Source organism: Sphingomonas mollis (assembly GCF_016427505.1).
Classification (GTDB): domain Bacteria; phylum Pseudomonadota; class Alphaproteobacteria; order Sphingomonadales; family Sphingomonadaceae; genus Sphingomonas; species Sphingomonas mollis.
On the sequence record NZ_JAELXS010000002.1, the window covers coordinates 115344 to 171076 of the forward strand.

General features: G+C 65.8%; 58 protein-coding genes and 1 tRNA gene (2 of these 59 cut by a window edge). 27 read left to right on the forward strand and 32 right to left on the reverse strand.

Annotation, left to right across the window (positions count from 1 at the left end; genetic code table 11):
• Positions 1-1342, reverse strand: partial view of an ATP-dependent helicase gene (locus tag JAO74_RS03975; RefSeq protein ID WP_332908727.1) — the 5' portion only. 950 nt of this gene lie to the left of the window's left edge; only the first 1342 of its 2292 coding nucleotides appear in the window; its start codon is at positions 1340-1342; the stop codon falls past the left edge of the window.
• Positions 1343-1526: 184 nt separating this feature from the next.
• Between JAO74_RS03975 and JAO74_RS03980 the strand changes: the two genes are divergently transcribed.
• The 3 genes from JAO74_RS03980 to JAO74_RS03990 all read left to right on the forward strand — a co-directional run bounded on the left by JAO74_RS03980 (position 1527) and on the right by JAO74_RS03990 (position 3678).
• Positions 1527-1853: a UrcA family protein gene (locus JAO74_RS03980; protein ID WP_199035408.1), complete on the forward strand. Its 327-nt coding sequence runs from the start codon at positions 1527-1529 to the stop codon at positions 1851-1853.
• 80 nt (positions 1854-1933) lie between these two features.
• On the forward strand, positions 1934-2341 hold the full coding sequence (locus JAO74_RS03985; protein ID WP_199035410.1) for a GFA family protein: 408 nt from the start codon (positions 1934-1936) through the stop codon (positions 2339-2341).
• A gap of 44 nt (positions 2342-2385) precedes the next feature.
• Positions 2386-3678: an MFS transporter gene (locus JAO74_RS03990; protein ID WP_199035412.1), complete on the forward strand. Its 1293-nt coding sequence runs from the start codon at positions 2386-2388 to the stop codon at positions 3676-3678.
• Here the strand turns inward: JAO74_RS03990 and rsmD are convergent.
• Together rsmD and JAO74_RS18665 are read right to left on the reverse strand one after the other, a co-directional pair.
• Positions 3675-4211: a 16S rRNA (guanine(966)-N(2))-methyltransferase RsmD gene (rsmD, locus tag JAO74_RS03995; RefSeq protein WP_199035419.1), complete on the reverse strand. Its 537-nt coding sequence runs from the start codon at positions 4209-4211 to the stop codon at positions 3675-3677. The two genes, JAO74_RS03990 and rsmD, sit on opposite strands and share 4 nt — an antisense overlap.
• 1 nt (position 4212) lies before the next feature.
• Complete coding sequence (locus JAO74_RS18665; RefSeq protein ID WP_233150661.1) at positions 4213-5841, reverse strand: pseudouridine synthase; 1629 nt, start codon at positions 5839-5841, stop codon at positions 4213-4215.
• 104 nt (positions 5842-5945) lie between these two features.
• Between JAO74_RS18665 and JAO74_RS04005 the strand changes: the two genes are divergently transcribed.
• Both JAO74_RS04005 and JAO74_RS04010 read left to right on the forward strand, forming a co-directional pair.
• Positions 5946-6377: a response regulator gene (locus JAO74_RS04005; protein ID WP_199036058.1), complete on the forward strand. Its 432-nt coding sequence runs from the start codon at positions 5946-5948 to the stop codon at positions 6375-6377.
• A gap of 55 nt (positions 6378-6432) precedes the next feature.
• A complete protein-coding gene (locus tag JAO74_RS04010) occupies positions 6433-7761 on the forward strand; it encodes an AmpG family muropeptide MFS transporter (protein WP_199035420.1) in 1329 nt (442 codons plus the stop codon).
• 11 nt (positions 7762-7772) lie between these two features.
• Here JAO74_RS04010 and JAO74_RS04015 read toward each other — a convergent pair whose 3' ends face one another.
• The 11 genes from JAO74_RS04015 to JAO74_RS04065 form a co-directional block, all read right to left on the reverse strand.
• The gene (locus JAO74_RS04015; RefSeq protein ID WP_199035421.1) at positions 7773-8192 is read right to left on the reverse strand and encodes a DUF6628 family protein; all 420 of its coding nucleotides are present in this window, start codon (positions 8190-8192) and stop codon (positions 7773-7775) included.
• A 63-nt stretch (positions 8193-8255) separates the two neighbouring features.
• Positions 8256-9563 carry a bifunctional folylpolyglutamate synthase/dihydrofolate synthase gene (locus JAO74_RS04020; RefSeq protein WP_199035422.1) on the reverse strand — a complete coding sequence of 436 codons (1308 nt, stop codon included), beginning with the start codon at positions 9561-9563 and terminating at the stop codon, positions 8256-8258.
• Between the two features lie 34 nt (positions 9564-9597).
• Positions 9598-10458 (reverse strand): acetyl-CoA carboxylase, carboxyltransferase subunit beta, encoded by an 861-nt coding sequence (gene accD, locus JAO74_RS04025; protein WP_199035423.1) that lies wholly within the window; start codon positions 10456-10458, stop codon positions 9598-9600.
• Positions 10455-11270, reverse strand: a complete 816-nt coding sequence (gene trpA, locus JAO74_RS04030) for a tryptophan synthase subunit alpha (protein ID WP_199036060.1) — start codon at positions 11268-11270, stop codon at positions 10455-10457. Before trpA ends, accD begins: the two co-directional genes overlap by 4 nt.
• Positions 11271-11281: 11 nt before the next feature.
• Positions 11282-12529 carry a tryptophan synthase subunit beta gene (gene trpB, locus JAO74_RS04035; protein WP_199035424.1) on the reverse strand — a complete coding sequence of 416 codons (1248 nt, stop codon included), beginning with the start codon at positions 12527-12529 and terminating at the stop codon, positions 11282-11284.
• Positions 12526-13149: a phosphoribosylanthranilate isomerase gene (locus JAO74_RS04040; protein WP_199035426.1), complete on the reverse strand. Its 624-nt coding sequence runs from the start codon at positions 13147-13149 to the stop codon at positions 12526-12528. The genes trpB and JAO74_RS04040 overlap by 4 nt, the downstream gene beginning before the upstream one ends.
• A gap of 47 nt (positions 13150-13196) precedes the next feature.
• Positions 13197-13526 (reverse strand): hypothetical protein, encoded by a 330-nt coding sequence (locus tag JAO74_RS04045; RefSeq protein ID WP_199035428.1) that lies wholly within the window; start codon positions 13524-13526, stop codon positions 13197-13199.
• A gap of 250 nt (positions 13527-13776) precedes the next feature.
• A complete protein-coding gene (pyrF, locus tag JAO74_RS04050) occupies positions 13777-14451 on the reverse strand; it encodes an orotidine-5'-phosphate decarboxylase (protein WP_199035430.1) in 675 nt (224 codons plus the stop codon).
• Positions 14451-14804, reverse strand: coding sequence for a hypothetical protein (locus tag JAO74_RS04055; protein WP_199035432.1), 354 nt, complete (start codon positions 14802-14804; stop codon positions 14451-14453). The genes pyrF and JAO74_RS04055 overlap by 1 nt, the downstream gene beginning before the upstream one ends.
• Before the next feature lie 54 nt (positions 14805-14858).
• Positions 14859-17120 (reverse strand): patatin-like protein, encoded by a 2262-nt coding sequence (locus JAO74_RS04060; protein WP_199035434.1) that lies wholly within the window; start codon positions 17118-17120, stop codon positions 14859-14861.
• A complete protein-coding gene (locus tag JAO74_RS04065) occupies positions 17113-17838 on the reverse strand; it encodes an endonuclease/exonuclease/phosphatase family protein (protein ID WP_199035436.1) in 726 nt (241 codons plus the stop codon). Before JAO74_RS04065 ends, JAO74_RS04060 begins: the two co-directional genes overlap by 8 nt.
• Positions 17839-17918: 80 nt before the next feature.
• Here JAO74_RS04065 and JAO74_RS04070 point away from each other — a divergent pair, with 80 nt between their 5' ends.
• From JAO74_RS04070 to rsgA, 3 genes are read left to right on the forward strand one after another with little or no spacing between them, the layout of a single operon-like run.
• Positions 17919-18176 (forward strand): hypothetical protein, encoded by a 258-nt coding sequence (locus JAO74_RS04070; protein ID WP_199035438.1) that lies wholly within the window; start codon positions 17919-17921, stop codon positions 18174-18176.
• Positions 18177-18234: 58 nt separating this feature from the next.
• Positions 18235-18594, forward strand: a complete 360-nt coding sequence (locus JAO74_RS04075) for a hypothetical protein (RefSeq protein ID WP_199035439.1) — start codon at positions 18235-18237, stop codon at positions 18592-18594.
• A gap of 55 nt (positions 18595-18649) precedes the next feature.
• On the forward strand, positions 18650-19642 hold the full coding sequence (gene rsgA, locus JAO74_RS04080) for a ribosome small subunit-dependent GTPase A (protein WP_199035442.1): 993 nt from the start codon (positions 18650-18652) through the stop codon (positions 19640-19642).
• Positions 19643-19653: 11 nt separating this feature from the next.
• Here rsgA and JAO74_RS04085 read toward each other — a convergent pair whose 3' ends face one another.
• From JAO74_RS04085 to JAO74_RS04105, 5 genes are all read right to left on the reverse strand, one after another.
• Positions 19654-20934, reverse strand: coding sequence for an MFS transporter (locus JAO74_RS04085; protein WP_199035444.1), 1281 nt, complete (start codon positions 20932-20934; stop codon positions 19654-19656).
• Positions 20935-20990: 56 nt separating this feature from the next.
• A tRNA-Thr gene (locus JAO74_RS04090) sits at positions 20991-21066 on the reverse strand.
• A 17-nt stretch (positions 21067-21083) separates the two neighbouring features.
• Positions 21084-21974, reverse strand: a complete 891-nt coding sequence (locus JAO74_RS04095; RefSeq protein WP_199035446.1) for a hypothetical protein — start codon at positions 21972-21974, stop codon at positions 21084-21086.
• The gene (locus JAO74_RS04100; RefSeq protein WP_199036062.1) at positions 21928-22236 is read right to left on the reverse strand and encodes an MmcQ/YjbR family DNA-binding protein; all 309 of its coding nucleotides are present in this window, start codon (positions 22234-22236) and stop codon (positions 21928-21930) included. The genes JAO74_RS04095 and JAO74_RS04100 overlap by 47 nt, the downstream gene beginning before the upstream one ends.
• Before the next feature lie 72 nt (positions 22237-22308).
• Positions 22309-23628: a replication-associated recombination protein A gene (locus JAO74_RS04105; protein ID WP_199035448.1), complete on the reverse strand. Its 1320-nt coding sequence runs from the start codon at positions 23626-23628 to the stop codon at positions 22309-22311.
• Positions 23629-23754: 126 nt separating this feature from the next.
• On the opposite strand from JAO74_RS04105, the gene JAO74_RS04110 reads away from it, so the two are divergent.
• Entirely contained in the window at positions 23755-24336 is a 582-nt protein-coding gene (locus JAO74_RS04110) for a PadR family transcriptional regulator (protein WP_199035450.1), read from the forward strand.
• Positions 24333-24626, forward strand: a complete 294-nt coding sequence (locus JAO74_RS04115) for a DUF2218 domain-containing protein (protein WP_199035452.1) — start codon at positions 24333-24335, stop codon at positions 24624-24626. The genes JAO74_RS04110 and JAO74_RS04115 overlap by 4 nt, the downstream gene beginning before the upstream one ends.
• A gap of 7 nt (positions 24627-24633) precedes the next feature.
• On the opposite strand, the gene JAO74_RS04120 is transcribed toward JAO74_RS04115, so the two are convergent.
• Complete coding sequence (locus JAO74_RS04120) at positions 24634-25779, reverse strand: glycosyltransferase family 4 protein (RefSeq protein WP_199035454.1); 1146 nt, start codon at positions 25777-25779, stop codon at positions 24634-24636.
• 104 nt (positions 25780-25883) lie between these two features.
• On the opposite strand from JAO74_RS04120, the gene radA reads away from it, so the two are divergent.
• The 5 genes from radA to JAO74_RS04145 are packed head-to-tail and all read left to right on the forward strand — an operon-like array spanning position 25884 to position 30365.
• Positions 25884-27266, forward strand: a complete 1383-nt coding sequence (gene radA / locus JAO74_RS04125; RefSeq protein ID WP_199035455.1) for a DNA repair protein RadA — start codon at positions 25884-25886, stop codon at positions 27264-27266.
• Between the two features lie 12 nt (positions 27267-27278).
• Entirely contained in the window at positions 27279-27845 is a 567-nt protein-coding gene (locus JAO74_RS04130) for a CvpA family protein (protein ID WP_199035456.1), read from the forward strand.
• Positions 27842-28285: an iron-sulfur cluster assembly scaffold protein gene (locus tag JAO74_RS04135; protein WP_199035457.1), complete on the forward strand. Its 444-nt coding sequence runs from the start codon at positions 27842-27844 to the stop codon at positions 28283-28285. Before JAO74_RS04130 ends, JAO74_RS04135 begins: the two co-directional genes overlap by 4 nt.
• On the forward strand, positions 28285-30033 hold the full coding sequence (locus tag JAO74_RS04140; RefSeq protein ID WP_199035458.1) for a cation:proton antiporter domain-containing protein: 1749 nt from the start codon (positions 28285-28287) through the stop codon (positions 30031-30033). Before JAO74_RS04135 ends, JAO74_RS04140 begins: the two co-directional genes overlap by 1 nt.
• Before the next feature lie 5 nt (positions 30034-30038).
• Positions 30039-30365: a DUF423 domain-containing protein gene (locus JAO74_RS04145; protein ID WP_199035459.1), complete on the forward strand. Its 327-nt coding sequence runs from the start codon at positions 30039-30041 to the stop codon at positions 30363-30365.
• A gap of 113 nt (positions 30366-30478) precedes the next feature.
• Here JAO74_RS04145 and JAO74_RS04150 read toward each other — a convergent pair whose 3' ends face one another.
• Positions 30479-31309: an acyl-CoA synthetase family protein gene (locus JAO74_RS04150; RefSeq protein WP_199035460.1), complete on the reverse strand. Its 831-nt coding sequence runs from the start codon at positions 31307-31309 to the stop codon at positions 30479-30481.
• A 503-nt stretch (positions 31310-31812) separates the two neighbouring features.
• Between JAO74_RS04150 and JAO74_RS04155 the strand changes: the two genes are divergently transcribed.
• The 6 genes from JAO74_RS04155 (at position 31813) to mazG (ending at position 37914) form a co-directional block, all read left to right on the forward strand.
• Entirely contained in the window at positions 31813-32976 is a 1164-nt protein-coding gene (locus JAO74_RS04155) for a D-alanyl-D-alanine carboxypeptidase family protein (protein ID WP_199035462.1), read from the forward strand.
• Positions 32977-33023: 47 nt separating this feature from the next.
• The gene (locus JAO74_RS04160; protein WP_199035464.1) at positions 33024-34013 is read left to right on the forward strand and encodes an AAA family ATPase; all 990 of its coding nucleotides are present in this window, start codon (positions 33024-33026) and stop codon (positions 34011-34013) included.
• 10 nt (positions 34014-34023) lie between these two features.
• On the forward strand, positions 34024-35574 hold the full coding sequence (metG, locus tag JAO74_RS04165; RefSeq protein WP_199035466.1) for a methionine--tRNA ligase: 1551 nt from the start codon (positions 34024-34026) through the stop codon (positions 35572-35574).
• On the forward strand, positions 35574-36350 hold the full coding sequence (locus JAO74_RS04170; RefSeq protein ID WP_199035468.1) for a TatD family hydrolase: 777 nt from the start codon (positions 35574-35576) through the stop codon (positions 36348-36350). The genes metG and JAO74_RS04170 overlap by 1 nt, the downstream gene beginning before the upstream one ends.
• Positions 36347-37111 (forward strand): MBL fold metallo-hydrolase, encoded by a 765-nt coding sequence (locus JAO74_RS04175; RefSeq protein WP_199035470.1) that lies wholly within the window; start codon positions 36347-36349, stop codon positions 37109-37111. Before JAO74_RS04170 ends, JAO74_RS04175 begins: the two co-directional genes overlap by 4 nt.
• Before the next feature lie 89 nt (positions 37112-37200).
• Positions 37201-37914 (forward strand): nucleoside triphosphate pyrophosphohydrolase, encoded by a 714-nt coding sequence (mazG, locus tag JAO74_RS04180; protein WP_233150662.1) that lies wholly within the window; start codon positions 37201-37203, stop codon positions 37912-37914.
• On the opposite strand, the gene hflX is transcribed toward mazG, so the two are convergent.
• The 7 genes from hflX to dusB all read right to left on the reverse strand — a co-directional run bounded on the left by hflX (position 37895) and on the right by dusB (position 46937).
• Positions 37895-39187, reverse strand: a complete 1293-nt coding sequence (gene hflX / locus JAO74_RS04185) for a GTPase HflX (RefSeq protein WP_199035474.1) — start codon at positions 39185-39187, stop codon at positions 37895-37897. The genes mazG and hflX overlap by 20 nt on opposite strands.
• Positions 39184-39675, reverse strand: a complete 492-nt coding sequence (gene hfq, locus JAO74_RS04190) for an RNA chaperone Hfq (protein WP_056527980.1) — start codon at positions 39673-39675, stop codon at positions 39184-39186. Before hfq ends, hflX begins: the two co-directional genes overlap by 4 nt.
• A gap of 128 nt (positions 39676-39803) precedes the next feature.
• Positions 39804-41177: a nitrogen assimilation response regulator NtrX gene (gene ntrX, locus JAO74_RS04195; RefSeq protein WP_199035476.1), complete on the reverse strand. Its 1374-nt coding sequence runs from the start codon at positions 41175-41177 to the stop codon at positions 39804-39806.
• A 3-nt stretch (positions 41178-41180) separates the two neighbouring features.
• On the reverse strand, positions 41181-43424 hold the full coding sequence (locus tag JAO74_RS04200; RefSeq protein ID WP_199035478.1) for a sensor histidine kinase: 2244 nt from the start codon (positions 43422-43424) through the stop codon (positions 41181-41183).
• Between the two features lie 51 nt (positions 43425-43475).
• Complete coding sequence (gene ntrC / locus JAO74_RS04205; protein WP_199035479.1) at positions 43476-44891, reverse strand: nitrogen regulation protein NR(I); 1416 nt, start codon at positions 44889-44891, stop codon at positions 43476-43478.
• Complete coding sequence (locus JAO74_RS04210; RefSeq protein WP_199035482.1) at positions 44888-45952, reverse strand: two-component system sensor histidine kinase NtrB; 1065 nt, start codon at positions 45950-45952, stop codon at positions 44888-44890. The genes ntrC and JAO74_RS04210 overlap by 4 nt, the downstream gene beginning before the upstream one ends.
• The gene (gene dusB, locus JAO74_RS04215; protein WP_199035484.1) at positions 45939-46937 is read right to left on the reverse strand and encodes a tRNA dihydrouridine synthase DusB; all 999 of its coding nucleotides are present in this window, start codon (positions 46935-46937) and stop codon (positions 45939-45941) included. The genes JAO74_RS04210 and dusB overlap by 14 nt, the downstream gene beginning before the upstream one ends.
• A gap of 82 nt (positions 46938-47019) precedes the next feature.
• Between dusB and JAO74_RS04220 the strand changes: the two genes are divergently transcribed.
• From JAO74_RS04220 to JAO74_RS04230, 3 genes are read left to right on the forward strand one after another with little or no spacing between them, the layout of a single operon-like run.
• Positions 47020-48159, forward strand: a complete 1140-nt coding sequence (locus JAO74_RS04220) for a bifunctional 2-C-methyl-D-erythritol 4-phosphate cytidylyltransferase/2-C-methyl-D-erythritol 2,4-cyclodiphosphate synthase (protein ID WP_199035486.1) — start codon at positions 47020-47022, stop codon at positions 48157-48159.
• A complete protein-coding gene (locus JAO74_RS04225) occupies positions 48159-48677 on the forward strand; it encodes a hypothetical protein (protein WP_199035488.1) in 519 nt (172 codons plus the stop codon). The genes JAO74_RS04220 and JAO74_RS04225 overlap by 1 nt, the downstream gene beginning before the upstream one ends.
• On the forward strand, positions 48677-49201 hold the full coding sequence (locus JAO74_RS04230; protein WP_199035490.1) for a CinA family protein: 525 nt from the start codon (positions 48677-48679) through the stop codon (positions 49199-49201). The genes JAO74_RS04225 and JAO74_RS04230 overlap by 1 nt, the downstream gene beginning before the upstream one ends.
• Here the strand turns inward: JAO74_RS04230 and JAO74_RS04235 are convergent.
• Positions 49138-49620 (reverse strand): type II toxin-antitoxin system RatA family toxin, encoded by a 483-nt coding sequence (locus tag JAO74_RS04235; protein ID WP_199035492.1) that lies wholly within the window; start codon positions 49618-49620, stop codon positions 49138-49140. The two genes, JAO74_RS04230 and JAO74_RS04235, sit on opposite strands and share 64 nt — an antisense overlap.
• A 7-nt stretch (positions 49621-49627) precedes the next feature.
• Entirely contained in the window at positions 49628-50581 is a 954-nt protein-coding gene (gene lipA, locus JAO74_RS04240; RefSeq protein WP_199035493.1) for a lipoyl synthase, read from the reverse strand.
• A gap of 53 nt (positions 50582-50634) precedes the next feature.
• Here lipA and JAO74_RS04245 point away from each other — a divergent pair, with 53 nt between their 5' ends.
• Positions 50635-51264, forward strand: a complete 630-nt coding sequence (locus JAO74_RS04245; protein ID WP_199035494.1) for a carbonic anhydrase — start codon at positions 50635-50637, stop codon at positions 51262-51264.
• A gap of 51 nt (positions 51265-51315) precedes the next feature.
• On the opposite strand, the gene aspS is transcribed toward JAO74_RS04245, so the two are convergent.
• Entirely contained in the window at positions 51316-53154 is a 1839-nt protein-coding gene (gene aspS / locus JAO74_RS04250) for an aspartate--tRNA ligase (protein ID WP_199036064.1), read from the reverse strand.
• 122 nt (positions 53155-53276) lie between these two features.
• Here aspS and rnd point away from each other — a divergent pair, with 122 nt between their 5' ends.
• Positions 53277-54452 (forward strand): ribonuclease D, encoded by a 1176-nt coding sequence (gene rnd, locus JAO74_RS04255; protein WP_199035495.1) that lies wholly within the window; start codon positions 53277-53279, stop codon positions 54450-54452.
• Complete coding sequence (locus JAO74_RS04260) at positions 54449-54736, forward strand: I78 family peptidase inhibitor (protein WP_199035496.1); 288 nt, start codon at positions 54449-54451, stop codon at positions 54734-54736. The genes rnd and JAO74_RS04260 overlap by 4 nt, the downstream gene beginning before the upstream one ends.
• Positions 54737-54739: 3 nt before the next feature.
• Here JAO74_RS04260 and JAO74_RS04265 read toward each other — a convergent pair whose 3' ends face one another.
• On the reverse strand, positions 54740-55733 hold the 3' portion of the coding sequence (locus JAO74_RS04265; protein WP_416194279.1) for a Ppx/GppA phosphatase family protein. 494 nt of this gene lie beyond the right edge of the window; the window shows 994 of its 1488 coding nt (coding positions 495-1488); the start codon falls outside the window, past its right edge; it ends in the stop codon at positions 54740-54742.

Genomic DNA, 55733 nt, shown 5'->3' on the forward strand with positions numbered 1-55733 from the left:
GCAAAGCCTCCGCCCGCGCCAGTTGATGGATACGCGCCAGCGCCTTGTCGCCCAGTCCACGCTTGGGGACGTTGACGATACGTTCGAACGCCAGATCGTCCGCCGGCTGGTTGACGATCCTCAGATACGCCAGCGCATCCCGGATTTCGGCGCGCTCGTAAAAGCGGAAACCACCGACGATCCGATACGGCATCCCGATCGAGATGAACCGGTCCTCGAACTCGCGGGTCTGGTGCGATGCGCGGACCAGGATCGCGATATCGTCCAGCGTCGTGCCGTTCCGCCGTGCCGCTTCGATCTCGTCGCCCACCCGGCGCGCTTCCTCGGGACCATCCCAGACGCCGAGCACACGGACCTTCTCACCCGCGTCCAGCTCGGTCCACAACTGCTTGCCGAGCCGGCCGCTGTTATGCGCGATCACACCACCCGCCGCGCCCAGAATATGGGGGGTCGAGCGGTAATTCTGTTCGAGACGGATCACGGTCGCGCCGGGAAAATCCTTCTCGAACCGCAGGATGTTCTCCACCTGCGCACCGCGCCATGAATAGATCGACTGGTCGTCGTCACCGACACAGGCGATGTTCCGCCGCTCCTGCGCGAGCAGCCTTAGCCACAGATACTGGACGCTGTTGGTGTCCTGATACTCGTCCACCATGATATAGCGGAAACGCTGCTGATACTGCTCCAGCACGTCGCGGTGCGTCTTCAGGATCACCAGCATGTGCAGCAACAGGTCACCGAAATCGCACGCGTTCACCGCCCGCAGCCGCGCCTGATACTGCGCGTACAGTTCGCCACCACGGCCATTGGCATAACGCTCGGACTCGCCGGCATCGATATCGCGGGGGGTGAGCCCCTTGTTCTTCCACTCGTCGATCAGGCCACCCAGTTGCTTGGGTGGAAACCGCTTCTCGTCCAGATCGGCCGCCACGACGAGCTGCTTCAACAGGCGGAGCTGATCGTCGGTATCCAATATGGTGAAGTTGGATTGCAGGCCGACCAGTTCGGCATGCCGGCGCAGCATCTTGGCACCGATCGCGTGAAAGGTGCCGAGCCACGGCATCCCCTCCACCGCATCGCCCACCAGCCGGCCGACCCGCTCCCGCATCTCGCGCGCTGCTCTGTTGGTGAAGGTCACGGCCAGGATCTCGCTCGGCCACGCCTTGCGCGTGTACAGCAGATGCGCCAGCCGCGCGGTCAGCGCCGCCGTCTTGCCGGTGCCGGCCCCGGCCAGCATCAGAACGGGACCGTCGGTCGTCAACACCGCCTCGCGCTGGGGCGGGTTCAGCCCACGCAGATAGGGTGGTTCGTCGATGGTCGAGGGTATGGCGGACTGGTTCACCATCGAACAGGTAGGGAACGAACGCCGCCCAGACAAGCGCGGTCCACGTCATCGAAGCGACACCTGACCGTCGCGCCTGCGTAACGAAACGGGGTTAGCGCAGCATCAGCCGACGAGGCCCGAACGGGTGTGCGTGGGCCATCAACGCACCGGTACAGCCGGGCGCCAACCCACAGGAGCTATCATGACCATCATCCGTAACGTCGCCACGGCGGCGGCCCTTGCTGCGTGCGTGCTTTCCGCCGCCACCGTATCGGCCGCCGATCGTACCGATCGCGTCCCCGTGACCGTCAACGTCTCGCACGCCGATCTCGATCTCGCCAAAGCCGGCGACCGCGTCCGTCTGGCACAACGTATCGCCCGCGCCGCCCGTCGCGCCTGCGGCATAGGATCGATGCGCGGCGCCGCGATGACGGATGCGGATCGTTGCTACCATGAGATGCTGGCCGACGGCGACGGTCAGCTTGCCGCGATCGAGCGTCGTGGCGCCGTACAGGTCGCCGCCCGCTGATCCATCATGTCGATCGTGGCGCTATGGCATCGCCCTGGTGCCACGGTTGACTTGCGCGAGCCGTTTGCCAGTCTGTCGCCATGACCCAGACTCGCACCGGCGCCTGCCATTGCGGCGCGATCCGCTACACCGCCACCGGTGAACCGCAACATCACGCGCTGTGTCATTGCACCGATTGCCGCCGCTGGTCGGGCGCACCGATGGTGGGCTGGATCGCCTTTACCGAGGATCAGGTGACGGTGACCGGCACGCCCGCGACCTATGCGTCCTCGGCGGACGCGACGCGGCAATTCTGCGCCACATGCGGGACCGGCCTGTTCTATCGCAACCCTGTCTATCTGCCGGGCATCGTCGATATCCAGTCCGGCACGCTCGACGATTATACCGGCAATCCACCCGGCGCCCAGATCATGGTCAAGGATCGTGTCGCGTGGATGGACGAGGTCGACGCGCTGCCCCGCTTCGCCACCTATCCCGGCATGGATTGATCGCAGCGGCTTGACCGCGTCCGGCGCGGACGTGAAGGAAGCGCATGACCGATCGACCGCATCCTTCCCATGCCCGCGTGCTGCTCGCCAGTTTCGTCGGCACCACGATCGAGTTCTACGATTTCTACGTCTACGCCACCGCCGCCGCGCTGGTGTTCGGCGAGCTTTTCTTTCCCCTCGGCGCACCCGGCGCGCAGCAACTGGCCGCCTTCGCCACTCTCGCCGTGGCCTTCTTCGCGCGGCCCGTCGGTAGTCTGGTGTTCGGCCATTTCGGCGACCGGATCGGCCGCAAATCGACCCTGGTCGCCTCGCTGCTGACGATGGGTGTATCGACGACGCTGGTTGCAGTGCTGCCGACCTATGCCACGGCCGGTTGGGTGGCCCCGGTGGCGCTCTGCTTCCTGCGGTTCGGTCAGGGCTTTGGCCTTGGGGGTGAGTGGGGCGGGGCGGCCCTGCTTGCGGTGGAGCATGCCCCGCCCGGCTGGCGCGCCCGCTATGGCAGCGCGCCGCAATTGGGTGCCCCGGCCGGTTTCATCGCCGCCAATGGCCTGTTCCTGCTGCTCGGCCTGTGGCTGTCGCCGGCGGAGTTTCGTGACTGGGGCTGGCGCATCCCGTTCGCGATCAGCGCGATACTGGTGGCGCTGGGCCTGTGGATTCGCCTGAAGCTGACGGAAACGCCGGAGTTCGCGGCGTCGCTGGAGGAGGCGCCCCCGCCGGCGGTGCCGATCGCCGAACTGCTCGGCCAGCACCTCGGCGCGACACTGGCGGGGACGGTCGGCGCGATCGCCTGTTTCGCCGCCTATTATGTCGGCACCGCGTTCTTGTTGGGATACGGCACCAAGACGCTCGGCTTCACGATGCAGCAGTTCCTGTTGATGCAGCTGGGCGCGATCCTGTTCATGGCGATCGGCATCTATCTCGCGGCCTGGCTGGCGGACAATCGTTGGGACGAGCGGCGCGTGCTGGCGGGCGGCTGCGTCGCCACCATTCTGGTCGGCTTCACCATCGCCCCGCTGATGAACGGATCGGCCGCCGGTGCTTTCGCGTTCCTGTCGCTCACCCTGTTTGCGATGGGGTTCGTCTATGGCCCCCTCGGCGCGTGGCTGCCCGGACTGTTCCCGGCCCGCGTCCGCTACACCGGCGCGTCGATGGCATTCAACGTCGCCGGCGTGATCGGCGGCGGGCTGACGCCATTGGTCGCGCAAGGGTTGGCGATGGAGCGCGGGCTGGCGGCCGTGGGCCTGTATCTCAGCGGTGCGGCGGCGTTGAGCCTGATCGCCCTCGTGATGATCCGGCCCCGCACGACCCCCGCCGTGCCGGTCGACGCAGTCCTCTAACCGCGCCGCAACAGGGTCAATCGCGCCTTGCCATGGACGCGTGTGGCATCGACGACGAAGTCGGGCAGGGCGATCTCCTCCGGCTTCGAGGTTTCGATGCTGACCCATGTCGCCGGCCCGATCCACCCAAGCCGTCCCAGCTTGTCGAGCGCCACGCTACCCGCTCCGGTGCCATAGGGCGGGTCCATCATGATGAGGTCGAGCGGCGCGGGTGCCGGCCCCAGCGCCATCACCGATGTCGCCCGAACGTCGCCACGCGTGCCGAGTTTCGCCAGATTGGCCTTCAACGCGTCGAGGGCGGCTCGGTCCTGCTCCACGAACAGGCAAGTGGCGGCCCCCCGCGACAGGGCCTCGATCCCCAGCGCCCCCGAACCCGCGAACAGGTCGCCAACGGCCAGCCCCTCGAAACTGCCGAGACGGCTGGCGAGCATCGAGAACAGCGCCTCGCGCGTCCGATCCGCGGTGGGGCGGGTGGCATCGCCCTTGGGCGCGACGAGGGGGCGACCCCGCCATTGGCCGGCAATGACCCGCATCTCAGCGCTTGCCCCGCGGCGGCGATCCCTTGGGCGCGCCGGACGGTGGACCCTTGCGCGACGGTTTCACCGCACGCGGCGGATGGCCACGACCACCCGCCGGCCCCTTGCCGCCGCCACGGTTCGCGCTCAACGTCCCCGACGTCGCGGTGCGTGGCCGATCATCGCCAGTGCGGGCAGGGCGGTCGCTCCGGAATGTCGGTGCACGCGGCCGGTCGCCTGCTTCGGTACGTGGTGACTGGCTGCGGGGACGATCACCCCGCTCCGGCCGATCCCGAAAATTGCCCGTCGGCCGATCCCCGCGCGGCGCGAACGACCGGGGGCGATCGCTCGCTTCCGAGCCGTCACGCCGCTGCCCGGTGGCCGGACGGCCTTCGCGCGGATATTGCGTGCGCGGCCGATCCACCGCTTCCGACCGATCACGATACGGCGCGGCAGGACGGTCGCTGCGCGGCGCGAACGAGCGCGGGCGTTCGCTGCCATCGCGCGGCACGGCGGCGGGACGCCCCTCGCGCGGCGCGGCCGAACGCGGCCGATCGCCGGCATCATATCGCTGCGGACGTTGCTCGCTGCCGGAGCGATCACGCGGCTGCCGGTCCGATCGTCCGCCACGCGCGCCCGCGTCGGACAGCTGGAAACGGCCGGTCGCCGGCCGCGCTTCACCCGTATCGCCGGGACGACTGGGCCGGGTACGGCTGCCCCAGCCACTGTTGGGCTTGGCGGCAGCGGCGCGGGCAGGGGCCGCGCGTACCGGCGCACGAGCCGGTCGCGCCTCGGCGGCCGGCCGCTCCACCGGCGCGGCAACCGGTGCCGCCGGGGCAGGCTTTGCAACCTTGCTCCGCGGCTCGACGGTGACGAGCGATTGCAGGTCCGCTCCCTTCGCACGCCGTGGTCCGGCCAGCGTCTTGGTGAACGCGACCAAATCATGTTGCTTCACCTCGCCGACCTCACCCGGCGGCAGGTCGCCCAGCACGAACGGCCCGTAGCGCGTCCGGATCAGGCGCCCGACCTGTAGCCCCAGATGCTCCAGCACCCGGCGGACCTCACGGTTCTTGCCCTCCGACAACGTCAGTTCGATCCAAACATTGGCGCCGGTGCGGCGTTCCAGATTGGCGTCGATCGGGCCGTACCGGATACCCTCGATTTCGATCCCCTCGATCAGGTCCTCCAGCATCGCCTGCGTCACATCGCCATAGGCACGGGCGCGATAGGTACGCTCGACCCCGGTGGCGGGCAGTTCCAGCTGGCGTTTCAATCCGCCGTCGGTCGTCAACAGCAACAACCCTTCCGTGCCAAGATCGAGCCGCCCCACGGGCACCGTGCGCGGTAGATCGGTGGGCAGGCGATCATAGATCGTCGGGCGACCGGCCGGATCACGCTCGGTGACGAGCAGGCCGGTCGGTTTATGATACAGGAACAGCCGTGCCGCCTCGGGCGCCGCGACCGGGTGGCCATCGACCGTGATGCCGTTCAGCGATGTCAGCACCGTGGCCGGGGTGTCGAGCGCGACACCATCCAGCGCGATGCGGCCTTCCGCGATCATGCGTTCGACCTCCCGGCGCGACGCGATGCCGGCGCGAGCGAGAAGTTTGGCGATGCGATCGCCCGTACGGGGCTCGGAGTCATTCATGACCGGCCGAATACATGCTCTGACGCGATCAGGCGAAAAAATCTTTGCGCCCGATAGGGTCGGGGCGCGTTATGACACGCAAGCGTAACAAGGGGCGGGGCGCCATGCTGTTCGGTAAGAAGAAGCGGCACATCGTCCGATTGCTGGTCGTCGAGGACGAACCACTGGTGGCGTTCGACAACGAACATGTGTTGTCGGAGGCGAAGTATGAAGTGGTCGCCACGGTCGACCGGGTGGCGGACGCCATCGATATCCTGTCCGACGGGCAGGCGATCGACCTTATTCTGGTCGACATCAATCTGGCCGATGGATCGGGGCTGGACGTCGCCCGCGCTGCACGGCAGCGCGATATTCCCGTGATGTTCGTGACTGGCTCCCTGCCGCCCGAGGCGGCGGAACTGGCTGCCGGCTGCCTGTCAAAACCTTATAACCAGCGCGACCTGCTGTCCGCGATCGTCGCAATCGAGGAGGGATTGCAAGGCAAGCCACCGAAGCGCCTGCCGCCCGGTTTCCGGTTGTTCGCGCCCGCCGCGTAACGCTTCCCTCCATCGCGATGGTCGCTATGGTCGCTCGCTCTCATAAGGAGCGGGCATGGGCGATACGGTGACGCAGGGACGGTGGCGGGACGGCGTGGCGCCGTATTTCGAGCGGCAGCCGCTTGCCGCGCTGGCGCTCGGTATCTCGTCGGGTTTTCCTTATGCGATGATCGGCGCGACGCTGACCACGCGACTGGCCGCCAGCGGCATCGACAAGAAGACCGTCACCGCGTTCAGCCTCGCCTTCCTCGTCTATAACCTGAAATGGCTATGGGCGTGGGTCGTCGATGGCGTCCGCCTGCCGCTGATCGGCCGATTGGGCCAGCGTGTCTCGTGGCTGATCGTGACCGGCCTGCTGGTGATCGCGGCGGTCGCCAATCTGGCGCTCGTCGATCCGTCCGCCAGTATCGGCGCGACCGCGACGGCGGCGATCCTGGTCGGCGCGGCGGGCGCCACATTCGACATCGTCATCGACGCCTACCGGATCGAGATACTGGCGCCGCGTCAGTTGGGCGTCGGTTCGGGCATGAGCCAATATGGCTGGCGGATCGGATCGGCGGGCGCAGGTGCGCTGGCGCTGGTGGTCGCGGAACGGCACGGATGGAGCGCCGCCTATCTGGCCTGCGCCGCCTTCGCCTTGCCGGCGATGGTGGCGGGACTGGTATTGGGTGAGCCAGTCCGGCGGCGTGATCCCGTCGTTCAGCGCGGCTTCGCCGAGGGGCTGAAGGCGATCTGGGGACCGTTCGTGCAGTTCTTCGCGCGCGACGGCGCGCTGCTGGTGCTGCTGTTCATCCTGATCCACAAGATCGGCGACACGCTGGCCAACCTGACGTTGCGGCTGCTGTTCGACGATCTGGGCTTCACCGGCGACGAGATCGCCTTCTACGACGTCGGCGTCGGCTTCATCGCCTATCTGGTCGGCATCTTCGTCGGCGGCATACTCTACGCGCGGATGGGGATGAAGCGGTCGGTGCTGCTCGCGCTCGTTCTGATGGCGGTATCCAACCTGTCCTTCGCCGGACTGGCCGCGGCCGGGCATTCCAACATCGGCATGGCCGCCGCGATCGGGTTCGAGAACGCGGCGAGCGGATATGGCGGCGTCGTCGTCATCGCGTATTTCTCCGCCCTGTGCGACCTTCGCTTCACCGCCGCACAGTTCGCGCTGATCTCCGCCGCCGCCAGCATCGTCGGCCGGATCGTCACCGGCACCACCGCGGGCGCGTTGATCGAGCGGTTCGGCTATGTCGATTTCTATCTGTCGACGACGCTGTTGGCCCTGCCCGGCGTCGTCCTGTTCTGGTGGATGAGCCGGACCGGCCTGGTCGATCAATCGATCGGCAGCGCGGGCATCACGGGTGAGGGCGATGCCCGCGATGTCCCGTAAGCTGCCCGGTCTCAGCTGACGGGACGCCCCTCATCGGCAAAGGCGGCGGTAACGGCGGCGGCGGCCATCAGCACGTTCTCGACCCGCCGGACCCCGAGCAGATCGGTGGTGAGCAGCCGCGCCTTTTCCGGCGCCATCTCGATCCGCCCCAAAATCGATACCAGCGCCGCCTCCGCCGGGGTCATGCGCGCGCAGCAGCAGGGCGCGATCGCGATCGTACCCGCCGCGGTCGACGCAAGTTCTGCCATCAGCACCCGCATCAGCACCAGCGGCCGACGAAAGCCCTGTCCGAACGCCGTGAAAAAAGCATGCGCCGCGCGGGCATCGGCCAGACCATGCGCCCCCATCCGCCGCATCGCAAACAACGCGATCCGCGCATTGACGCACGTAGGCAGCGCATGAGGCAACAGGGTGGTGGTATCGGTCGTCATCGGGGCGTCTCCGCTCGGGTCGAAACCAAGCCTCGCGCGTTCGTTATTGCAAGTCAATAGCAACTATGTCGGTAGTTCCTCATTGGCGGCGAGTGCCGAGCCAGCCAGATAAAGCGACCCGGCGATCAGCACGATACCGGCCGTTTCGACGCAGGCCAGGGCAGCCTCGACCGAATCGGCCATCGTCGCCTCCAGCCGGAGTTCATGCGCCAGTCCGGCCAACGCCGCCGGATCGTGATGCTCATGCCCCGGCACCGGCACGGCCACCACGCGGCCGACCGATGACGACAGCAGCCGCAACACCGCCGGCGCATCCTTGTTCGCCAGCATCCCCAGCACCAGCGTCACCGGCCGCCCCCGCGCGATCCCGCGCAGCGCCCGCGCCACCGGCGCGGCGGCGGAGGGGTTATGCGCCCCGTCCAGCCACAACTCGCTCCCATCCGGCAACAATGTGGTCAGCGGCCCCGGCGACAATCGCTGCATCCGCGCGGGCCACTGCGCCCAATCCGCCGCCGCGCGATACGCCGCCTCCGGCACCGCCAGCGCTCCCTGATGGCGCAGCATCGCGATCGCCAGTGCCAGATTGCGCGACTGATGCGCGCCGATCAGGCGGGGGCGGTGCGTGACGACCGAAAATCCCGGATCGGCATAGCGCATCGTGGTCCGAGCCGTTTCGCTATGCCATTCACGCCCCCGCGCCAGCACCGTCGCGCGCGCGACAGCGGCCACCTGCGCGATGCGATCCGCTGAGCCTCGCGGATAGTTCATCGTGACGAGCGGAACCCCCGCCTTGGCAATGCCCGCCTTTTCCCCGGCGATCGTCACCGCACCGCGACCCAAAAAGGATTCGTGATCCACCCCCAACGCCGCAATGCCGGTGACGGCCGGCGCGACGATGACGTTGGTGGCGTCCAGCCGCCCGCCCAATCCAACCTCGACGATGGTCGCCGCCGCCGGGGTTCGGGCAAACGCCAGGAATGCGGCGGCCGTCGTCACCTCGAAAAAGCTCGGACGGATATCCTCCGCGATATCCAGCACCTCGGCCAGCAGGTCGGCCAACGCCTCATCATCGATCAGCCGGCCGGCAACCCTGATACGTTCGTTGAACCGAACCAGATGCGGGCTGGAATAGACGTGGACGGACAACCCCGCCGCCTCGATCGCCGCGCGCAGGAATGCGCAGGTCGATCCCTTGCCGTTCGTCCCGGCGACATGGAACACCGGCGGCATCGACAGATGCGGATCGCCCAGTCGCGCCAGCAGGGCGGCGATCCGCTCCAGTCCCAGCACATCCGCGCCGGGGGACAGCATCGCCAGCCGATCAAGCTGATGCTGGACGGCGGCATGCGAAGAAATGGCATGATCGGGCATGATGGTTCCTCGCCCGTATCCTATGGTTTGCCGGTTACGCCGCCGCCGCGCGGTTACCGCAGAGATAACCGATCACCTGCGCCAGCCGATCGCGCAGTTCCTTTCGATGAACCACCATGTCCAGCATCCCGTGATCGAGCAGATACTCCGCTCGCTGGAATCCCTCGGGCAGCTTTTCACGGATCGTGCTTTCTATCACGCGCTGGCCGGCAAAGCCGATCAACGCGTTCGGCTCGGCGATCTGCACGTCGCCCAGCATCGCATAGCTGGCGGTGACGCCGCCCGTGGTCGGGTCGGTCAACACGACGATATAGGGCAGGCCGGCATCGTGCAGCATCTGGATAGCCACTGTGCTGCGCGGCATCTGCATCAGACTTAGGATACCTTCCTGCATCCGTGCGCCGCCCGCCGCCGTGAAGATCAGGTACGGACAGCGATCCGCGATCGCCGCCTCTACGCCGCGAACGAACGCCTCGCCCACCGCCAGACCCATCGATCCGCCCATGAAGGCGAAATCCTGCACGCCCATCACCACCCGGTGCCCCAGGATCGTGCCGCGCGCATTCAACAGCGCGTCAGTCTCGGTCGTCGCGGTGCGCGCGGCCTTGATCCGATCGACATATTTCTTAGAATCGCGGAATTTCAACGGATCTTCCGGCACCTTGGGCGCGGGCAGTTGAGCACAACTGCCCTCGTCCAGAATTTGCGAAAAACGGATTTTCGGCCCGATGCGCTCGTGATGCTCGCACCGCGGGCAGACATAGAGGTTCTCCTCCATCTCGCGCGTGAAGACCATCTGGCCGCATCCCTTGCACTTGTGCCAGAGATTCTCTTCCGGCTGGTCCTTCTTGGATTTGAAGGCCAGGGCATTGCGGACGTTGTTCAGCCAGCTCATCGGCCAGTTTCCTCGATACGATCGTTCCGGGCTGACGCAACGGCGTCGGCAAGGGAACGGATATAGGCGGTGACGGACGCCGGCGCATCCGCACCATGCTCCGCCACGACCTCGACGATCGCCGATCCGACGACCACCGCATCCGCGACCCGCGCCACGGCCGCGGCCTGTTTGGGGGTACGGATGCCGAAGCCGACCGCGATCGGCAGGTCCGTCGCCGCCTTCAGCCGCCCGACCGCTTCCTCGATCGACGCCTGCGCCGCCTGTTGCAGGCCGGTGATGCCCGCGACGGAGACATAATAAAGAAACCCCTCCGCGCCCTCAAGCACGGTCGGCAGGCGCGCGGCATCGGTGGTCGGCGTCGCAAGGCGAATCGGGGCAATGCCATGCGCGCGCAGTTGCGGGCCCAGCGCGTCGTCTTCCTCGGGCGGAATATCGACGCAGATGACGCCGTCGACACCGGCGGCGGCCAGCGCATCGGCGAACCAGTCCGCGCCCCGTCGCAGCATCGGATTGGCGTAACCCATCAGCACCAGCGGCACCGCCGGATGACGCGCACGGAACCCGGCAGCGATCGACAGGATGTCGGCGGTGGTGGTGCCGGCCGCCAGACTGCGGATGTTCGCATTCTGGATCGCCGGCCCGTCCGCCATCGGATCGGTGAACGGCATGCCCAGTTCGATCACGTCCGCGCCGCCCGCGACCAGTGCATCTAGAATGGCGGGAGTAGCGGCCGGTGTCGGATCACCCGCCGTGACGAAGGCGATCAGCGCCGGGCGATCCTTGGCGAACACGGCGGCCAGACGATTGATGGCACCCTCGCTCACATCTCGACTCCCAGCGCCGCCGCGACGGTAAAGATGTCCTTGTCACCGCGCCCGCACAGGTTCGCGAGAATGATCTGGTCGTCACGCATCGTGCGGGCATGGCGCGATACGGCGGCGATCGCATGGGCCGGCTCCAGCGCGGGGATGATCCCCTCGGTCCGGCACAGCAGCTGGAACGCGTCCAGTGCATCCTTGTCGGTCGCGCTGTCATACTGGACCCGGCCGATATCACGCAGCCACGCATGCTCGGGGCCGATACCGGGATAATCCAGACCGGCGGAGATCGAATGGCCCTCGGCGATCTGGCCGTCCTGATCCTGCAACAGATAGGTCTTGTTGCCGTGAAGCACGCCGGGGAACCCGCCAGCCAGACTGGCGGCGTGTTCGCTGCCCTCCAGACCATGGCCCGCCGCCTCGACGCCCAGCATCGCCACCGACGCATCGTCAAGGAAGGGATGGAACAGCCCGATCGCGTTCGATCCGCCACCGATCGCGGCGACGAGCATGTCGGGCAGGCGACCGGTCCGCGCCAGCATCTGCGCCCGCGCCTCGCGTCCGATCACGCTCTGGAAATCGCGGACGAGTTCGGGATAGGGGTGGGGACCGGCGGCCGTGCCGATGATGTAGAACGTGTCGTGGACGTTCGCGACCCAGTCGCGCAGGCCCTCGTTCATCGCATCCGACAGCGTCTTTGCGCCCGACGTGACCGGCCGCACCTCGGCACCCAGCAACTTCATGCGGAACACGTTGGGCTGTTGCCGCTCGACGTCCTTGGCACCCATATAGATAACGCAGGGCAGACCGAACCGAGCGCAGACCGCCGCGGTGGCGACACCATGCTGACCCGCCCCCGTCTCGGCGATGATCCGCGTTTTTCCCATGCGGATGGCCAGCAGGATCTGGCCGATGCAGTTGTTGATCTTGTGCGCGCCGGTATGGTTCAGCTCGTCGCGCTTGAACCACACCTGTGCGCCCATGCCCGCATCGACCCCGGTCCGCAGCGCCTCCGACAGGCGTTCCGCGTGATAGAGCGGGCTGGGGCGGCCGACATAATGCTCCAGCAGATCGTCGAACTCCGCCTGAAACGCCGGGTCTGCCTTCGCCGCGCGATATTCGCGCTCGAGATCGAGGATCAGCGGCATCAGCGTTTCGGCGACATAGCGGCCACCGAACTGGCCGAAATGACCACGGTCGTCGGGCTGGGCGCGGAAGGAGTTGGGTGCGTGGAGAGGGGATGCGTTCATGACTGGGCGGCCTTAAGGAACCGGGCGATCTTGTCCATATCCTTGACGCCCGGCGCGCTTTCCACGCCCGACGATACATCGACCAGTGCCGTTCGGGTACGGGCGATCGCGTCGGCGACATTGTCGGGATCGAGGCCCCCGGACAAAGCCCAGGGCAGCGGATGTCGGAAGCCCGCCAGCAACGACCAGTCGAATCGCAATCCCATGCCACCGGGCAGCGCCGCGTCCTCGGGCGTCTTCGCGTCGTACAACAACCGATCGACCGCTCCGACAAAACCGGGAGCCGCATCAAGGTCACCGCGCGTCTTTACGGCGACCGCCGCCCAGACATTCTTGCCCAGCTTCGCGCGAATAGCCGCCGCACGGGCCGGCGTCGCCTTGTGTAGCTGGATGACGTCGAGTAGCGGCGCCGCTCGTTCCAGCAACAGATCGTCCGGATCGACGAACACCCCCACCCGCGCGACATGATCCGGCACCCGTGCCGCCAATTGCGCCGCGGTGTCGAAATCCAGATTCCGGGGCGAGGGTGGGAAGAACACGAAGCCGACATGGCTCGCCCCGCCCGCCAGCGCGGCATCGAGAGTAGCGGCGGTGTTCAGACCGCAGATTTTGACCAGCATTGTCTCTCTTCGCGCTTCGACCGGATAATGACAACCGTCGCTCAGGATTACGCGGCGGCGGCCAGCACCTCGCCGTGGAACGTCTCCATCTGCGCCAGCGACTTGGGCGTCAGCGTCACGACATCCTGGTCGCGGTGAACCATGTCCTCGGCCACCAGATGCTTCAACCAACGTTCGCCCACCGTCCAGTTCTTCGATGTCATATTGATGAGATTATCGCTGTAGATCGTTTGTTTCCGGATCGAAGCAATAAACAGATGGAGCAGCATGTCCCAACCATATTCATCGAATATATCTGACGGAAAATGGCCGTATCGCAAGGCACGCAGCGCGACCTGTGTCTTGGCCAAGTCCAGCGCATTTTCGTATCTTGCCATTATTATCCTCCAAATAAGGATAGCAATTATGCCCTATTCGTGGTTGGCACAATGCATCTTCCCGACAAATATTTGAATCTGATACAGATTAGCTTTAGGCATGTGACCTATGTTAAGCGCGACTTCCACCGATCCTTTAAGACAGGCGCTCGTCCACGCGCTCCGCTGTGCTGACACGGTGGGCAACACACTTGTGTCGGCGCTCCTCGAACACTGTCTGGCCGTGCTGGACAGCCCGCCGCCTGATTGACTAGAGGGTAGCGGCGATCGCCCGCGCGGCAGCGTCCGGATCGTCGGCCTGTGTGATCGGGCGGCCAATCACCAGGATCGACGCACCGGCATCCATTGCGGCGCGCGGCGTCACCACCCGCTTCTGATCGCCCACCGGTCCGTCGGCAGGCCGTACGCCGGGCACGACGAAGAACCCCCTGGGCCAGATCGCCTTGGCCGCCGCGACTTCCGCGCCGGAACAGACGATGCCGTCGACCCCTGCCTCCTGCGCCAGGGCGGCGAGCCGTACGACATGGTCATGGGCATTGCCCTGCACGCCGGTAGCCACCAGATCGTCGGCATCGAGACTGGTCAGCATCGTGACCGCGATCACCTTCGTACCCAACGGTGCGGCTGCCTTGGCGTCTTCCAGCATTGCCCGGCCACCCGATGCATGGACGGTCAGGATCGCCGGCTCCAGCGGCGCAAGCGCCTGCACCGCCTTGGCCACGGTATTGGGGATGTCGTGCAATTTCAGGTCGAGGAAGATCGGCAGACCGAAACCCGCCATCTCACGAGCCCCGGGCTGGCCATGCGCCGCGAAGAATTCGAGGCCGAGCTTCAGGCCGCCGACATGGGTATGCACCCGGTCGGCCATCGCCTTGGCGCGGGTGAGGTCGGGCGTATCGATCGCGACGAAGACGCGGCTGGTCATCAGAGCAATCCGTTGCCAGCGGGCGCGATCGGCGTCGGCGCCAGACCGGGTGACGGCTGCGCAACGGGCGACACCGGCGACATCGGCGCGGTCGCGGCATGCAGCGCGCGCGTTTCCGCCAGCGTCCGCTCGCACGTCGTCAGCCGCTGGTTCAGCCGCCACCGGCGCGCAGCCTGCCACCCCAGCGTGGGCAGCAGTCCGAGCAGAAACGTGAAGAACAGCAGGAAGGGCAGGTTGACGTCAGCCACCAGTCCACCGGGCAGGCGGATCGGCACCGCCGTCCAGTTGCCGATGGTGAATGCCGCGGCCAGAAACGCGAGCAGGCACCAGAACAGGATTTTCAGGAACTGCATGCGGTTCTCCCTTCGCCCATATCGCTAGCGACCACGGCACGACTTGGCCAGCCTTCAGCCGATTTCACGCCGCAACGAGGCGATCAGCGGCCCGATCGCCGTCAGCCGCCGCTCCTCCTCGTCCAGGATCGCCACGAACGCCTGCCGCTTCACGGCCGCGATCCGGCCGGCCCTCAGGCGCGCGGAGGCGGGCAGGGCCGATACGACGATATCGATCAACCGTTCCGCCCCGTGCAGCCGCCCCCAGATATAGTCGTTCTCCCGGTAGGCGCGGCTGAAGAAAGCGCCGAAGCTGTTGAACTGGATACCCTTCAACGTCGCTTCCGCACCGCCGGCCCGGATCGTCGTGGCGTCATCGGGGGCGATACGATCGACCTTGATCGCATCGAATTCGTCCAGCCCCTCGCCCTGCAACAGCGGCAGCGTCGCACCGTCGAAGAAAGGAAACCCCAGATAGGCGAGCAGCAGGGGTCGCCGCGCATGGCGATCCAGTCCGGCGAGCGCGGTCGACAATCGCTCGTCCGCCTCCGCATCCAGCCGCGCCAGATCAAGCGATGCGGCCAGCAGGTCGAGGAACGGGCCGGCATCGTCCCGCAGCTCGCGCGCCATCGGCCGCAGCGCGCGATGCGGCTCGCTGCGTTGCGCATCGAGATAGGGGGCAAGCGATAGATAAATCGCCTCCCGCATCGGCGTCAGCAGGGCATCGGCTTGCGCTTCCTCCAGTTCGCCGAGCCGTCTGGCCAACAGACGCAGCCGGCGGATGCGATAACCGATATCGAAGCGGCGCAGGAAATCGATCGCCCCTGCGCTCGCCCCCACCTCGCCCGCGCCGGCCGTCGCGATCGCCGCCGACCGCATTCGGTGATGCCCGGCGCCATGATCGCCTGCGACCGCATCCGTCAGCACCGCCAGCGCATCAAGCACACCGTCCAGCTTCAGATGGTTATAGGCGACATATCCATATCCCGCCTGCGCCGCCGCCGCCGTCTGCGCCCGCCGACGCCACGTCGCCAGCCGCCGGGGCGTCGGCCGGTCGAGGAACAGCGTCCGCCCGAACAGCGACTCGACCTCCGCCTCTACCGCCGGTCGGATCGCATCCACGATGCCGGCCAGTCGCTCGACCCGACCGGACCGGGCGGCCAGTGCATCCAGATTGTCGCGGATCGGCTGCTGGCGGGGCAGTTCGCTCAGCGCGCCCAAAATGGTCTGGAAAAATCCCGGCGTCTCGCCACCGCCGGCCAGTCGAAATTTCAGCCCCGGAAACGGATCGATATACACGAACCGGCGATCCACCTGCCGACGGGCGGGCCGTTCCTTCAGCGCATCGATCGCGGGGCGAAAGGGCGCGTTGGCCAGCACCGATCCGTCGATCAGCACGGCCTTGTCCGCCCGTCCGGCAGCGGCATGGCGAGGCAGGATGCGGCGCAGGAACGCCCGCCGCCCCGGCCATGCCGTGCCGCGTGCCTGCAACACCGTATCGATCTCCCCGACCGAAAACGGCGGAAAGGCCCCCGGAAAACTCGACGTCGCCCGTGCCGCAAAAGCGAGTTCAGGCATCGCCGCCAACGTATCGACGGGCTCGCCCGCATCGGAAAAGCTGACGACGACCCGGTGCTCGGTCTCGACCACTTCGGGCGGAGAATTGAGGGGCAATCGTTCCGGATGCCCCCCGAAGTCGGTCACCGTCACGAACAGGTCCAGCGGCTGGCCGGGCGGCAACAGGCGCGGGCCACGCGGGGCCGCATCCATCGCCGCCAGCGCGTCGAGCAACAGGCCGCTGAACGTCTCGCCCCCGAACGGCGGCTCGAACCAGCGCGAACGGACGAAGCGCGACATCTTCGCCCGCACTTCGTCGCGCGTCGCGGCGTCGTCCAGTTCGTCCACCGCCTCCTTGCTGCGCCCTGCCGCCATCCACGCGAGCGGCAGCGCCCACGCCTTGGAAAAGCGCGATGCGGGGGCGGCGGCCGGATCGATCAGCGCATCGACATCCGCCGACGTCAGCCACAGGTCGGTCAGCGGATCGAGCGACTGTCCGGTGGCGATCGCCTGCGCCAGAAAAATGCCGTTGATCCCGCCCGCCGACGCTCCCGCGACGATATCGGCCAGCACCCGGAGCTTCAGCCCGCCCTGTTCCTCGATCTCGCCCAGCAGCGTGTGATAGACGATGTCGGTGCCCGCGACCGGCGTCTCGCCAGCGTGATAGGCATGGCTGGCGCGGGCAAGTCGCCATACCTCCTTGGTGATGCCGTGCATGTAAACCGCCAGGCTGATGCCGCCATAACAGACCAGCGCCAGCCGCAGCTCCTTTTCATGCATCGGCAACATCCACTCCACTTGGCGGTATCACGTCCAGCATTGCCCAGATCGGCAAATGGTCTGACGCCTTGCGTGCGGCGGCGCTGGCATGGACCCCGCATTCCACCACGCGCAGATCGCGAGAAGCCATGATCCGGTCCAGCCGGGCGATCGGCCGGCGGGCATGGAACGACGCGCCCGTACCCGCCACCTGATAATCGCGCCCGAAGTCGCGCAGGCATCCCGCCGCCGCACTCCATTCGTTCAGGTCGCCCATCAATACTGTCGGATGGATGCTGTCCCGATGGGTCACATGCGCCAGGATCGCCGCCGCCTGCCGCCGCCGCCACAGGCCGGACAGGTCCAGATGCATGCCCACCACCCGCAACACGACATCGCCGATCGCGATGTCGGCGGTGACGGCCCCGCGCGGCTCCAGCGCGGGCAGGTGGATCGCCTCGCACCCGACGACGGTCGCGTTCTTGCGCACCAGCAAGGCGTTGCCATGCCACCCCATCGACGTCGCGCGAAGCCCGACCGCGACATGCTTCCAGTCGCTATGATCCTCCAGCAGATGCGGCGGGATCACACCGGTCCGCGCGCCGAAGCGGCGATCCGCCTCCTGCAGCGCGACGACATCGGCGTCGATCTCCCTTAACACATCGAGGATTCGTTCGGGGTTCCGGCGGCGGTCGGCGCCAATCCCCTTATGCATGTTGTAGCTGGCGACTTTTATCATTCCGGCTACGCAACGCAGAACCGATGGCCCCGGTTGCAGAACACTGGCCGATCGTAAATGGCTTCGGCTAAAGGCGATCGATGGTCGACGAATATGCCCATGGCCGGCGAGACGGCCTGCGCCTCGCACTCTCCATCCTTGCAGCGGAGGAGGCGAAGTGGGCGGCACTGCTCGGTGAAAGCCCGTCATGGCGAACGAATGCCATCCGTGAGGTGCGGCACAAGACCCTGCAGGTCGCGCAGAAGCGCATCCAGACGGTACTCAATCGATCGAAGCCGAAGGATGACGCCGCGGTGGACGCCGAACTGGCATCGGCCCTCGAAAAGGTCGGGCTTTGAAGAACACCACATACCCGCCAGCCATCGTCTGCTAGACGCCGCCCGGCAGGAGACGACAATGGCAGGAACGGCAAAGGAATGGGATGGGGCCGCCGTCCGCAAATGGCTGGAAAGCCGCGTCGTGGCCGCACGATCCGATCAGGTGGCGGCGGAGCGGGGCGGCAGGGACCGACAGGACGATTGCGACAAGGCGACGGCCGAGGAAATGGTCTGTTCCTTCCTCAAGGGGAGCAGATCGGTCGATGCGATGGAATCTTTCTCCGCCGAACTAAGATCCCTGCTCGATCGTGACGACTATATCTGGCGCGGCGTGTATGACGATGCCCGGTTCGACCGCCATGTCCGCACCTACATCAAGAAACTGGCGCGGATGACCAAGACGAACGACGGGTTCGGGAATATCGCCCATTATCAATGACGACGACATCGGCTCACCACCGGCTGGGCCACAACGAAAGATGCAACGGCACCATATGAATTCGACCGATCGGGATTTGCAGGCGCTGGGCTGGGACGAGCATTTCGACCGGCAATTGTCGGTCGAGGAAGCGGCCTATTGCCGGGCCGTGCGGGTGATGTCGGTCCATCGCGGCAAGATCGCCGTTGCCGGCGCCGGCTGGGCAGGGTTCTGCTCGCCGCATATCCCCGGCGCCGCCCCGTCCGATCTTCACCCGACGGTCGGCGACTGGTTGCTGATCGCCGCCGCCACCCTGCAACCGGTCCGCGTCCTCGACCGGAAGAACCTGTTCAAACGGCGCGCCCCCGGCGATCCCCGGCGGGAACAGATGATCGCCGCCAATGTCGACACGGTCTTCATCGTCGCCTCATGCAACCAGGATTTCAGCGTCGCGCGACTGGAACGCTATCTCGTGATGTCGCGCGAGGTTGGCGTGAACGCGGTCGTCGTTCTCACGAAGACCGACCTGACCGATATGCCTGAAACATTCGCCGAAGCCGCACGCGCGATAGAACCCGGACTGGTCGTCAGGACCGTAGATGGCCGCGATCCCGCCGACGTTGCCGGTCTTGCCGACTGGTGCGGTCCGGGCAAGACGGTCGCGTTTCTCGGATCATCGGGTGTCGGCAAATCGACCCTCGTCAACACGTTGCGCGGCTCCGACAGCATCGCCACGCAGGCGATCCGCGAGAATGACGGCACTGGACGGCACACGACGACGGTCCGCGAGATGCATCGCCTCGATCATGGAGGATGGCTGCTCGATCTGCCCGGCATGCGGGAACTGCAACTGTCGGAAGCTGCCGGTGGTATCGCCGAAGTCTTCGACGATTTCGCCTCGGCGGCGGCGGAATGCCGGTTCTCGAACTGTTCGCACGGCAACGAGTCCGGCTGCGCCGTCCGGGCCGCGATCGAAACGGGCGCGTTGACGGTGGAGCGTCTGGAGCGCTGGCGGAATCTGGCGGCGGGAGAAGGTACTTCGCAAGCCGCGAAACGCCGGTCGCGATAGAAACCGGACCCTTATTCGGTCGCCCGGGCGGGCGGCAGCATCCGCTCGACGGCAAGCACCCCCAGCGCCGATGCCGACAGGCACGCCGCCAGAAACAGCATCGGCCCCGTGTCGCCGCCGGTCCGATCCCGGATCGCCGGCACCACGGCCTGTGCGACGAACCCGCCCAGATTGCCCACCGAATTGATCGCCGCGAACCCGGCCGCCGCCCTGGCACCCGACAGGAAGCGGGGCGGCAACGTCCAGAACACCGGCTGACCGGCAAAGATCGCCGCCGCCGCAAAGCTGAGCAGGACGAACCGGATCACGACGTCATCGACGATCACGCTCGCCACAAGGAGCACCGCCCCGATCAGCGCCGGCCCCGCGGCATGCCAGATCTGGTTCCGGAACCGCGCAGCATGGCGCGGCACCACCCACAGCGCCAACCCGACCAGCGTCCACGGGATGATGTTGAGGAAGCCATTGACGGTATTCGACACACCGAAGCCGCGCACGATCGTCGGCAACCAGTAACTCAGCCCGTACGCCGCCAGTGGAAATCCGACATAGACCAGGCATAGCAACACCACCCGCCGATCGCGCAATGCCGTCAGCGCGTGGCCCTGCTCCGCCGCCACGGCTGCCGGTGGCTCGGCCAATTCCTCCGCCAGCCACGCCTTCTGCTCCGCCGTCAGCCAGCGCACGCTATCGGGCGCTCGCGGCAACAGGAACAGCACGGCGGGGGCGAGCAGGATCGCCGGCAGACCCGTCGCCAGAAATACCCATTGCCACCCCGCCAGCCCCCAGGTGCCGCCCTGATCCAGCAGAAACCCGCCGATCGCCGCCCCGACCGCATTGGCCACCGCGCTCGCCAGCATGAACAGCCCGACCGCACGAGCCCGGTGCCGCGCCGGAAACCAGAGCGTCAGGACATACAGCACACCCGGAAAGAACCCGGCCTCCGCCACGCCCAACAGAAATCGCAGGATGTAGAACGCCGTGGCATTGGGCGTGAATGCCAGCAGTAACGTCACCACGCCCCAGCTCGCCATGATCCGCGCGAACCAGACACGCGCGCCAACCCGGTGGAGGAGCAGGTTGCTCGGCACCTCGAACAGGAAATAGCCGATGAAGAACAGCGACGCACCCAGCCCGAACGCCGCCTCGCTCAGCCCCAGCGCGTCCACCATCTGCAACTTGGCGTAGGAGATGTTCTGGCGATCGATATACGCGATCAGGTACAGCAGGCCCAGGAACGGCATCAGCCGCCACGTCACCCGGCGAACGGTCGCCTGCTCCACATCGCTCATCCGCTCTCCTTCGGCGGCCCGATCTGACCGCCAGGCCACCTGAACCTGTGGAAACATGGTGCCGGTTGCAGGAATCGAACCCGCGACCTTCGGTTTACAAAACCGCTGCTCTACCAGCTGAGCTAAACCGGCGCGGAGGACCCCATGCGTCATGCGACGCCGAAGGTCCAGCCCTCCGTTTGCGCAATCTGCGTCGTCATCGCGGGCGGGTGCCACAGCCCGTCGTCGCCCGACCGTGCGCGCAGCCATGCGGCGGTCACAATCGCGTCGGTGGCATGGTCGTCGTACCTCGCTAGCGGTCGATGCGCCGCCGACCCCAGCACGGCGAGCGCCGCATCCAGCGCCACCGCATTGCGAATCTTGCTGCGCCCCTTGCGCATCCCGGCGGCACGCGCTGCGATCGTCGTGTAGATTTCGACCACCAGCGGTCCCTCGTCCGGCACCGGATCGAATGGCCACAACGGCACCTGCGGCGCCAGCGCATGAAGCAGTCGCATGCCCGCGAAACTTGCCTTCGCCACCTGCGCCGCGCCGATCGCGTCGTACACCGTGGACGGCTTGCGCCCACCCTCCGCCAGTAATTCGCACGTTCGCCAGTGCAGGAACGACGCCTTGGCGCCATCCGCCGCCCCCAGATAGAAATGCCGCCCCCGCCGCCGTTCCAGAAATGTCGCCGCGCCCAGATCGGCATCGTCGCATTCCGCCTCGACATAGGCCCACAGCGCCAGTGCATCGGCGGTCGGCGGTTCACCCGGCAGATGCGCCCCTCGCGCTACGAACGGCGCGGAGAAGCTGAAGTCGAACCCGACCAGCAACGGCGTCCCTCGCTGCGCCAGCAGCCATTCCAGCACCCCGCCGCGCGACCACACGCCCCCCGGCGGCTCGACCAGCACCGGCGCCGCGTCGCCTGCCTCGCACAACGCAACCGCTATGCCGCGATGCCGCGTTCCCTTCGCGCCCGACCAGTCGATCGCGGCGAAACGCGTGAAGCGATCAGGGGCGATCGCCGAGCGCCTTGCGCCGGGTGATCGAGGCCACATCCCACCACGCCCGCGTTACGACCAACCGCACGCGGTTGGCATCGGCGGTGCCATAGCGGACCAGCAAACCCGGCCACCCCTCATAATGCGGCGTCTGCCAGAAGGTCGCGGGATCGGTATCGATCAGCACCTCCTTCTCGGCGAATGGACTGCGGACATGGAAGCTGCCCGCCTCATGCCCGGATGACACGAACATCCGGCCACCCGTCTTGATCGCCGGCTGCCCGTAAGAGGTGGATGCCTCGGTATGTGGCAGCGTCAGGGCAAACGCCGCGACCTCCGCCCAATCCTTCGCTGGATCGCGCCCGCAGGAACCGCCCGCAACAGCCTCGAACTAATCGCGTTTCGCATGCCGCATCTCCTCCCACCACGCCATCCGTTCGGCCACCCGCTTCTCATGCCCGCGTCCGCTGGGCTCGTAGAAGCGCTGCGGCGCCATCCCCTCCGGCCAGTAATCCGCGCCGGAGAAGGCCTCCTCGCTGTCATGGTCGTATTCATATCCCGCGCCGTATCCCATGTCGCGCATCAGCTTCGTCGGCGCGCCCAGGATATGCTTGGGCGGGCTGAGCGATCCGCCCTCCTTCGCCGCCCGCCACGCCGCCTTTTGCGCGGTATAGACGGCGTTCGATTTGGGCGCGGTCGCCAGATACAGGCACGCCTGCACGATCGCCAGTTCGCCCTCCGGGCTGCCGAGGAAGTCATACGTGTCCTTGGCGGCGATGCACTGCACCAGCGCCTGCGGATCGGCCAGGCCGATGTCCTCCACCGCCGCCCGCGTCAGCCGGCGCAGCACGTAGAGCGGCTCTTCGCCGGCCACCAGCATCCGCGCCATATAGTATAGCGCCGCCTGCGGATCGGACCCCCGGATCGATTTGTGAAGCGCGGAGATCAGGCCATAATGCCCCTCACGATCCTTGTCGTACACCGCCACCCGCCGTTGCAGCAGCGCCGACAACCCGGCCGGATCGAGCGGCGCGGGCAGATCGATCGCGAACAACGTCTCCGCCTGATTGAGCAGGAAGCGACCATCGCCATCAGCGCTGGCGATCAAGGCGTCACGCGCGGCGGGATCGAGGGGCAGGGGCCGTCCCTCCACCTCCTCCGCCCGCGTCAGCAACTGGTCCAGCGCCGCCCGGTCCAGCCGGTGCAGGATCAGCACCTGCGCGCGACTAAGTAACGCGGCGTTCAGTTCGAACGACGGATTCTCCGTCGTCGCTCCCACCAGCGTCACTGTCCCATCCTCGACAAAGGGTAGGAAACCATCCTGTTGCGCGCGGTTGAACCGATGGATTTCGTCCACGAACAACAACGTGCGCTTGCCCGCCCGGCCATGGTCCTTCGCCTCGGCGAACGCCTTTTTCAGGTCGGCGACACCGGAAAAGACCGCCGAGATACTGGTGAAGCGCAACCCCACCGCATCCGCCAGCAACCGCGCGATCGTCGTCTTGCCCGTTCCCGGCGGTCCCCACAGGATCATCGACGACAGGCGTCCCGCCGCGACCATCCGCCCGATCGCGCCGTCCGGGCCGGTCAGGTGATCCTGCCCGACTACCTCGGCCAGCATGCGTGGCCGCAACCGGTCGGCCAGCGGCGCATCGGCGGGGGGAATGTTGGTGGGGGCAGGGGGTTCGAACCCGGCAAACAGGTCGGCCATCGCCGTCATGTAAGTCGCTGGCAATCTCCCGTCACGCATTTGATACAAAGATATATCTTGAGTAGGTCTTGACGACCGATCGATCAGATATATCTTGAACGTATCAAGACACAGCAAGGACGTTTCATGTTTTCCCATCATCATCACGAACACAAATGCGGACCCCGCGGCGGCCGGTGGCAGCGCGGCCCGATGTCGGTCGAATGGTCGTTCACCGGTCCGGAACGTGGCGGTGGCGGCCGGCGCGGTCGGATGTTCGACGGCGGCGAACTGCGCCTCGTCCTCCTTCGCCTGATCGCCGACGAACCGCGCCACGGTTACGATCTGATCCGCGAGATCGAAGCAATGACCGGCGGCGCCTATGCTCCCAGTCCGGGCGTGGTCTACCCCACGCTGACCCTGCTCGACGAGATGGGCCTGATCGGCGAACAACAGTCGGAAGGCGCCAAGAAGCGCTTCGCGATCACCGACGCCGGCACCACCCATCTGGCCGAGCGGTCGGAAGAGGTCGCGGGCCTGCTCGACCGGCTGCGCGCGCTGGGCGAACATCGCGAGCGGACGGACGGCGCACCGATCCGGCGGGCAATGGGCAATCTGAAGGTCGCCCTGTCCGATCGGCTGGGTCGCGGCGAGTTTTCGGAGGAGACGCTGCACGACGTCGCTGCGTTGATCGATGAGGTCGCCCAGAAGATCGAGCGACTGCGGTGAGCGTCTCGGTCGCCCGCGTGCCGACGCAATCGGCCAGTCGCTATCTCCAGCAACTGGCCAAGCACTGGAGCCACAAGATGGAGGTGGCCTTCACGACCGAGGAAGGGACGATCACCTTTCCGAACGGCGCCCGCCTCGTCATGCGGGCGGCCAGCGATACGCTGGATGTCGAGTTGTCCGTGCCGGATGAAGGCGACGTGGCACGGATGCGCGACGTGGTGTCCAGTCATCTCGACCGCTTCGCCTTTCGCGAGGCACCGCTGACGTTCGACTGGCAGAGCGCCGGCTGATCCGTGCCTATCGACGCGCCATCACCGCCAGATAGGCGTCGAGCACCGCCTCGTTGATCGTGTCCCAGCGATAGGTCGCCGCCTTCGCATGGCCGGCGGCACCCATCGCCCGGCGCAGCGCCGGATCGGCGACGATCCGGCCGATCGCATCGGCATAGGCCGCCGCGTCGCGGGGCGAGACGAGGAAACCCGTCTCGCCCTCGTCGACCAGATCGCTGGCCCCGGTCGCCCGCGCGGCGACGACGGGAACGCCGGCCGCCATCGCCTCCAGCGTCACATTGCCGAACGTCTCGGTCACCGACGGATTGAAGAACACGTCCATCGACGCGACCGCCCGGCCCAGCGCCTCTCCCCGTTGGAAGCCGGCGAATTTGGCGGTCGGCACCTGTTCGGCGAACCATTCCCGTGCCGGCCCGTCGCCGATTACCAGCACCTCGTGCGGCACGCCGCGCGCGCTCAGCGTCTTGGCGACCTCGGCGAACACGTCGAGGCCCTTTTCCTTCACCAGCCGGCCGAGGAAGCCGATCGCCACCGCATCGTCGGCGATGCCCAGTTCACGCCGCCACGCCGTATCGCGTCGTGCGGGCTTGAACCGGTCGTGATCGACGCCCCGCGACCAGATATCGATCGGCGTCGTCACGCCCCATTGGCGCAGGATGGTCGCGATACCGGGCGTCGGCACCAGCACCTCGTCGCACCGCCCATAAAAGCGCGCGAGCAGCCGTTCGATCGGCCGTTCGAGAATGCTGAGGCCGTAATAGCGGGGATAGGTCTCGAACCGGGTGTGCAACGACGCGACAACGGGAATATCCTGACGCCGGCCCCAGCTGACTGCCCGGTGCCCGAGCAGTTCCGGCGCGGACACATGCACGATGTTGGGCGCGAACGTCGCCAGATCGCGCTTCACGCTGCCCGACAGCCCCCGCGCCATCCGATACTCGCCGCGACCTGCCGGCAACGGGATCGCCGGTACGTCGACCAGATCGCCGGTCGCCGGAAAAGCCGGGTTGGCGACGGTCGGCGAATAGACCCGCACAGCGACGCCGCGCGACAGCAAATGCCCCACCAGCAGGTTCAGCGCCTGATTGGCCCCGTCCCGTACATAATTGTAGTTGCCGCTGAATAGGGCGACGCGGAGGTCGGATGCCTGCATGGAGCGGCGCGGATAGCGCCGCGACGGCCCAAATGCCACCGTCCATCGCCTCCGATCGCTCGCCGTGCATTGTGTTCCCGTATCGTTCCGCCTAAATTGCCAACATGGCGAAACCGCAAAAGCGATATGTGTGCCAGGCGTGCGGCTCGGTCGCATCCCGGTGGCAGGGACAGTGTGCGGACTGTTCCGAATGGAACACGCTGGTTGAGGAGGCGAGCGCGGTCGTCACGCCGTTTGCGGCCAAGCACAACCTTCATGGCGGCGGCCGCTCGATCGTCCTGACCTCGCTCGATGCGGAGGTCACGCTGCCTGAACGGATGGCGACCGGCATCGCCGAATTCGACCGCGCGCTGGGCGGCGGCTTCGTCGAAGGGTCGGCGACGCTGATCGGCGGCGACCCCGGCATCGGCAAATCGACGCTGCTGTTGCAGGCTGCCGCCCGCATGGCGCTTGCCGGCCATTCGGTCGCCTATGTCTCTGGCGAGGAAGCCGCCGATCAGGTCCGCCTGCGCGCCCGCCGCCTCGGCCTCGGCAATGCCCCCGTGCAACTCGCGGCGGCCAGTTCCACCCGTGACATCCTGACGACGCTGTCGACCGGCGCGCCGCCCGCGCTGCTGGTGATCGATTCGATCCAGACCATGCACTCCGACTTGATCGAGGGCGCGCCCGGCACCGTCAGTCAGGTCCGCGCCTCCGCGCAGGAACTGATCCGCTTCGCCAAGGAACGCGGCACCGCGCTGGTGCTGGTCGGCCATGTCACAAAAGACGGCACGATCGCCGGTCCGCGCGTCCTCGAACACATGGTCGACACCGTGCTGGCGTTCGAGGGCGAGCGATCGCACCAGTATCGTATCCTGCGCGCCATCAAGAATCGCTTCGGTGGCACCGACGAGATCGGCGTCTTCTCGATGCAGAGCGAGGGACTGGCCGAGGTCGCCAACCCCTCCGCGCTGTTCCTCACCCACCGCGAAGAGGGCGTGACCGGCGCCACCGTCTTCCCCGCGCTGGAAGGGACACGGCCGGTGCTGGTCGAGATCCAGGCGCTCGTCGTCCGTTTGGCCAGCGGTGCTACGCCGCGCCGGGCGGTGGTCGGCTGGGACTCCGGCCGCCTCGCGATGATCCTCGCCGTGCTGGAGGCGCGCTGCGGCCTCAGCTTTTCGACCGCGGAGGTCTATCTGAACATCGCCGGCGGTTACCGCGTGCAGGACCCCGCCGCCGATCTCGCCGTCGCGGCCGCACTGGTGTCCGCCCTGTCGGAACGGCCGGTGCCGTCGGAATCGGTCGCCTTCGGCGAGGTCGCCCTGTCCGGCGAACTCCGCCCCGTCGCCCACGGCCCGCTCCGCCTGAAGGAGGCGGGCAAGCTCGGTTTCGAACGCGCCCTCGTCCCCATCGCGGTGGCGAAGGACGGCAAGGGAGAGGGGGCGATGCAGCTCACCGGCTTCCGCACGCTCGGCCAGTTCGTTGACCATATGCTGGGGCGCGGGTAGGCGAATGGACCCATGGCCCTGACCGCACTCGACATCGTCGTCCTCCTCGTCGTCGCGGGGGCCGCCATCATGGGCGGGGTGCGCGGTTTCGTGACGGAGGTGCTGTCGCTGTTCGCCTGGATCGCCGTCGTCGCCGCGCTGAAGCTGTTCCACATCACCGTCGCGCAGGCACTCAGCAACTACGTCGGCACCGTATCCGGCGCCGCCGTACTGGCGTTCGCGCTGATCGCCGGCGTCACCTATTTCGGCGGCAAGCTGGTCGCCGGCGCGATCGGTGCACGGACCCGCACCTCGGTGCTGGGGCCGGTCGACCGTGCGCTGGGCTTCGGCTTCGGCGCGCTGAAGGGACTGATCCTGACCAGCCTCTGCTTCCTGCTCGCCGCGCTCGTCTATGACACGATCGGCGGCGGCCCCGCCGGTCGGCCCGCGTGGATGACCGCCAGCCGCACCTATCCGCTGCTGAACGCCACCAGCGCCGGCATCGCCGATTTCGTCGACCGCCGTCGGCGCGGCCAGCCCGTGTTCGGCGCGCGACCCGCTTCCTCCTCGCCCATCCACAACGCCAGCGAGGCTCCATGAGCGCGCCCCTCTACAACACCGACATCCTCCGGCTGGCGGCCTCGATCCCCCATCACGAACGCCTCGTCGATCCGATGGCCAGCGTGGAACGGCGCTCGCCGATCTGCGGCAGCCGCGTCGTGGTCGATGTGAACGTCGGTCCTGACGGCCGCGTCAGCGACGTCGGCCTGCTGGTCCGCGCCTGCGCCCTCGGTCAGGCGTCATCCTCGTTGCTCGCCGCCGAGATCATCGGCCGCACGCCCCAGGAACTCGCCGACGCCCGCGACACGCTGACGACATGGCTGGCGGCGGGTGAGGGCGACGCCCCGGCATGGCCCGGCCTCGGCATCTTCACGCCCGCCCTGTCCTATACCGCCCGCCACGCCTCGATCCGTCTCGCGTTCGAAGCCGCCGCCGAAGCCGCCGAACAGGCCGCCGCCCGCGAACCGGCAAAGACCTGATGCACGAAGCGCAATCCTTCTCGCTCCTCCGCGACGGCGCAATCCTGCTCGGATCGGGACTGCTCTTCGTCCTCCTGTTCCGCCGCCTTGGCCTCGGTGCCACCCTCGGTTATCTCGTCGCCGGCGCCGTCGTCGGTCCCCATGTCCTCGGCCTGGTCGGTGATGCCGAATCGAAGATGGGCATCGCCGAGCTCGGCATCACGCTGCTCCTCTTCATCGTCGGGCTGGAACTCAACCCGTCGCGCCTGTGGCGGATGAAGCACGAGATCTTCGGCCTCGGCCTGTTGCAGGTCGTCGCCTGCGGCCTCGCGATCACCGCCGTCATCCTCGCCGCCGGGTTCAGTCCGGCCGCCGCCTTCGCGCTCGGCCTGCCCTTGGCCCTGTCGTCGACCGCGCAGGTGCTGCCGATGCTGCAATCGTCGGGCCGCATGCGGACGCCGTTCGGCGAGCGGACTTTCGCGATCCTGCTGTTCCAGGACCTGTCGATCGTCCCGCTCATCACCATCATCGCCGCGATGAGCCGCAATCCGGCGGACGCACACGCCCCGCCCGGCTGGCTGCTCGGCCTCTACACCATCGCCGCGGTCGTCGGCCTCGTCCTCGCCGGGCGCTTTATCCTGCGCCCGTTTTTCCGCCTGATCGGCAATCTGGGCGAGCGCGAGATGTTCATCTTCGCCGCGCTCTTCACCGTCATCGCCAGCGCCGCGATCATGGAGATGCTCGGCCTGTCCACCGCGCTCGGCGCATTCATCGCCGGCGTGATGCTGGCCGACAGCCCGTACCGGCACGAACTGGAAGCCGATGTCGAGCCGTTCCGATCGATCCTGCTCGGCCTGTTCTTCCTCGCCATCGGCATGATGCTCGATCTTCAGGCGATCGCCGACCGGCCCCTGTTCGTCATCGCGATGGCGGCGGCGTTGATCCTGACGAAGGCGACGGTGATCTTCGCGATCGGTATGGCATTTCGCATGCCATGGCGCGGCGCGCTCGCGCTCGGCCTGTTGCTCAGTCAGGGCGGCGAGTTCGGCTTTGTTCTGTTCGCGCAGGCGCAATCCGGCCTGCTGGTCGCGCCCGAGGCCGCCAGCCTGTTCGGCGCGATCATCACCCTGTCGATGGCGACGACCCCGTTCCTGATGAGCGCCACCCGCCGCTTCCGCGCCCAGCCCATCGCCAAGCATCAGGAGCGCGACGGCCCCACCACCGACGGCGCCAACGCGCTCATCGTCGGCTATGGCCGGTTCGGCCAGACGGTCGCGCAGATGCTGATCGCCGAGGGGGTGCCGGTGACCCTGATCGATCGCGATATAGAAATGATCGACGTAGCCGGGGAGTTCGGCGCCAAGGTCTATTACGGCGACGGCACCCGTCTCGACCTGCTGCGTCAGGCGGGTGCGTCGGAGGCGGAATTGATCCTGTTCTGTCTCGATGGCGACCAGATCGAACCCGACACGCTGGAGGGGGTCCACGCCGCCTTCCCGAACGCCGCCATCTTCGTCCGCGCCTATGATCGTCGCGCCGTCATCAAGCTGCGCGGCGCACCGGTCGATTATGTCGTGCGCGAGGTGCTGGAATCCGCCGTGTCGATGGGCCGTCGCGCACTGACCGCGCTGAACGTCGATCCGACCCAGATCGACCGCACCGAACAACTCTATCGCGCCCGCGACAAGGAACGCCTGCATGCGCAGGTGGAGGCCGGCGACCTCCGCGCCGCCACCGATCGCATCATCACCCAACCGACGAGAGGATAAAGGCGATGCTCGCTGTTCTGGCCGCCCTGTCGGGGGCGCTGGCCGTCGCGGCGGGCGCGTTCGGTGCCCATGGCGTCACCGGGCAGGCCGCCGACTGGCTGCGCACCGGCGGCCAGTATCAACTGATCCACGCCGTCGCCGCGCTGGTCGCCCTGCGACTGGAGGCGAGGGGGCCGGCCTGGCTCTTTGTCGCCGGCGCGGCGATCTTCGCGATCACGCTATACGCCATGGCGGTCGGCGCCCCCCGCTGGTTCGGAGCGATCACGCCGATCGGCGGGGCAATGCTGATCGGCGGCTGGCTATGGCTGGCATGGACGCTGCGGGCATCCTGATCGTTGAATCCGGTTGATTTGGCTAGCCGTTGCAGTCGGGATTGATCCGGCCCACTATCGCTACCAAGCGATTACCCTTTCTCAAAATGGATCGAATTTCGGGAAAATGTCGATCAGTCGCCCAAGGGATGCTCTGGCGACCATGCAGTCAGCATCCCTTGTCGCACCGCTTCGCCGATCGCACTTTCGCGATCAGGGTCGATCGGGCGCTTGACCAGATTTACCTTCAGTTTCTGTCGCTCGATCGTTGCGGCAAACTGCGGCGACACATACCTGCCACCGCCCGCGCCTGAGATGCGGAATAATGGAGGTAAATCAACTTCACCGGTGGGGACTGACAGTGCCATGTTTTGCCATGTATTGGTGTAAACCTTCGACACGGATGGCGCGTCCAAACCGTCGTCGGTCAAAGCCGATCCGTATTTATCGAGATCGATGCGATCGAGCGACGAAAGCTCTAGATCAAACACCTTTGGGTCAGCCCAGCAATATAGAGCGAAGAACTCCGCTACGGCATCAGCCTGCGGCGCGTGATCGCGCTGCGCTCTGCGCCAAACTGTCAGCGGCATAATCTGCACGTCCGGTTGGCCAGCTTCCTGAAGCGCCGTCAAAAACCGCTGCGACACAACCTTTACCGGAAGATCATAGCTGCCGGAATAGTCCCCGATCTTGCTCAGTGATCGAAGGCCCGTCGCGAGATAGAAGCGCTCCGGCGTGAACTCAGCAGGCAGTGCACCACGACGATCATACCGCATCCAAGCGTGCCATCGAGCCTGTTCCCGGCCCTCCTGCCAAACGCCGGGTTCATGCTCATAGCTGTCGATCGACCCTAGCTGAAGGTCGTCAGCGTATGACCCTAACTGCCACAAAAACAGTCGCGGTTGCTCAAGCTCACCGATGCCGAACGTCCGTCCAGTCGTTTGGGATGTAAACTCAACTGGCATCAACGGGTCCTTCGGTGGGCATGAGCGGCGGCATGGCGACGAACAGAAAACTGCCTCCGGTCAGAGGCGCTTGTACCGCAACTTTGCATCGCCGAGCGATCAGCCGCAATTCTGAAAGGCAAGATGACGATGGGGCGCGAGTGCTTCGCAACTAATTTCCTTCCCACAAACGAACCCGTAGCGAGATAGACAAGGCGAATACAAATTATCGATGTGTATGGAAAAGCCGGTTTCCCAAAACCCGTTCCCGATTGCCCTTTCCCAAAACGATTGACGGAACATGGAGAAACGGGAACGTTGGCGGAGCTTGAATCGACCGACCAAGTTGACCCTGACGGACAAGAGCGTTTCCCTGTGGCAGGTCATATCGGCTCGGTTCATTCCAGACGGCGACGACCAACCTAACCGCCGATACAACCCTCAACACCCACGTGACGTACGCCGCCGGCTTGGCTATGCCGTCACCCATTCCGCCCGCCACGACTGACAACGGATCGTTTTCCATGAAGAAGCTCATTATCGCCCCCGTCATGGCCGCGCTGCTGGCATGCCCGTCCACCGCCGCCGCCCCGCAATTCCAGACCGCGGCACCCGTCGCCTATCTGGAAGACCTGTCGACCGGCGCGGTCCTGTTCTCGCGCGATCCCGATCGGCGGATGCCGCCCGCCTCGATGGCGAAGATGATGACAGTGTATGTCGCCTTCGACCTGATCCGTCGCGGCGAACTGAAGCTGACCGACATGGCGACGGTGCGCCCGGAAACGTGGCAGCGCTGGCACGGCCCCGCCGCCGGATCGACCATGTTCCTGTCGGCGAACGAGCAGGTCAGTGTCGCCAATCTCCTGTACGGCATCGTGACGCTCTCCGGAAACGACGCGTGCGTGGTGCTGGCCGAACATATCTCCGGGTCGGAACCCGCCTTTGTCGAGCGGATGAACCGCGTCGCCAAGCAGATCGGCCTGAACAACAGCCAGTTCGGCACGTCGAACGGCTGGCCCGACAACGGCGTCACCTATGTCACCGCGCGCGATCTGGCGCGTCTTGCCGACCAGACGATCAGCAACTACCCGCAACTCTACAAGCAGTTCTATTCGCGCCGGGATTTCACCTGGGGCAAGACCATGGGCGGCAACCAGATCACGCAGGCGAACCGCGATCCGCTGCTCGGCCGCGTCGCCGGCGCCGATGGCCTGAAGACTGGCCATACCGAAGAGGCGGGTTACGGCTTCACTGGATCGGCTGCCCAGAACGGCCGTCGCCTCATCATGGTGATGGCCGGCCTCACCAGTGCCAACCAGCGGATCGAGGAATCGGTGCGCTTCATGGATTGGGGCTTCCGCGCGTGGCAGGCCAAGCCAATCGCCGCCAAAGGCAAGCAGATCGAAACCGCCGAAGTGCAGATGGGCGACAGCGGCACCGTGCCGCTGATCGCCGGCACCGACCTGAAGGTGACGCTGCCCGCCGGGCTCGCGCCGGAGCTGACCGCCAAGGTCGTCTACAAGGGCCCGATCAAGGCGCCGATCAAGGCGGGTCAGCATATCGCCGATCTCGTCATCACCTCGCCCGACGTTCCCGAACAGCGTCTGCCGCTGGTCGCCGGCAATGATGTCGGCGAGGCGGGGTTCTTCCGCCGCGCGTGGAACGGCCTGACGTCGTTCGGCGGTTGACGGGGTTCGGCGGTTGACGGGATTCGGCGGCTGATCGGGCAGGGGGCGTGACCGCGCTGCTCGGTAATGCGGCCGCGCACGCCGCCTTCCTCGCCGCCCTGCAGGGCGGGTCGCTCCATCATGCCTGGCTGCTGGCCGGGCCGGAGGGGGTGGGGAAGGCGGCCTTTGCCGATCGTATCGCCCGGCGGATGCTGGCGCAGGCGGCCGATCCGACGCTGCCCGCCGGGCTGGACGTGCCCGCCGGCGACCGCACCAATGCGCTGATGGATGCCGGCTCGCACCCCGACTTCCGGTTGCTGTCGCGCCTGCCGAAGGACGCGGACAAGCCGGACGGCGAGCTGGCCCGCTCGATCACCATCGCCCAGGTTCGCACGCTCCAGCCGCTGTTCGCGACGCTGCCGTCGATGAGCAGCCGCCGCGTCGTGTTGATCGATGCGATCGACGATGTCGAACGCAACGGCGCCAATGCCTTGCTGAAGAATCTGGAGGAGCCGCCGGCCGGCACGATCTTCCTGCTCGTCAGCCATGCGCCGGGCAAACTACTGCCCACGATCCGCTCGCGCTGCCGGCTGCTGCGCTTCGAACGGCTGCGCGACGACGATGTCGCGACGGTCCTGCGCACCGTCTTGCCGGAAGCGGAGGAGGGGGAGATCGACGCGCTGACCGCCGCGGCGGATGGCGCGCCGGGCAGGGGACTGCGCTTCGCCGGCCTCGATCTTTCCGAGGTAGATCAAGCGATTGCAGCGATTGCCGGGGACGGGGACCCAGATAACCGCCGTAGAGCCGCGCTGGGCCGCAAACTCGCCGGCAAGATAGCACAGTCACGGTACGAGGCGTTTCTGGACCGTGTGCCCGCCTATATCGCGCGTGCAGCACGGACACGGTCGGGACAGGGGCTGCGGATCGCGCTTGATGCCCATGCGGCCGCGCGCGATCTGGCCGGCGCGGCGAGGGGGCTCTCACTCGATCCGCAGGGGACGGTGATCGAGATGGCGGGCCTCGTCGCAAGGCTTCACGACGCCGCCGCGATGGACTAGGGGCGCAGGGATGGCCGACCCCTTCTATATCACCACCGCGATCAGCTACCCCAATGGCCGCCCCCATATCGGCCATGCGTACGAGGCGATCGCCGCCGACGCCATCGCCCGCTTCCAGCGCCAGGCCGGCCGCGACGTCCGCTTCCAGACCGGCACCGACGAACACGGCCTGAAGATGGTCCAGACCGCCCGCGCCCTAAACCGCGACGTGGCTGAATACGCGGCAGAAATGTCGTCCTATTTCAAGCAGATGTGCGACACCCTTGCCATCAGCTATGACAACTTCATCCAGACCACTACCCCCTCCCACCACCGCGCCAGCCAGGCTCTATGGGAGAAGATGGAGAAGAATGGCGACCTCTATCTGAGCCGCTACGAAGGCTGGTACTCCGTTCGCGACGAGGCCTTCTATGACGAGAAGGAACTGGTCGACGGTCCCGACGGCAAGCTCTCCCCGCAAGGCACCCCGGTCGAATGGACCGCCGAGGAGACCTGGTTCTTCCGCCTGTCGAAGTACCAGCAACCGCTGCTCGACCTCTACGCCGCCAACCCCGACTTCATCCGCCCCGACAGCCGCCGCAACGAGGTGATCCGCTTCGTCGAGGGCGGCCTGAACGACCTGTCGGTGTCGCGGACCAGCTTCGACTGGGGCGTCCCCGTACCCGGCAGCGATGGCCATGTGATGTACGTGTGGGTCGACGCCCTGACCAACTACCTTTCCGGCCTCGGCTTCCCCGATGACGGCGACGGCATGCGCTACTGGCCCGCCGATCTCCACCTGATCGGCAAGGACATCATCCGCTTCCACACCGTCTACTGGCCTGCCTTCCTGCTCTCCGCCGGCATCGAACTGCCCAGACAGGTGTTCGGCCACGGCTTCCTGCTCCACCGCGGCGAGAAGATGTCGAAGTCGCTCGGCAACGTCGTCGATCCCGGCGATCTTGCACAGGCCTTCGGCGTCGATGCACTCCGTTACTTCCTGTTGCGCGAGGTCAGCTTCGGGCAGGACGGCAGCTATTCGGCCGAAGCGATCGTGACCCGCGTCAACGCCGAGCTCGCCAATGCCTTCGGCAACCTGGCGCAGCGGACGCTGTCGTTCATTGCCAAGAACCTGGATGGCGCACTACCCGATCGTGGCCGCTCCGAAGAAGCGGACGGCATCCTGATCGAGGAAGTGATCGTCGCCTGCGCCGCCCTGAAGGCCGCGTTCAACGACCTGATGCTGAGCCAGGGGATCGAGGGGTGGTTGCGCGGCGTCTATGCCTGCAATCAGTATATCGACGCGCAGGCACCATGGGCCTTGCGCAAGAGCGACCCCGAACGGATGAACGCGGTGCTCGGAACCCTGGTTCGCGCGATCCGCATGCTCGCCATCGCGATCCTGCCGGTCGTACCGGCGGGCGCCGGCAGCATCCTCGACCAGATTGGTGCGGATGCGCGTGATCACGCCGCGGTCGATGACGACGGATGGTATGATCGCCAGCGGCTGTCGGATGTCCGGCTGGCCACTCCCACGCCGGCGTTTCCAAGACTGGAACTGCCGCCCGAGGTCGCCGCCTGATGCTCGCCGACAGTCACTGTCATCTGAACTACAAAGGACTGGTCGAAGACCAGAAGGCCGTGCTGACCCGTGCGCGGGCACGAGGCGTGACGGCGATGTTGAACATCGCGACGCGGGAAAGCGAATGGGACGCCGTCGTCGCCACCGCAGAGCGTGAGCCGGATGTTTGGGCCACAGTCGGAATCCATCCGCACGAGGCGGATCAGCACCCGCATATCGATACGGCAAAGCTGGTGGAGCGTGCCGCGCACCCCCGGATCGTCGGGATCGGAGAATCCGGCCTAGACTATCACTACGACCATTCCGACCGCGGGCAACAGCAAGCCAGCTTCCGCGCCCATATCGCCGCATGCCGGGAAACGGGATTACCGCTGATCGTTCATACCCGCGAGGCGGAGGATGATACGATCGCGATCATGACCGACGAGATGGGCAGGGGGCGCTACTCCGGCGTTATCCATTGCTTCACCGCCAGTCGCGATTTCGCCAAAAAGGCGTTGGCCTTGGGGTTTTATATCTCGATCTCGGGGATCGTGACGTTCAAGAACGCGCGCGATATCCAGGACACCGCGCGCGATCTGCCGGCTGATCGACTATTGATCGAGACGGATGCGCCGTTTCTCGCTCCGGTTCCGCACCGGGGTAAAGCCGGCGAGCCGGCCTTCGTAGCCGACACCTTGGCGTTCCTGGCGCAATTGCGCGGTGTAGATCCAACTGTTCTGTCCGAGCAGACCACCGAAAACTTCCACGCGTTGTTCGGCAAGACGCGGAATTGAAAGCGCGAATCCTCGGATCGGGTACGTCGTCGGGCGTGCCGCGGATCGGCAACGACTGGGGTGCCTGCGACCCGAATGAGCCTCGTAATCGTCGCAGTCGGGCATCATTGCTGATCGAGCACGAACAGACGCGTGTTCTGGTCGATACCAGCCCGGACATGCGCGAGCAGTTATTGGCGGCCGATGCTGCCGCGCTGGATGCGGTCATCTGGACCCACGATCACGCCGATCATTGTCACGGCATTGACGATCTTCGTCAGGTGTTCCATGCGATGGGCAAACCGGTCCGCGGCTTGGCACGGCGGGAAACGCTAACAGCCCTGGAAACCCGCTTTGCCTATGCCTTCCGCGGACGGACCGGCTATCCGCCGACGATCGCCGCCGAAGAACTGAATGACCAATTCACGATCGACGACATCTCGATCCGGGTCGTAGACCAACCACACGGCAATATAACCAGTGCCGGATTGCGTTTCGACGTGGGTGGGAGAAGCATCGGCTATGCCACTGATTTCCATGAAATGACCGCACAGATGCGGGACATCTACGCAGGTATCGATCTCTGGATTGTCGATGCTCTGCGTCACGCGCCGCATCCGTCACATCCGACGGTCGCCGCGGTGTTAGCGTGGGTAGAGGAACTCAAGCCAGCCCGGGCGATCCTGATCCATATGGATCAAAGTATGGATTACGCGACGCTGCACCGCAGTCTGCCGGTCGGTGTCGAACCTGGGTATGACGGTCAGGTAATCGAACTTTAATCTAACGCAATCAAGTAAATTTAACATAATATATATTATCGGGTTTTCAATATATGGCTTTGACGGCACTGGATCGACTGGTCAGCATCATGGCCCGCCTCCGTGATCCAGCCAGCGGCTGCGATTGGGATTTGGCGCAGACCTGGCAAACGATCGCGCCCTACACGATCGAAGAAGCCTACGAGGTGTCAGATGCGATCGACCGGGGTAATGTACAGGATGTGCGAGACGAACTCGGCGATCTGCTGCTTCAGGTGATTTTTCAGAGCCGCATTGCCGAGGAAAACGGACTGTTCGCGCTGGACGATGTCGCGACTGCCATCGCCGACAAGATGGAACGTAGGCACCCCCATATCTTCGGCAACGCATTGGAAAAGCCGGATTGGGAGGCCTTGAAAGCCTCCGAACGTCGAAAAGATACCGGTCGAACAGGCGCCCTGTCGGACGTTGCCCTCGGACTACCGGCTCTCCAACGGGCGGAGAAATTGCAGAAGCGAGCGGCGCGTGTCGGGTTCGACTGGCCCAATGCCATCGGACCCCGCGCCAAGATCGATGAGGAACTGGCAGAAATCGTCACAGCGGCGCCAGACGAAATTGCGGAGGAAATGGGAGATTTGCTGTTCAGCGTCGTCAACTGGGCGCGTCATTTGAACATCGATCCCGAGCAAGCCCTGCGCCGGGCCAATGCCAAATTCGAACGCCGCTTCGCCGCTATGGAGGCGATGGCGGGCGATCGCTTCGCCGCTCTCGATCTTGCCGCCAAAGAGGCGTTATGGACGGACGCTAAGAAAAGCGGCGGCTGAACCGCGCAAAGTCCCCCTCGCCCAACCGTACCTCGTACACCGCATCGTCGCCTTCGGTCCGCTGATCGATTACTTCGCCATGCGCATGTAACCACGCCGCGCTGGCGCCATCACTCGCCGGCAACGTGATGGTATGCCGTCGATGGCCCTCGGTAAGTTTGGCGGCGACAGCCTGCACCATGTCGTCCACCCCCTCGCCCGTCAGCGCCGAGATGACCATGACGTTGCCACGCCGCCCGGCGTCGCCCATCGCATCTTCCCGTGCATCGTGATCAAGCAGGTCGAGCTTGTTCCAGACCTCGAACCGCGGCGTCGCATCCGCGACGCCGATCTCCGTCAGCACGGCCTCGACATCTGCCCGCTGCGCCTCGGTATCAGGATGCGCGATATCACGGACGTGGATTAAGAGGTCCGCCGACACGACCTCCTCCAGCGTCGCCTTGAACGCGGCGACCAGCTGGGTCGGCAGATCCGAGACGAAACCGACGGTGTCCGACAATATCGCCTTATCCAGCCCCGGCAGCGCGATTTGCCGCAAGGTCGGGTCCAGCGTCGCGAACAGCAGATTCTCGGCCATCACGTCCGCACCGGTCAGGCGATTGAAAAGCGTCGACTTGCCAGCATTGGTGTAGCCCACCAGCGCGATGACTGGCCACGGCGCCCGCTGGCGACGATCGCGATGCAAACCACGCGTCCGCGATACCTGCTCCAGTTCCCGGCGCAGACGTGCCATGCGATCACGGATCATCCGGCGATCCGCCTCGATCTGCGTCTCACCCGGCCCGCCGAGAAAGCCGAAGCCACCCCGCTGACGTTCGAGATGGGTCCAGCTACGCACCAGCCGCCCCGCCTGATAGTCGAGATGCGCCAGTTCGACCTGAAGTCGTCCCTCCGCCGTCGCTGCCCGCTCGCCGAAGATTTCGAGGATCAATCCGGTGCGATCGATGACCTTGGCACCCAGCCCGGTTTCGAGATTGCGTTGCTGGATCGGCGTCAAGGCGGCATCGACGACCACCAGCGACGCCTCCTCCATCGTAACCCGCGTCGCCAGTTCCGCCATCTGACCGCTGCCGATCAGCGTAGCAGGACGCGGCTGTCGAACGCGGACGGCGATCCGCTCGACCACATCGAGACCGATCGCCGCGGCTAGTCCGGCGCATTCGTCCAATCGCGCATCCGCGTCACGGGACGAATCCCCGCGATCGGGCAACACGACCAGCGCACGGGCGCCACGGGCGAATTCGTCACGATCGCGATCGAAACCAGTGCTCAATCTTCGGATGCCTCATTCTGTTCTTCGGCAAGATTCAACGGCCGCGCCGGCTGAATCGTCGAGACGGCATGCTTGTAGACAAGCTGCACCATACCCTCCCGCTGCAACAACATGCAGAACAGATCGAACCCGGCGATCTGCCCCTGCAGCATCACGCCATTGATGAGGAACATGGTGACGCTGTCCTCGGACTTGCGCACCGCGTTCAGGAACAGTTCCTGCAACAGTGGCTGCTTGCGCTGGCTTTCACCCACCGCTTCGACGACAGCATTCGCATCGAACGTGCCGCCCGGCATGATCGTGGAGATCGCATGCTTGTAGATCAGCTGCGACTGACCATCACGGCGCAGCAGCACGGAAAAATTATCGAACCAGGTAACGATGCCCTGCAGCTTCACGCCCTTGACCAGGAACATGGTAACCGGGGTCTTCGATCGCCGGAGTGCGTTGAGGAAAAGGTCCTGCAACGAGGTCTGCTTGTCGGCCATATGCCCAGCCCTTTATTGTTGGCGGATGGTGATCCGCGATGCGCCGTTTCCCGGCGTCGGAGTGCCGCCCGGCGGGGCGGCACAGCCAATCTAGGTATCCGGTCGCCCCGCGTCCAGCGGCAGCGGGATCAATCGTCCCGTGTTTCCGTAATGCCGAGCAGCTTCAGCTTACGATGGAGCGCGGACCGCTCCATGCCGATGAAGCTGGCGGTCCGCGATATGTTGCCGGAGAAACGGCGGATCTGAACGCGCAGGTAATCGCGCTCGAACGCCTCGCGCGCCTCTCGCAACGGTGCGCCCATGATCGCGGTGGAGCCCCGATCACCGCCACCATCGCTGCCCAGCACTTCGGCCGGCAACAGATCGAGATCGATCCGCCCTACCCGGTCGCCCGGCGCCATGATGATCGTTCGCTCGACCACGTTGCGCAACTGGCGGACGTTGCCCGGCCACTCGCAGGATTGCAGGGCCACCATCGCATCGGGTGCGATTTCCGGCATCGGCACCCGTCGCTGACCGGCATAGTGCCCCAGAAAATGCATGACGAGCGCCGGAATATCCTCGCGCCGATCGGCCAGCGGCGGGATCAGGATGGGAACGACGTTGAGGCGGTAATACAGGTCCTCACGGAAACGACCCGCGGCGATCTCTTCTGTCAAATCCCGCGACGTCGCGGATACGACCCGAACATCGACCTTCACCACACGTGTGCCGCCGACGCGCGTGAAACTCTGGTCGGTCAGAACTCGCAAAATGCGACCCTGCGTCGCCAGCGGCATGTCGGCGATCTCGTCGAGGAAAAGCGTGCCGCCATGCGCCTGTTCGAGCAGACCGGGGCGAACGAGGTCGCCGCTTTCCTCGATCCCGAACAACTCTTCCTCGACCCGCTCGGGCGTCATATTGGCGGCGCTGACGATCACGAACGGCGCAGCGGCCCGCTGGCTCCATCCATGCAACAGGCGGGCAGCAACTTCCTTGCCCACGCCGGCGGCACCCACGATCAACACGCGGCTGCCGGTCGCCGCCACCCGCTTCAACGTGGCGCGGACGCCGTTGATCGACCCCGAGCTGCCGGTCAGATCGACATCGCCGCCAACCGATACGCGCAGCGACGCGACCTCGCGCCGCAGCCGCTCGGTTTCCGTCGCCCGCTCCACCATCATCAACAGGCGTTCGGCCTCGAACGGCTTCTCGATGAAATCGACCGCCCCCTTGCGGATCGCGGCCACCGCCGTGTCGAGGCTGCCATGGCCCGAAATGACCAGTACCGGGATCGACGGATCGCGGCGCTTGATCTCATCCAGCAGTTCCAGACCGTCCAGCCGCGATCCCCGCAACCACACGTCGAGCAGCGCCAGCGAGGGGCGCCGCACCGCGATCGCCTCCAGCGCCGCATCGCTGTCGGCAGCACCGCGGGTTTCGTACCCTTCATCCTCCAGCACACCCGCGACGAGTTCGCGGATATCCAGCTCATCGTCGACCACGAGAATATCGAGCGCCATCAGTTATGTCCGATTCGATGTGAGTGCGGCGAGCTGACCTTCCCCGGCCGGCTCGTGATTCTGGTCCCCCTGGTCGAGCGTCTCCAATCGAGCCGCATCGAACATCATGGTCACCACCGTGCCCCCGCCCGGCCGATCGGTGAAAGCGATCGTTCCCCCATGGTCCTCCACGATCTTGCTGACGATCGCCAGCCCCAGCCCCGTACCGCGTGCACGGGTCGTCATATAGGGCTCGACGATCCGGTCGCGGGCTGCCGGCAGACCGACCCCGTTGTCCGTCACTATGATCCCGATTCGGCCATCGTCGAACTCGCCCAGCGTCAGCACGACCTCGCCATCGTCGCCCCCCCTCGCCTCGATCGCCTCGACGGCGTTCTTGACGATGTTGGTCAGCGCCTGGCCGATCTGGCGGCGGTCGCACACCATGACCGGCGCCGGTTCCGGATGATCCACGGTGAAGCGGATCGTGGGATGCGCGACCTCGTGCAGGAACATCACCTGTCGCGCGGCATCGAGCAGCGGTTCCCGGTTGAACACTGGTTTCGGCATCCGGGCAAAGGACGAGAATTCATCCACCATCCGCCGGAGATCGCCCACCTGCCGCACGATCGTCTCGGTCAGGCGCGCGAAGGTGCCGTCATCCGCCTCGATCTTGCTGCCATAGCGCCGTTGCAGGCGCTCGGCTGCCAACTGGATCGGCGTCAGGGGATTCTTGATCTCATGCGCGATGCGACGGGCGACATCTGCCCAGGCTGCCCGACGCTGATCGGACAACTGCTGCGTCACGTCGTCGAATGTCAGGATCGGTCCGCGATCGATCTCGGCCAATCGCACGGCCAAGGTCTTCGCCTGCAGCCCCTCGCCCACCTGCACCACCGCCTCGCGAACGCCGGTGCCGACCAACGCATCGAGTTCCGGCGCGACATCGCGCAGTGATCGGCCGACAACACCGTCCGCATGGGCGCCCAGCAACTGGACCGCCGATGCGTTGGCAATGCTGATCCGCCGATCGGCGCCCGTGGCCACTACCCCAGCCGACACACCCGCCATCACCGCTTCGATCAACGCACGACGGCTATCGAGTTGGTCGTTGGCGGTCAGCAGGGCCGTATTTTGCTCCTGTAGCCGCTCCGTCATGCGGTTGAACGCCATCGCCAGCGTGCCGACTTCATCGCGCGCGCGGGGGTCCGCTACACGGGCCGACAGATCGCCACTGGCCACGCGTCTTGCAGCATCGACCAGCTCACCCACCGGTCGCACCAGCCGATCCGCCACCGCCAGCGCGATCCACACCGCGACACCCACGATCAGGAGCGAAATGATGAGCAACGCCGCGTTGAAACGGATTTGCAGATAGCGCGCGCGCGCCAGCAGCGCGCGATAATCGGCCTGCGCCGCCAAAGCGCGATCGGTCTGTGCCGTCATTTCACCGGGATTGGTGCTGACACGTGCGGCATAAAGAAAAATGCCGGATGCGCCCGGCAATCTCGTGAACGTCTGGATGCGATCGCCGTTCACGATCACCTGGCTGCGCTGGCCATCGCCCAGCTTCGCGATCGATTTCGCCGTGATCTGGCGCCCGAAATCCACCTCGTATGGATTGACGATCGCCAGCGTCTGGATGTCGCCATTCGGGCCGATCGCGAACAACGCGCCTTCCGACAGGCTTCGATAATAGACCTGACGCGCAAAATATTCCTGAAACCGCCGACTATCGATCGGTTCGTCACGCAGAGAAAAGGCGAGATCGTCGGCCATGGTGACGGTAGCGTCTTCCCACCGCTGCAGGATCATCATGTACGAGGCGCGGGTCAGCTCAGTGGCATTCTCGAACACGCCGCGCGCCCGGTCGGAATACCAGAATTGCACGCCGTACTGGAACAGCAACGACGCGAAGATGGTGACGAGCAGCATCGGCACGGCGGCCACGACCGAAAACAGCGCCACCAGCCGAACATGCAGCCGCCCCTCCCCGCCGATCGGCGACAGGGCGGCACGACGACGGGCGATCCGTCGACCCAGCAGCATCAGCAACAGGATGCCCGGCACCAGATTGGCCACGAGCAGCAACGCGACGAACGGCGGTGCGATCAACCGCTGTGGATTATCGGCTCCGCTCAGCAGCAGATAGCTGACGATCGCCACGCCGACGGCAATGCCCAGAACCAGCAGTTCGACCAGCGGGGTGACGGTAAAGCGCCGCATCGGCGTGTCGTCATGGGAGTTGGGCGTCGCGACTGCGATCATTGCCACAGTCCTACAACCTCCGATGTTGCATTAAAACCACATAATGTCGGTTCAGCTTTTTCGGGGTTCGATCCCCAGCGCGTCCAACCGCTTGCGCAGCGTATTGCGATTGAGGCCCATCGCCCGCGCCGCGCGCAACTGGTTCTGGCCGTGGCGGGCGAGCATCGCCTCGATCAGCGGCCGCTCCACCTCGGCGATCACCCGATCGTAGAGCGTACCGTCCTCCAGCGCCTCTGGTCGCTCGTGCGCGATACGATCGATCAGCGCCCGGATGGCAGGCGCGATATCCGTATCCACGGCTGCGGCGGCGGGCTGGGGCGTTCCCAGCATCGCGCAGATTACCTCGGCATCGATCACCTCGTCGCGTGCCAGTACCGCTAGCCGCCGCATCAGGTTCTCCAGTTCGCGGACGTTGCCGGGCCACGCATGTGCTTCCAGCACCGCCACGGCATCCGCCGCCAACCGCCGACGCGGCAGACCCTGATCGGCGGCCTGCCCCAGGAAATACTGCGCCAACAGCGCCACATCCTGCCGCCGTTCGCGGAGGGCCGGCAGCGCGACCGGCACGACGTTCAAGCGATAGAACAGGTCTTCCCGGAACAATCCGGTGCGCACCTGCGCCGCCAAATCGCGGTTAGTCGCCGCGACGATCCGCACATCGGCGCGGATCGTGCGGGCGCCGCCCACGGTGGTGAACTCGCCCGTCTGCAAGACGCGCAACAGACGAGTCTGTGCCTCGATCGGCATATCGCCGATCTCGTCGAGGAAAAGCGTCCCGCCGTTGGCCTGTTCGAACCGACCGGCGGATCGCGCCGCCGCGCCGGTGAAAGCGCCGCGTTCATGCCCGAACAACTCCGCTTCGATCAGGTCGCGCGGGATCGCCGCCATGTTGATCGCCACGAACGGCGCCGCCCGTCGCGCACCCAGATCATGGATGGCGCGTGCCACCAGTTCCTTGCCCGTGCCGGATTCGCCGGACACCAGCACGGTCAGATCGTTGGAAACAACCCGAGCGATGACGCGATAGACGTCCTGCATCGCCGGCGACCGCCCGATCAATGGCAGCGCCGCATCCTCCGCCGGTCGATCGGGCGCCGCCACCTGACCGCCCCGCGCCAATGCCCCGGTCACCGCCCGCGCCAGCACATCGAGGTCGAATGGCTTGGGCAGATAGTCATACGCGCCAAGTTCCGCCGCGCGCACGGCGGTCGTCAGCGTGTTCTGCGCGGACAGGATGATGATCGGCAGTTGCGGAAACCGGTCAGCCACTTCCCGCATCCGGTTGATGCCGTCACCATCGGGCAGCACGACGTCGCTGATCAGCACGTCCGGCGCCCCCGTCGCCAGCACCCGGTCGAGTTGCGTCAGACTGTCCGCGGTCAGGACGGTATGACCGGACCGCCGCAGCGCTTGTGCCACCACCGTCCGGATCGCGGCATCGTCATCGACGACCAGGATCGTGCTCATGCGCCGGCCCGCGGCAGCAGGAGGCGCAGCACCGTTGCGGGCGGCGTTCCCTCCCGCGCATATTGAACGATACCCCCCATGTCGCGGACCAGCTTGTCGACCAGCGCCAGCCCCAGGCCTTGCCCCTCCGGTCGGCCGGAAATGAACGGGTCGAACAGATGCTCGGCGATGTCGGCCGGTGCACCGGGACCATTATCGATGACGCATATCTCGATCGGCAACGGCAGTCGCGGCTGGCCGTCACCCGCAGCGCGCGTGACACCATGACGATAGGCGGTGGTGATGGTAAGGCACGGTTTCCGTTCGTTACGAACGGCTTCGCTGGCATTCTTCAACAGGTTGATGACGACCTGCGTCAACGCATCGCGGTTGATCCGGGCGAGCGGCAGCGAAGGGTCATAACGCTCGTCGATCCGCACGCCGCGCGCGAAGCCTGCCAGTGCCACGCCACGCGCATGCCCCAGCAACGGATAGATATTTTCCGCCGCCAACGGCAACGGACGGGTGTCCCCGAATTCCTGCATGCGATCGATCAGCCCGGCGATCCGATCGACCTCGGTGACGATCAATTGGGTCAGCTCACCTGCCCCCAACAGCTGGGCAGCCCCGCGAATGCCCGACAGCGGGTTACGGATTTCATGCGCCAGCATCGCCGCCGCCCCCACCGCCGCCCTTGCGCCGGCGGCTCGATCGCTCGACTGTCCCAGTCCACGCGAACTGGCCGCATTGTGCAATGTCACCGTCCGCCAGCCCGAATGATCGGCAATCTGCGCCTCGACGAAATCGACCCGCATCCGCACGCCGCGTGCCGTCGCGATCTCGGTATCGTACACCGCGAAGCCATATCCGTCGCGCACCTCGACCCCGGCCGGCGGGGGCAGGATCGCCGCCAACAGCTGGCCCACCATAATCCGTTCCGACAGGTTCAGCGTCTGTTCGGCCATCGCATTGGCATGAACGATCCGATCGTCGGGACCGACGACCAGCACCGCGACGGGCAACGCGGCGAACAGATCGGCAAAGCCCGGCCGGTCGCGCCGAACGGGCTCAGGCCGCAGCAAGTCGTCGCCAGGGCGCGTAGAATTCCGCCAGCATCGCCTTCACCCGATCGGCGTCGGGTTCCTGATTCACGGCATTGCGGAACTCGGCCGATCCGGTCAGCCCCTTGGTGTACCAGCCGATATGCTTGCGGGCCATGTTCACGCCGGTGAATGTGCCGTAATGATCGAGCATCGCGTCGTAATGCTCCACGATCACGCGATATTGCTCGTCCAGATCGGGGTCCGCCACCCGCCGCCCCGTGGACAGCCATTCCATAACCTGACCCAGCAACCATGGCCGGCCATAGGCACCTCGACCGATCATGATGCCATCCGCGCCCGACTGTTCGAGCGCGGCCTCCGCATCCTCGATCGAATTGATATCGCCATTGGCGATGACCGGGATGGAGACTGCCTGCTTGACGTTGGCGATGAAGCGCCAGTCCGCCTGGCCCTTGTACATCTGGTTGCGGGTGCGACCGTGCACGGTGACCATCTTCACGCCCAGATCCTCGGCGATCCGCGCGAGTTCGGGCGCGTTGAGGCTGTCGTGGCACCAGCCCATCCGCATCTTCAAGGTCACCGGCGCGGACACGGCCTTGACCACCGCCTCGATCAGGGTCGCGGCCAGCTTGGGCACGCGCATCAGCGCCGATCCGGCATCGCCATTGGTGACCTTGCGCACCGGGCAGCCCATGTTGATGTCGATGATCGCCGCCCCGCGATCCTCTGCCAGCTTCGCGGCTTCGCCCATTTCATACGGGGTACAACCGACCAGCTGCATCGACACCGGTTCTTCGGAGAGATGCCACGCGGTCTTCTGCATCGACTGCCGCGTCTCGCGGATCGCCGCCTGACTGGCGACCATTTCGGTCACGTTCAGGCCCGACCCGTATCGGCGGACAAGCGTGCGGAACGGCATATCCGTCACGCCGGTCATCGGTGCGAGCACGACGGGGCAATCGATCCGGACGGGGCCGATCTGGATGGGAGCAAGAGTACGCATTGATGTGCCTGAAATTTGAGCAGCCTTTACGCTCGCGCCTCCGTGCTGGCAAGCTGCCCCACATCGCGCTAGGCGCCGCGCCATGACCCGTCCCAGGACCGCCGCCCTGATCGTCGCCGCCGGCCGTGGCCTGCGCGCCGGCACCAGCATCCCGAAACAATATGCGCCCGTCGCCGGCCGGGCGATGCTCGCCCATGCCTATGCGGCCTTCGCCGCCCATCCCGGCATCGACGAGGTGATGGTGATGGTCGCGGAGGGACAACAGGCCATGGCCCGCGCGGCGATCGGCGATGAGGCGGCCATCGTGACGGGCGGCGTCCTGCGCAGCGACTCGGTAGCAATCGGCATAGAGGCGCTGTGCGATACGGCCGACCGTGTCCTCGTCCATGATGCCGCCCGGCCATTCGTGCCTTCCGTCGTCATCGATCGAGTTATCGCCGCCCTGGATGACGCGGACGGAGCCATCCCGGCGCTGGCCGTCGCTGACACCCTGACGAAGGACGACGGCACGCTTGTCCCGCGTGACGGCGTGTATCGGATACAGACGCCCCAGGGGTTCCGCCTGCCCATTCTGGTACAGGCGCACGCCGCCTGGCCGGCGGATGAAGACGCGACCGACGACGCGCAGATGGTGCGACGGGTTGGCGGACGCGTCGCATTGGTGCAGGGCGATGTGATGCTCGACAAGGTCACCTATCCCGAAGACTTCGCTGCCGCCGAGGCGCGAGTGACGTGGGAAACCCGCTCGGCCAGTGGTTTCGATGTCCATCGCCTGGAGGCAGGCGAGGAATTGTGGCTGGGTGGCATCCGCATCCCGCATGACAAGGGCCTGTCCGGTCACAGCGATGCCGACGTGGCCCTCCATGCGCTCACCGACGCACTGCTCGGCACGATCGCGGCGGGTGACATCGGCACCCATTTTCCGCCCAGTGATCCGCAATGGCGCGGCGCTGCATCGGACCAGTTTCTGGCGCATGCCGCCTCCCTGATCGCGGCGCGCGGTGGCCGTATCGATTTCGTCGATCTGACGCTGATCTGCGAAGAACCGAAGATCGGTCCCCATCGCGACGCGATGGTCACCCGGATCGCCGCCATCCTGAACCTGACCACCGATCGCGTCAGCCTGAAGGCGACGACGACAGAACGTCTTGGTTTCACCGGGCGCGGCGAAGGCATCGCTACGCAGGCGATCGCCACCGTCAGCCTGCCGCGGAGCGCGTGATGAAGTTTGCCGCCCTTTTGCCTGCCATCGCCCTGATCGCATCGCCCGCCGCCGCGCAACGTGGTTGCCTGACGGATGCCGAAGCCGAATCGCTGGCCATCGTCGCCCTGCCGGAAATCTTGCGGGACACCGGCCGGGTCTGCGCGACGCGCCTGCCCGCCGCCAGCCTGATCCGCCGCGATCAGGGGCCGTTGATCGCGAAATATCAGACCGCCGCCGACCGCGCCTGGCCCGGCGCCCGCGCGGCGATCGTGAAGCTCAGCGACCCGACAGTCGATCTTCTGCTGCAATCCGATTATGCCCGCCCGGTGCTGACCAGCCTGATCGTTCCGCAAATCGTCGGCCGGATCGATCTGGGCGACTGCGCCACGATCGATCGTCTCGTGACCGATCTGGAACCCCTTCCCGCGCGGAATACGGCGGGCGTCGTCGTCACCGTGCTGCGTTATCTGAAGGCGGATGCGGCCCGGAACGGCAAGACCGGCGTTCCCAATCTACCGCTATGTCCGGTGTCGTGATGGACACGTTGCTCCCTCCCGAACTGGTCGATGCCGCCCAGCGAGTGGTCGATGCCTATCGCGCGGTCGGTCGGCGCATCGCACTGGCCGAAAGCTGCACGGGCGGTCTGGTCGCTGCGGCGCTGACGGAAATTCCCGGATCGTCCGACGTGCTGGAAGCGTCGATCGTCACCTATTCCAACGAAGCGAAGGCGGCGCTGCTCCGGGTAAGTACCGACGTGCTCGAAACCTTCGGCGCCGTCTCTGTCGCCGTCGCGTGGAGCATGGCCCGCGGAGTGCTGGAAAAGACCGGGGCCGACGTCGTCGTCGCGATCACCGGCATCGCCGGCCCCGGCGGTGGATCGGAGAAGAAGCCGGTTGGCACCGTCGTGTTCGCCCGCGCGGACAAGGGCGGTGATGCCACCGACGTCCATGCCGACCGCCGCCAGTTCGACGATACCGGTCGCGGCGGGATCAGGCTTCAGGCGGCGCTCTGTGCGCTCGAACTACTGTTGCCACCGCCACCAGTGTTGCTGGAGCCGTAAAGCGCCGCGGCGCGCGTCTCGAACGCGCCGATCATCCGGCGCAGCGCCTGACCGAACACCTGACCCGCGAGCATTTCGAAGACGCGGTTCTTGAACGCGAAATCCACGCTGAAATCCACGGCGCAGCCTTCGCCTTCGGACCGAAACGCCCATTCGTTGCGCAGATGCTTCAACGGCCCATCGACATAATCGACGGCGATCCGCGTCGCCCGTTCTTTCTCGACCCGGCTGGTAAACGTTTCCCGTAAACCTTTGAAGCCGACGATCATGTCGGCCAGCGTCTCCGTCTCGCTATCCTTGCGAACGCGCATCGCGGTTACCCATGGCAAAAACTCGGGGTAGCGTTTCACGTCGGCGACGAGGTCGAACATCTGCTCCGCCGTATAGGACAGATGCCGGGTTTCATGATGCTTTGGCATGGGATCGTCAGGCGCTAACGCCGCTCCCCGCCGGCGCTGTCCGGGTCACGCCCAGCTTCGCGTCGCGCGTCGCCCGCAGCTTCGCGAAATCGTCACCGGCGTGATAGCTCGACCGGGTCAATGGCGACGACGCCACCAGCATGAACCCCTTGGCACGCGCGATGCCGGCATAGGCATCGAACGCCTTGGGCGTGACGAATTCGGCCACCTTGGCATGACGCGGCGTCGGTTGCAGATACTGGCCCATCGTCAGGAAATCGATGTCGGCCGATCGCATGTCATCCATCACCTGATGAATTTCCAGCCGCTGCTCACCCAGTCCCAGCATCACGCCCGACTTGGTGAAGATCGACGGATCATGCCGTTTCACGCTCTCCAGCAATCGCAGCGACGCATAATAGCGCGCACCCGGCCGGATCGTCGGATACAGCCGCGGCACGGTTTCCAGATTATGATTGTACACGTCCGGTCGCGCTTCGATGATCGCCTCGACCGCGGCCTGCGCCTTGTTGCGGAAATCCGGCGTCAGGATTTCGATCGTCGTAGTCGGATTCGACCGACGGATCGCCTGGATCACCTTGACGAACTGCGATGCGCCGCCATCTGGCAGGTCGTCACGATCGACGGAGGTGATGACGATATGCGCCAGCCCCATCTGCGCCGCCGCATCCGCGACATTCTGCGGCTCCATCGCATCGACCGCGCGCGGCATGCCGGTCTTCACGTTGCAGAACGCGCACGCCCGCGTGCAGGTGTCGCCGAGGATCATGACGGTCGCGTGCTTCTTGCTCCAGCACTCACCTATGTTGGGGCATGCCGCTTCCTCGCATACGGTCGTCAGGCTTTTCGACCGCATCAACTCACGGGTGGCCGCAAATCCGGCCGAGGTGGGCGCTTTTACGCGAATCCAGTCGGGTTTGCGCTGACGGGCGGGAGCCGAAACAGATGACAGATCGTTCATGTTGTCTAATATAGCGCGTGCATCGACACGGAACAACGAAGGGCTGATGACGAATGAGAAAGTTCAAGGATCTGATCGACGGCTATTACCGGTTCCGCGGTAACGAGTGGATCGACGAGCGTGAGAAATGGACCGAGCTGGCCGGTGGCCAGACGCCGAAGGTCATGGTGATCGCGTGCTCGGACAGCCGCGTCGATCCCGCAACGATCTTCGGTACGCGTCCCGGTGAGGTGTTCGTGGTGCGCAACGTCGCCAATCTGGTGCCGCCGTTCGACCCCAGCGGCGGCCTGCACGGTGTGTCGGCGGCGATCGAATTCGCCGTCACAGTGCTGAAGGTCGAGGAAGTTCTGGTGCTTGGCCACGGCCAGTGCGGCGGCGTGAAGGCATCGCTGTCGGGCGCACTGACCGATGCCAAGCCCGGCGAAGGTGGCTTCGTCGCCGAATGGATCAAGTTGCTAAAGGATGCCCGTGAGTGCGTGGTGTCGGAACACGGCACCGGACCGGAGGGCCAGACGGCGCTGGAACAGGAAGGCGTGAAGGTCTCGATCGAGAACCTGAAGACCTTCCCCTTCGTGCAGGCCGGCATCGATGCCGGTACGCTGGAACTGAAGGGCGCCGTCTTCGCGATCGACGATGGCAAGCTGCGCATCCTGAGCGATAACGGCAGCTTCGAAGCCGCCTGACGATCTGCCGTTGCGCCGTCCGATCCGGGACGGCGCAACGGCATTTACAGATCAGCCCGCTGTTGGCGAGACGATGGCGGCGGTGTCCTTCCTGGGTTCGGCCGTCGAACGCAAATTCAGCTCGCGCAACTGCTTGGGCGTCGCGAAGTTGGGCGCTCCCATCATCAGGTCTTCCGCCTTCTGGTTCATCGGGAAGAGCACGACCTCACGGATATTGGGCTCACCCGCCAGCAACATGACCATGCGATCGATACCCGGCGCCGATCCGCCATGCGGCGGCGCGCCGAACTTGAACGCGTTTATCATGCCGGCGAAGTTCGTATCGACATCGGCCTGCGTATAGCCCGCGATCTCGAACGCCTTGTACATGATCTCCGGCCGGTGATTCCGGATCGCACCCGACGACAGCTCGATGCCGTTGCAGACGATATCGTACTGATAGGCCAGAATATCGAGCGGGTTCATCGTCTCCAGCGCTTCCATCTCACCCTGCGGCATCGAGAAGGGGTTGTGGCTGAAATCGACCTTCTTGTTGTCTTCGTCATACTCGAACATCGGGAAATCGACGATCCAGCAGAACTCGAAACGGTTCTGGTCGATCAGGCCCAGGCTCTCACCGACGCGCGTCCGGGCCAGCCCGGCCAGCTTGGCAGCCTGCGCTTCCTTGCCCGCTGCAAAGAAAATGCCATCGTCGGGACCGAGGCCGAGTGTCTCCGCCAGCTTCGCCATGCCTTCCTCGCCATGGTTCTTGGCGATCGGCCCGCCCCATTCGCCGCCCTTGCGCGTGGCATAGCCCAGCCCCGCAAAGCCCTCGCTCTGCGCCCAGCCGTTCATGTCGTCGAAGAATTTGCGGCTTTTATCGGCGGTGTTGGGCGCGGGGATCGCCCGCACCACATCGCCCGCCTCGACGATCGACGCGAAGCGGCCAAACCCCGAACCGGTGAAATGATCCGACACGTCCGAAATCAGGATCGGATTGCGCAGGTCGGGCTTGTCGTTGCCATATTTCAACATCGATTCGCGGTAAGGGATGCGCGCGAACGGCAGCGCCGAAACCTGCCGGCCCCCCTTTGCTCCGGAATGGCCCTGCCAGTCGGCGAATTCGGTGAACAGGCCATGCAGCACCGGCTCGATCGCCTGGAACACGTCTTCCTGCGTGACGAAGCTCATCTCGAAATCGAGCTGATAGAACTCGCCCGGCGAACGATCCGCACGGGCATCCTCGTCGCGGAAACAGGGCGCGATCTGGAAATAGCGATCGAAACCGGCGACCATCAACAGCTGCTTGAACATCTGCGGCGCCTGCGGCAGCGCATAGAACTTGCCCGGATGAACGCGGCTGGGGACCAGATAGTCGCGCGCGCCCTCGGGCGACGAGGCGGTCAGGATCGGCGTCTGGAATTCGGTGAAGCCCTGCCCGATCATGCGGTTGCGGATGCTGGCGATCACCTGCGACCGCAGCATGATGTTGGCATGCAGCCGTTCCCGCCGCAGATCGAGGAAGCGATAGCGAAGGCGGATGTCTTCGGGATACTCGGCATCGCCAGCGACCGGCATCGGCAATTCCTGCGCCGCGCTCTGTATTGTGACGCTACGGGCGAACACTTCGATCTCGCCCGTCGCAAGGTTGGCGTTGGCGGTGCCATCGGCGCGCGCTTTCACCACGCCATCGATCGTGACGACCGATTCGGTCCGCACCGACTCCAGCACCGGCAGCACCGGCGAATCGGCGTCCGCCACCACCTGCGTGATGCCGTAATGATCGCGCAGATCGATGAACAGCACGCCGCCATGATCGCGCTTGCGATGGACCCAGCCGGACAGGCGGACGGTCTCGCCGACGTTGGCGGCGGTCAGGCCGGCGCAGTTGTGGGTACGATAGGCGTGCATGTGTGTCATCTCGCATACGCCGCCACCGCACGGTGAGCGCGGGAGCGGCCAAAAGGATCGAAGGCCACTCCCCTTCCCACCCCCTCTTTGTCAACCCGCGTACGCTCGCTATGGGTGGGCGGATGCATATCCACCCGTTAATCACCGACAGCGCCACGCTCGCCAATCTGTGCGCCCGCCTCGCCAATGCCGACTTCATCACGGTCGACACCGAATTCATGCGGGAGAGCACCTACTGGCCGGAACTCTGCCTGATCCAGATCGCCGACGTGAACGAGGCGGCGGCGATCGATCCGCTGGCACCGGGGCTCGACATGAAGCCGCTGCTCGATCTGCTGGTCGAGAATGAGGATGTGCTGAAGGTGGTCCATGCCGGCGGGCAGGATATCGAGATCGTCTACAATTTGACCGGCAAGACGCCGCACCCGCTGTTCGATACGCAGGTCGCGGCGATGGCCTTGGGGCAAGGCGAGCAGATCGGCTATTCCAATCTGGTCGATAGCTGGCTGGGGATCGCGGTCGACAAGGGCGCCCGCTTCACCGACTGGTCGCGCCGTCCGCTCGATGCGCGCCAGATCGAGTATGCGATCGGCGATGTCACGCACCTCGCCGCCATTTTCCCGATGATGCTGGAACGGCTGCGCAAGACCGGGCGCGGCGCGTGGCTGGATCAGGAGATGGAGCGGCTCGCCGATCCTTCCAATTACGCCAACGAACCCGATCTCGCCTGGAAGCGCGTCCGTGTCTCCGGCCGCAAGCCGGACATGCTCGGTCGGCTGAAGGCACTCGCCCGCTGGCGCGAACTGGAAGCGCAAGCCAAGGACCTGCCACGCGGCCGCATCGTCAAGGACGAGACGCTGGGCGACCTCGCCGGCAACCCGCCGCGCAAGCAAAGCGATCTCGCCAAGGTACGCGGTCTGTCGGCAACCTGGGCCGGCAACGATATCGGCGCTCGGCTGATGGCGGCGCTGGAGTCGGCCGAACCCCTGTCGGCGGATGAATTGCCGGCGCGCGACGATCGCAAGCCGGGGTTGGGCAAGGAAGGGTCTCTCGTCGCCGATCTGCTGAAGCTGCTTCTGAAGATTCGCGCCCGCGATATCGACGTCGCGTCGAAACTGCTCGCTCGTTCGGACGAACTGGAAGCATTGGCGGCCGGCGCGCGTACCGGATTGCCGATGCTGGAGGGTTGGCGCTACGATCAGTTCGGGCGCGATGCGGTCGATCTGGTCGAGGGCCGTCTGGCGTTCGCGGTCAAGAACGGCCGGTTGAAGATGACCCGTGCGGAAGAGGTTGCATGAAACTGATCCTGATATCGGCGGCCGTGCTGACGGCGACTGGCTGCACATCGATGCCACCCGTCACACCACCGACCGGTCCCTGTGGCGTGGACGACGCGATGCGGCGGCGGTTCATCGGCACCGATTTCAAACTGACGATGCGCGACGAGATTCAATATGGCGCCAACGCCCGAACCGCACGCGTGCTGCGCCCGGACGACGCGGCGACGATGGATATGCAGCCCGACCGGCTGAACATCTTGCTCGACGACAACGGCAAGGTGAACGACCTGCGCTGCGGCTGACGATCAGTCGGCCGTCGCAGCGCGACGGCCCAGCATCACCGCCAGCGCGGCATGCCGCTTTTCGGTCGTTTCCGCATAGAGCGGTCGGTCATCGGGACGCAGATGCAGCGTCACGCGCGCATCGTCTATCGTCAGCCGCGTCCGGCTCAACGGCCCGGCCAACCCCCCGCTCAACCGCTGACCCAGCCGGATCGCCAGACCCCAGGCGGTGGCCCGCCGCAACGCCTCTTCGTCGGCCAGGCGGGGTAGCGGATCGGGGAAACCCGTGCCGCCGCCCAGACACGTGAACAGCGCCTGGGCCATCTGCGCCCGCTCCCCCGGCTCGATCGCCACCCACTGCCCGTGCAAGGCAACCTCGACGCCGCGTTCGGCGCGGAACTCCGGATTCGCGCGCCAACCCACATCCGCCAGCAGGCAGGCGGCATGACGGATGCGGGCCTGCGCCGGCGTCTCGTGCGCGAATAAGGGCGCGATCCAGCGGTCGAGCAGATCGCCATGTTCGGGGAAACGACCGAGCAGCCGCCCCTCCTCACGGGTCGCAACGATCAACGGATCGAGCGCGCGGGTCTCCGCATCCAGCATGCCGAAGGCAAGCCCCTCTCGCAGCCCAAAGGCGGAGACGATGGTCGTCTCGCTCCCCAGTCGGCGCAGCAATACGCCCAGCAACGCCGACGCATCGGCCAGCGTCCCCGCGCGCCCGGCCGACAGGCCGGGAATGCTCCGCAGCTTCGGCTTGCCCAGATGCGGCACCGTACGACTCAGCCGCGCAATCGTATCGGGTGTCATGCGATATTGGTGAGCGATGGGCAGCGGAAAATCGGTCAGGCCCATGTCCAGCCGGGCCAGCGCCCGCCACGATCCGCCGACCAGATACAGGGGCAATCCGGCGCCCCGCCCCGTCCAGCCCGCCTGATCGATCAGGCGCGTCGCCAGTCGATCGAGCGGCTGCCCCCGTGTCCCCGCTATCCGCAGCACCCCCAAAGGAAACGACACCCGG

Excerpts from the sequence above, each read along its gene's own strand:
- JAO74_RS03980 (WP_199035408.1), top strand. The coding sequence starts at position 1,527 with ATGACCATCATCCGTAACGTCGCCACGGCGGCGGCCCTTGCTGCGTGC.
- JAO74_RS03985 (WP_199035410.1), top strand. The coding sequence starts at position 1,934 with ATGACCCAGACTCGCACCGGCGCCTGCCATTGCGGCGCGATCCGCTAC.
- JAO74_RS03990 (WP_199035412.1), top strand. The coding sequence starts at position 2,386 with ATGACCGATCGACCGCATCCTTCCCATGCCCGCGTGCTGCTCGCCAGT.
- rsmD (WP_199035419.1), bottom strand. The coding sequence starts at position 4,211 with ATGCGGGTCATTGCCGGCCAATGGCGGGGTCGCCCCCTCGTCGCGCCC.
- JAO74_RS18665 (WP_233150661.1), bottom strand. The coding sequence starts at position 5,841 with ATGAATGACTCCGAGCCCCGTACGGGCGATCGCATCGCCAAACTTCTC.
- JAO74_RS04005 (WP_199036058.1), top strand. The coding sequence starts at position 5,946 with ATGCTGTTCGGTAAGAAGAAGCGGCACATCGTCCGATTGCTGGTCGTC.
- JAO74_RS04010 (WP_199035420.1), top strand. The coding sequence starts at position 6,433 with ATGGGCGATACGGTGACGCAGGGACGGTGGCGGGACGGCGTGGCGCCG.
- JAO74_RS04015 (WP_199035421.1), bottom strand. The coding sequence starts at position 8,192 with ATGACGACCGATACCACCACCCTGTTGCCTCATGCGCTGCCTACGTGC.
- JAO74_RS04020 (WP_199035422.1), bottom strand. The coding sequence starts at position 9,563 with ATGCCCGATCATGCCATTTCTTCGCATGCCGCCGTCCAGCATCAGCTT.
- accD (WP_199035423.1), bottom strand. The coding sequence starts at position 10,458 with ATGAGCTGGCTGAACAACGTCCGCAATGCCCTGGCCTTCAAATCCAAG.
- trpB (WP_199035424.1), bottom strand. The coding sequence starts at position 12,529 with ATGAACGCATCCCCTCTCCACGCACCCAACTCCTTCCGCGCCCAGCCC.
- JAO74_RS04040 (WP_199035426.1), bottom strand. The coding sequence starts at position 13,149 with ATGCTGGTCAAAATCTGCGGTCTGAACACCGCCGCTACTCTCGATGCC.
- JAO74_RS04045 (WP_199035428.1), bottom strand. The coding sequence starts at position 13,526 with ATGGCAAGATACGAAAATGCGCTGGACTTGGCCAAGACACAGGTCGCG.
- pyrF (WP_199035430.1), bottom strand. The coding sequence starts at position 14,451 with ATGACCAGCCGCGTCTTCGTCGCGATCGATACGCCCGACCTCACCCGC.
- JAO74_RS04055 (WP_199035432.1), bottom strand. The coding sequence starts at position 14,804 with ATGCAGTTCCTGAAAATCCTGTTCTGGTGCCTGCTCGCGTTTCTGGCC.
- JAO74_RS04060 (WP_199035434.1), bottom strand. The coding sequence starts at position 17,120 with ATGCATGAAAAGGAGCTGCGGCTGGCGCTGGTCTGTTATGGCGGCATC.
- JAO74_RS04065 (WP_199035436.1), bottom strand. The coding sequence starts at position 17,838 with ATGATAAAAGTCGCCAGCTACAACATGCATAAGGGGATTGGCGCCGAC.
- JAO74_RS04070 (WP_199035438.1), top strand. The coding sequence starts at position 17,919 with ATGGTCGACGAATATGCCCATGGCCGGCGAGACGGCCTGCGCCTCGCA.
- JAO74_RS04075 (WP_199035439.1), top strand. The coding sequence starts at position 18,235 with ATGGCAGGAACGGCAAAGGAATGGGATGGGGCCGCCGTCCGCAAATGG.
- rsgA (WP_199035442.1), top strand. The coding sequence starts at position 18,650 with ATGAATTCGACCGATCGGGATTTGCAGGCGCTGGGCTGGGACGAGCAT.
- JAO74_RS04085 (WP_199035444.1), bottom strand. The coding sequence starts at position 20,934 with ATGAGCGATGTGGAGCAGGCGACCGTTCGCCGGGTGACGTGGCGGCTG.
- JAO74_RS04095 (WP_199035446.1), bottom strand. The coding sequence starts at position 21,974 with ATGTGGCCTCGATCACCCGGCGCAAGGCGCTCGGCGATCGCCCCTGAT.
- JAO74_RS04105 (WP_199035448.1), bottom strand. The coding sequence starts at position 23,628 with ATGGCCGACCTGTTTGCCGGGTTCGAACCCCCTGCCCCCACCAACATT.
- JAO74_RS04110 (WP_199035450.1), top strand. The coding sequence starts at position 23,755 with ATGTTTTCCCATCATCATCACGAACACAAATGCGGACCCCGCGGCGGC.
- JAO74_RS04120 (WP_199035454.1), bottom strand. The coding sequence starts at position 25,779 with ATGCAGGCATCCGACCTCCGCGTCGCCCTATTCAGCGGCAACTACAAT.
- radA (WP_199035455.1), top strand. The coding sequence starts at position 25,884 with ATGGCGAAACCGCAAAAGCGATATGTGTGCCAGGCGTGCGGCTCGGTC.
- JAO74_RS04130 (WP_199035456.1), top strand. The coding sequence starts at position 27,279 with ATGGCCCTGACCGCACTCGACATCGTCGTCCTCCTCGTCGTCGCGGGG.
- JAO74_RS04135 (WP_199035457.1), top strand. The coding sequence starts at position 27,842 with ATGAGCGCGCCCCTCTACAACACCGACATCCTCCGGCTGGCGGCCTCG.
- JAO74_RS04140 (WP_199035458.1), top strand. The coding sequence starts at position 28,285 with ATGCACGAAGCGCAATCCTTCTCGCTCCTCCGCGACGGCGCAATCCTG.
- JAO74_RS04145 (WP_199035459.1), top strand. The coding sequence starts at position 30,039 with ATGCTCGCTGTTCTGGCCGCCCTGTCGGGGGCGCTGGCCGTCGCGGCG.
- JAO74_RS04150 (WP_199035460.1), bottom strand. The coding sequence starts at position 31,309 with ATGCCAGTTGAGTTTACATCCCAAACGACTGGACGGACGTTCGGCATC.
- JAO74_RS04155 (WP_199035462.1), top strand. The coding sequence starts at position 31,813 with ATGAAGAAGCTCATTATCGCCCCCGTCATGGCCGCGCTGCTGGCATGC.
- metG (WP_199035466.1), top strand. The coding sequence starts at position 34,024 with ATGGCCGACCCCTTCTATATCACCACCGCGATCAGCTACCCCAATGGC.
- JAO74_RS04170 (WP_199035468.1), top strand. The coding sequence starts at position 35,574 with ATGCTCGCCGACAGTCACTGTCATCTGAACTACAAAGGACTGGTCGAA.
- mazG (WP_233150662.1), top strand. The coding sequence starts at position 37,201 with ATGGCCCGCCTCCGTGATCCAGCCAGCGGCTGCGATTGGGATTTGGCG.
- hfq (WP_056527980.1), bottom strand. The coding sequence starts at position 39,675 with ATGGCCGACAAGCAGACCTCGTTGCAGGACCTTTTCCTCAACGCACTC.
- ntrX (WP_199035476.1), bottom strand. The coding sequence starts at position 41,177 with ATGGCGCTCGATATTCTCGTGGTCGACGATGAGCTGGATATCCGCGAA.
- JAO74_RS04200 (WP_199035478.1), bottom strand. The coding sequence starts at position 43,424 with ATGATCGCAGTCGCGACGCCCAACTCCCATGACGACACGCCGATGCGG.
- ntrC (WP_199035479.1), bottom strand. The coding sequence starts at position 44,891 with ATGAGCACGATCCTGGTCGTCGATGACGATGCCGCGATCCGGACGGTG.
- dusB (WP_199035484.1), bottom strand. The coding sequence starts at position 46,937 with ATGCGTACTCTTGCTCCCATCCAGATCGGCCCCGTCCGGATCGATTGC.
- JAO74_RS04220 (WP_199035486.1), top strand. The coding sequence starts at position 47,020 with ATGACCCGTCCCAGGACCGCCGCCCTGATCGTCGCCGCCGGCCGTGGC.
- JAO74_RS04225 (WP_199035488.1), top strand. The coding sequence starts at position 48,159 with ATGAAGTTTGCCGCCCTTTTGCCTGCCATCGCCCTGATCGCATCGCCC.
- JAO74_RS04230 (WP_199035490.1), top strand. The coding sequence starts at position 48,677 with ATGGACACGTTGCTCCCTCCCGAACTGGTCGATGCCGCCCAGCGAGTG.
- JAO74_RS04235 (WP_199035492.1), bottom strand. The coding sequence starts at position 49,620 with ATGCCAAAGCATCATGAAACCCGGCATCTGTCCTATACGGCGGAGCAG.
- lipA (WP_199035493.1), bottom strand. The coding sequence starts at position 50,581 with ATGAACGATCTGTCATCTGTTTCGGCTCCCGCCCGTCAGCGCAAACCC.
- JAO74_RS04245 (WP_199035494.1), top strand. The coding sequence starts at position 50,635 with ATGAGAAAGTTCAAGGATCTGATCGACGGCTATTACCGGTTCCGCGGT.
- aspS (WP_199036064.1), bottom strand. The coding sequence starts at position 53,154 with ATGCACGCCTATCGTACCCACAACTGCGCCGGCCTGACCGCCGCCAAC.
- rnd (WP_199035495.1), top strand. The coding sequence starts at position 53,277 with ATGCATATCCACCCGTTAATCACCGACAGCGCCACGCTCGCCAATCTG.
- JAO74_RS04260 (WP_199035496.1), top strand. The coding sequence starts at position 54,449 with ATGAAACTGATCCTGATATCGGCGGCCGTGCTGACGGCGACTGGCTGC.